51 protein-coding genes (1 of these 51 running past the window's edge) are annotated in these 57671 nt (G+C 58.8%); 29 read left to right on the forward strand and 22 right to left on the reverse strand.

Annotated elements, in window-relative coordinates:
* A partial coding sequence (locus tag ACSSVV_RS08535) for an Ig-like domain-containing protein (RefSeq protein ID WP_454106092.1) occupies positions 1–2562 on the forward strand: 2562 nt, incomplete at its 5' end.
* Between the two features lie 43 nt (positions 2563–2605).
* On the opposite strand, the gene ACSSVV_RS08540 is transcribed toward ACSSVV_RS08535, so the two are convergent.
* Both ACSSVV_RS08540 and dauA read right to left on the reverse strand, forming a co-directional pair.
* Complete coding sequence (locus ACSSVV_RS08540) at positions 2606–4558, reverse strand: CASTOR/POLLUX-related putative ion channel (protein ID WP_014422747.1); 1953 nt, start codon at positions 4556–4558, stop codon at positions 2606–2608.
* Between the two features lie 162 nt (positions 4559–4720).
* Entirely contained in the window at positions 4721–6457 is a 1737-nt protein-coding gene (dauA, locus tag ACSSVV_RS08545) for a C4-dicarboxylic acid transporter DauA (protein ID WP_014422748.1), read from the reverse strand.
* Positions 6458–6584: 127 nt separating this feature from the next.
* Between dauA and ACSSVV_RS08550 the strand changes: the two genes are divergently transcribed.
* The 3 genes from ACSSVV_RS08550 (at position 6585) to ACSSVV_RS08560 (ending at position 8597) form a co-directional block, all read left to right on the forward strand.
* On the forward strand, positions 6585–6767 hold the full coding sequence (locus ACSSVV_RS08550) for a hypothetical protein (RefSeq protein ID WP_014422749.1): 183 nt from the start codon (positions 6585–6587) through the stop codon (positions 6765–6767).
* A 91-nt stretch (positions 6768–6858) separates the two neighbouring features.
* A complete protein-coding gene (locus tag ACSSVV_RS08555) occupies positions 6859–7791 on the forward strand; it encodes a ChaN family lipoprotein (protein ID WP_454106093.1) in 933 nt (310 codons plus the stop codon).
* Positions 7792–7886: 95 nt separating this feature from the next.
* Positions 7887–8597, forward strand: a complete 711-nt coding sequence (locus ACSSVV_RS08560; protein ID WP_023011275.1) for an SIMPL domain-containing protein — start codon at positions 7887–7889, stop codon at positions 8595–8597.
* Between the two features lie 14 nt (positions 8598–8611).
* Here ACSSVV_RS08560 and ACSSVV_RS08565 read toward each other — a convergent pair whose 3' ends face one another.
* Positions 8612–9679: a beta-N-acetylglucosaminidase domain-containing protein gene (locus tag ACSSVV_RS08565; RefSeq protein ID WP_023011276.1), complete on the reverse strand. Its 1068-nt coding sequence runs from the start codon at positions 9677–9679 to the stop codon at positions 8612–8614.
* Between the two features lie 178 nt (positions 9680–9857).
* On the opposite strand from ACSSVV_RS08565, the gene ACSSVV_RS08570 reads away from it, so the two are divergent.
* The 7 genes from ACSSVV_RS08570 to ACSSVV_RS08600 all read left to right on the forward strand — a co-directional run bounded on the left by ACSSVV_RS08570 (position 9858) and on the right by ACSSVV_RS08600 (position 17235).
* Positions 9858–10928, forward strand: a complete 1071-nt coding sequence (locus tag ACSSVV_RS08570; RefSeq protein ID WP_454106094.1) for an acyltransferase family protein — start codon at positions 9858–9860, stop codon at positions 10926–10928.
* Positions 10929–10980: 52 nt separating this feature from the next.
* Positions 10981–11439 (forward strand): ATPase, encoded by a 459-nt coding sequence (locus ACSSVV_RS08575; RefSeq protein WP_222534020.1) that lies wholly within the window; start codon positions 10981–10983, stop codon positions 11437–11439.
* Positions 11440–11578: 139 nt separating this feature from the next.
* Positions 11579–12655 (forward strand): TRAP transporter substrate-binding protein, encoded by a 1077-nt coding sequence (locus ACSSVV_RS08580; RefSeq protein WP_011786889.1) that lies wholly within the window; start codon positions 11579–11581, stop codon positions 12653–12655.
* 104 nt (positions 12656–12759) lie between these two features.
* Entirely contained in the window at positions 12760–13305 is a 546-nt protein-coding gene (locus tag ACSSVV_RS08585) for a TRAP transporter small permease subunit (RefSeq protein ID WP_011786890.1), read from the forward strand.
* On the forward strand, positions 13302–14600 hold the full coding sequence (locus ACSSVV_RS08590) for a TRAP transporter large permease (RefSeq protein WP_011786891.1): 1299 nt from the start codon (positions 13302–13304) through the stop codon (positions 14598–14600). The genes ACSSVV_RS08585 and ACSSVV_RS08590 overlap by 4 nt, the downstream gene beginning before the upstream one ends.
* A gap of 194 nt (positions 14601–14794) precedes the next feature.
* Complete coding sequence (locus ACSSVV_RS08595; protein ID WP_454106095.1) at positions 14795–16111, forward strand: class I SAM-dependent methyltransferase; 1317 nt, start codon at positions 14795–14797, stop codon at positions 16109–16111.
* Entirely contained in the window at positions 16111–17235 is a 1125-nt protein-coding gene (locus tag ACSSVV_RS08600; RefSeq protein ID WP_454106096.1) for an NAD(P)/FAD-dependent oxidoreductase, read from the forward strand. Before ACSSVV_RS08595 ends, ACSSVV_RS08600 begins: the two co-directional genes overlap by 1 nt.
* A 53-nt stretch (positions 17236–17288) precedes the next feature.
* On the opposite strand, the gene ACSSVV_RS08605 is transcribed toward ACSSVV_RS08600, so the two are convergent.
* From ACSSVV_RS08605 to ACSSVV_RS08615, 3 genes are all read right to left on the reverse strand, one after another.
* Positions 17289–18296 carry a porin gene (locus ACSSVV_RS08605; RefSeq protein ID WP_454106097.1) on the reverse strand — a complete coding sequence of 336 codons (1008 nt, stop codon included), beginning with the start codon at positions 18294–18296 and terminating at the stop codon, positions 17289–17291.
* A gap of 185 nt (positions 18297–18481) precedes the next feature.
* Positions 18482–20350 carry a choice-of-anchor I family protein gene (locus ACSSVV_RS08610; protein WP_454106098.1) on the reverse strand — a complete coding sequence of 623 codons (1869 nt, stop codon included), beginning with the start codon at positions 20348–20350 and terminating at the stop codon, positions 18482–18484.
* A 155-nt stretch (positions 20351–20505) separates the two neighbouring features.
* A complete protein-coding gene (locus tag ACSSVV_RS08615; RefSeq protein ID WP_222179550.1) occupies positions 20506–20979 on the reverse strand; it encodes a Dps family protein in 474 nt (157 codons plus the stop codon).
* Between the two features lie 227 nt (positions 20980–21206).
* On the opposite strand from ACSSVV_RS08615, the gene ACSSVV_RS08620 reads away from it, so the two are divergent.
* Positions 21207–21473, forward strand: a complete 267-nt coding sequence (locus ACSSVV_RS08620) for a DUF2061 domain-containing protein (protein ID WP_454106099.1) — start codon at positions 21207–21209, stop codon at positions 21471–21473.
* A gap of 33 nt (positions 21474–21506) precedes the next feature.
* On the opposite strand, the gene ACSSVV_RS08625 is transcribed toward ACSSVV_RS08620, so the two are convergent.
* Complete coding sequence (locus ACSSVV_RS08625) at positions 21507–22946, reverse strand: dihydrolipoyl dehydrogenase (RefSeq protein ID WP_454106100.1); 1440 nt, start codon at positions 22944–22946, stop codon at positions 21507–21509.
* A 175-nt stretch (positions 22947–23121) separates the two neighbouring features.
* Between ACSSVV_RS08625 and ACSSVV_RS08630 the strand changes: the two genes are divergently transcribed.
* Positions 23122–23799 carry a LysE family translocator gene (locus ACSSVV_RS08630; protein WP_454106101.1) on the forward strand — a complete coding sequence of 226 codons (678 nt, stop codon included), beginning with the start codon at positions 23122–23124 and terminating at the stop codon, positions 23797–23799.
* On the opposite strand, the gene ACSSVV_RS08635 is transcribed toward ACSSVV_RS08630, so the two are convergent.
* The gene (locus ACSSVV_RS08635; RefSeq protein ID WP_454106102.1) at positions 23744–24796 is read right to left on the reverse strand and encodes a 3-deoxy-7-phosphoheptulonate synthase; all 1053 of its coding nucleotides are present in this window, start codon (positions 24794–24796) and stop codon (positions 23744–23746) included. The genes ACSSVV_RS08630 and ACSSVV_RS08635 overlap by 56 nt on opposite strands.
* A gap of 365 nt (positions 24797–25161) precedes the next feature.
* On the opposite strand from ACSSVV_RS08635, the gene ACSSVV_RS08640 reads away from it, so the two are divergent.
* Positions 25162–25956 (forward strand): secretin N-terminal domain-containing protein, encoded by a 795-nt coding sequence (locus ACSSVV_RS08640; RefSeq protein WP_454106103.1) that lies wholly within the window; start codon positions 25162–25164, stop codon positions 25954–25956.
* Here ACSSVV_RS08640 and ACSSVV_RS08645 read toward each other — a convergent pair whose 3' ends face one another.
* Positions 25957–26463 carry a DnaJ domain-containing protein gene (locus ACSSVV_RS08645; RefSeq protein WP_454106104.1) on the reverse strand — a complete coding sequence of 169 codons (507 nt, stop codon included), beginning with the start codon at positions 26461–26463 and terminating at the stop codon, positions 25957–25959.
* A gap of 285 nt (positions 26464–26748) precedes the next feature.
* Here ACSSVV_RS08645 and ACSSVV_RS08650 point away from each other — a divergent pair, with 285 nt between their 5' ends.
* Both ACSSVV_RS08650 and ACSSVV_RS08655 read left to right on the forward strand, forming a co-directional pair.
* Positions 26749–27846 carry an efflux RND transporter periplasmic adaptor subunit gene (locus ACSSVV_RS08650; RefSeq protein ID WP_454106105.1) on the forward strand — a complete coding sequence of 366 codons (1098 nt, stop codon included), beginning with the start codon at positions 26749–26751 and terminating at the stop codon, positions 27844–27846.
* The gene (locus tag ACSSVV_RS08655; protein ID WP_454106106.1) at positions 27846–30935 is read left to right on the forward strand and encodes an efflux RND transporter permease subunit; all 3090 of its coding nucleotides are present in this window, start codon (positions 27846–27848) and stop codon (positions 30933–30935) included. The genes ACSSVV_RS08650 and ACSSVV_RS08655 overlap by 1 nt, the downstream gene beginning before the upstream one ends.
* Before the next feature lie 54 nt (positions 30936–30989).
* On the opposite strand, the gene ACSSVV_RS08660 is transcribed toward ACSSVV_RS08655, so the two are convergent.
* A complete protein-coding gene (locus ACSSVV_RS08660; protein ID WP_454106107.1) occupies positions 30990–31955 on the reverse strand; it encodes a helix-turn-helix domain-containing protein in 966 nt (321 codons plus the stop codon).
* Positions 31956–32073: 118 nt separating this feature from the next.
* Positions 32074–33732, reverse strand: coding sequence for a putative bifunctional diguanylate cyclase/phosphodiesterase (locus ACSSVV_RS08665; RefSeq protein WP_454106108.1), 1659 nt, complete (start codon positions 33730–33732; stop codon positions 32074–32076).
* 228 nt (positions 33733–33960) lie between these two features.
* Between ACSSVV_RS08665 and ACSSVV_RS08670 the strand changes: the two genes are divergently transcribed.
* The 5 genes from ACSSVV_RS08670 (at position 33961) to ACSSVV_RS08690 (ending at position 39565) form a co-directional block, all read left to right on the forward strand.
* Positions 33961–35592, forward strand: coding sequence for a methyl-accepting chemotaxis protein (locus tag ACSSVV_RS08670; RefSeq protein WP_288036357.1), 1632 nt, complete (start codon positions 33961–33963; stop codon positions 35590–35592).
* Positions 35593–35663: 71 nt separating this feature from the next.
* Positions 35664–35975 (forward strand): DUF3301 domain-containing protein, encoded by a 312-nt coding sequence (locus ACSSVV_RS08675; RefSeq protein WP_023009553.1) that lies wholly within the window; start codon positions 35664–35666, stop codon positions 35973–35975.
* A gap of 111 nt (positions 35976–36086) precedes the next feature.
* On the forward strand, positions 36087–37013 hold the full coding sequence (locus ACSSVV_RS08680; protein ID WP_014422773.1) for an esterase/lipase family protein: 927 nt from the start codon (positions 36087–36089) through the stop codon (positions 37011–37013).
* Positions 37014–37020: 7 nt separating this feature from the next.
* Positions 37021–38103: a lipase secretion chaperone gene (locus ACSSVV_RS08685; RefSeq protein ID WP_454106109.1), complete on the forward strand. Its 1083-nt coding sequence runs from the start codon at positions 37021–37023 to the stop codon at positions 38101–38103.
* Positions 38104–38182: 79 nt separating this feature from the next.
* On the forward strand, positions 38183–39565 hold the full coding sequence (locus tag ACSSVV_RS08690; RefSeq protein ID WP_454106110.1) for a sensor histidine kinase: 1383 nt from the start codon (positions 38183–38185) through the stop codon (positions 39563–39565).
* On the opposite strand, the gene ACSSVV_RS08695 is transcribed toward ACSSVV_RS08690, so the two are convergent.
* The gene (locus ACSSVV_RS08695) at positions 39498–40157 is read right to left on the reverse strand and encodes a response regulator transcription factor (RefSeq protein WP_454106111.1); all 660 of its coding nucleotides are present in this window, start codon (positions 40155–40157) and stop codon (positions 39498–39500) included. The genes ACSSVV_RS08690 and ACSSVV_RS08695 overlap by 68 nt on opposite strands.
* 212 nt (positions 40158–40369) lie before the next feature.
* Here ACSSVV_RS08695 and ACSSVV_RS08700 point away from each other — a divergent pair, with 212 nt between their 5' ends.
* The 3 genes from ACSSVV_RS08700 to ACSSVV_RS08710 all read left to right on the forward strand — a co-directional run bounded on the left by ACSSVV_RS08700 (position 40370) and on the right by ACSSVV_RS08710 (position 43986).
* Complete coding sequence (locus ACSSVV_RS08700) at positions 40370–41689, forward strand: substrate-binding domain-containing protein (RefSeq protein ID WP_454106112.1); 1320 nt, start codon at positions 40370–40372, stop codon at positions 41687–41689.
* A gap of 124 nt (positions 41690–41813) precedes the next feature.
* Positions 41814–43109: a pyridoxal phosphate-dependent aminotransferase gene (locus ACSSVV_RS08705; protein WP_023009548.1), complete on the forward strand. Its 1296-nt coding sequence runs from the start codon at positions 41814–41816 to the stop codon at positions 43107–43109.
* 52 nt (positions 43110–43161) lie between these two features.
* Positions 43162–43986 carry an inositol monophosphatase family protein gene (locus tag ACSSVV_RS08710; RefSeq protein WP_023009547.1) on the forward strand — a complete coding sequence of 275 codons (825 nt, stop codon included), beginning with the start codon at positions 43162–43164 and terminating at the stop codon, positions 43984–43986.
* 184 nt (positions 43987–44170) lie between these two features.
* Here ACSSVV_RS08710 and slmA read toward each other — a convergent pair whose 3' ends face one another.
* From slmA to ACSSVV_RS08755, 9 genes are all read right to left on the reverse strand, one after another.
* Positions 44171–44758 (reverse strand): nucleoid occlusion factor SlmA, encoded by a 588-nt coding sequence (gene slmA / locus ACSSVV_RS08715; protein WP_023009546.1) that lies wholly within the window; start codon positions 44756–44758, stop codon positions 44171–44173.
* Positions 44759–44827: 69 nt separating this feature from the next.
* Positions 44828–45637 (reverse strand): thiazole synthase, encoded by an 810-nt coding sequence (locus tag ACSSVV_RS08720; protein WP_023009545.1) that lies wholly within the window; start codon positions 45635–45637, stop codon positions 44828–44830.
* Positions 45638–45696: 59 nt separating this feature from the next.
* On the reverse strand, positions 45697–45897 hold the full coding sequence (gene thiS, locus ACSSVV_RS08725) for a sulfur carrier protein ThiS (protein ID WP_031210319.1): 201 nt from the start codon (positions 45895–45897) through the stop codon (positions 45697–45699).
* Positions 45898–45914: 17 nt separating this feature from the next.
* Entirely contained in the window at positions 45915–46313 is a 399-nt protein-coding gene (locus ACSSVV_RS08730; protein ID WP_023009544.1) for a DUF423 domain-containing protein, read from the reverse strand.
* A complete protein-coding gene (locus tag ACSSVV_RS08735; protein WP_454106113.1) occupies positions 46300–47103 on the reverse strand; it encodes a symmetrical bis(5'-nucleosyl)-tetraphosphatase in 804 nt (267 codons plus the stop codon). Before ACSSVV_RS08735 ends, ACSSVV_RS08730 begins: the two co-directional genes overlap by 14 nt.
* Positions 47096–47926, reverse strand: a complete 831-nt coding sequence (gene rsmA / locus ACSSVV_RS08740) for a 16S rRNA (adenine(1518)-N(6)/adenine(1519)-N(6))-dimethyltransferase RsmA (protein ID WP_011786918.1) — start codon at positions 47924–47926, stop codon at positions 47096–47098. Before rsmA ends, ACSSVV_RS08735 begins: the two co-directional genes overlap by 8 nt.
* Complete coding sequence (gene pdxA, locus ACSSVV_RS08745; RefSeq protein WP_222179566.1) at positions 47923–48933, reverse strand: 4-hydroxythreonine-4-phosphate dehydrogenase PdxA; 1011 nt, start codon at positions 48931–48933, stop codon at positions 47923–47925. The genes rsmA and pdxA overlap by 4 nt, the downstream gene beginning before the upstream one ends.
* Positions 48930–50273, reverse strand: a complete 1344-nt coding sequence (locus ACSSVV_RS08750; RefSeq protein WP_031210318.1) for a peptidylprolyl isomerase — start codon at positions 50271–50273, stop codon at positions 48930–48932. Before ACSSVV_RS08750 ends, pdxA begins: the two co-directional genes overlap by 4 nt.
* Positions 50274–50335: 62 nt before the next feature.
* Positions 50336–52669 carry an LPS-assembly protein LptD gene (locus tag ACSSVV_RS08755; protein ID WP_454106152.1) on the reverse strand — a complete coding sequence of 778 codons (2334 nt, stop codon included), beginning with the start codon at positions 52667–52669 and terminating at the stop codon, positions 50336–50338.
* Between the two features lie 238 nt (positions 52670–52907).
* Here ACSSVV_RS08755 and ACSSVV_RS08760 point away from each other — a divergent pair, with 238 nt between their 5' ends.
* The 3 genes from ACSSVV_RS08760 to ACSSVV_RS08770 are packed head-to-tail and all read left to right on the forward strand — an operon-like array spanning position 52908 to position 55389.
* Positions 52908–53948 carry an aminoglycoside phosphotransferase family protein gene (locus ACSSVV_RS08760; protein WP_014422789.1) on the forward strand — a complete coding sequence of 347 codons (1041 nt, stop codon included), beginning with the start codon at positions 52908–52910 and terminating at the stop codon, positions 53946–53948.
* A gap of 2 nt (positions 53949–53950) precedes the next feature.
* Positions 53951–54637: an N-acetylmuramate alpha-1-phosphate uridylyltransferase MurU gene (murU, locus tag ACSSVV_RS08765; RefSeq protein WP_141067418.1), complete on the forward strand. Its 687-nt coding sequence runs from the start codon at positions 53951–53953 to the stop codon at positions 54635–54637.
* Positions 54634–55389: a DnaJ domain-containing protein gene (locus ACSSVV_RS08770; RefSeq protein ID WP_011786924.1), complete on the forward strand. Its 756-nt coding sequence runs from the start codon at positions 54634–54636 to the stop codon at positions 55387–55389. Before murU ends, ACSSVV_RS08770 begins: the two co-directional genes overlap by 4 nt.
* Here ACSSVV_RS08770 and ACSSVV_RS08775 read toward each other — a convergent pair.
* A complete protein-coding gene (locus tag ACSSVV_RS08775) occupies positions 55386–56351 on the reverse strand; it encodes a DUF3530 family protein (protein WP_011786925.1) in 966 nt (321 codons plus the stop codon). The two genes, ACSSVV_RS08770 and ACSSVV_RS08775, sit on opposite strands and share 4 nt — an antisense overlap.
* Before the next feature lie 98 nt (positions 56352–56449).
* Between ACSSVV_RS08775 and rpe the strand changes: the two genes are divergently transcribed.
* Entirely contained in the window at positions 56450–57136 is a 687-nt protein-coding gene (rpe, locus tag ACSSVV_RS08780) for a ribulose-phosphate 3-epimerase (RefSeq protein WP_011786926.1), read from the forward strand.
* Positions 57133–57671: the 5' portion of a phosphoglycolate phosphatase gene (locus ACSSVV_RS08785; protein WP_454106114.1), read on the forward strand. The gene runs 151 nt beyond the window's last position; 539 of the gene's 690 nt are visible here — the first part of the coding sequence; it begins with the start codon at positions 57133–57135; its stop codon lies beyond the right edge, outside the window. Before rpe ends, ACSSVV_RS08785 begins: the two co-directional genes overlap by 4 nt.

Here is a 57671-nt window from a genome sequence, read left to right on the forward strand (position 1 = left end):
ACCTTCGATGCCACCGCCGGTGATCTCACCGTGTCTATTGCCACCATCGATAACGGTAACCAGACGATCAATCTGTCGGGTACCACAACGGACGTTGCTCCAAACGAGCAGGTCAGCATCACGATTACGGATTCCTCCGGCAACGTGGTAAATACCACCGCGACGGTAGGAGCAGACGGTTCGTATACACTGAATGGTCTGGATATCAGCAGCTTTGAAAACGGCCAGATTTCTGTCAGCGCCAATGCGATCGATCGCAACGGTCAATCGGTATCGGATTCTGACAGCGATCTGCTGGACAAGAACTTTGCACCCGACGCACAAGCAGATAGCTTCGGTGGTGTAGCCGTTCAAGGACTGTTCGGGGAGTACTATGCGTACGCTCAAGGTAGTGACGGAGGCAACCTCTCCAATGTTGCCCAGGTCAAAGCCTTCATTGCCGCCAATGAGGCCGATGCCACCTTTATCGGTAGAAATATCGACTATGGCTCTGTGAGCGGAGATCTTGGTGGCAACGGTAAAGTTCAGTCGTTCCTCAAAGACGATGCCGGCTCGCTAAGCACAGATCCCGAAAACAGTTCAGATGCCATCGTGAAGCTCACCGGCAATCTGGAACTGCAGGCTGGAACCTACCAGTTCCGAGTTCGTGCAGATGATGGCTATCGAATTGAGGTTAATGGCCAGACGGTTGCCGAGTACAATGGTAATCAGGGCGCGAACACCCGCACGGGCAGCGAGTTCACACTGACGGGAGATGGCCCTCATTCAGTGGAAATCGTTTACTGGGATCAGGGTGGCGCAGCACAGTTGCGTATCGAGCTCCGGGAGCAAGGTGGCGCCTACGAAATATTCGGCTCTCAGCATGCCAGCCATGGTAGCGAGAATCCGGCTTTGGTAGTAAACGAAAACCAGACCCTCGAAATTGATCCAGCCGTCCTGTTGGGCAACGATAGCGACAGCAATGGAGACATCCTGACGATCCAAAGTGTTCAGAGTGCCACCAACGGAACAGTCTCTATTAATGGCGACGGCAACATAGTATTCACCCCGGATGAACACTACTCCGGTAACGCCTCGTTCACTTACACCGCCAGTGATGGCCGTGGCGGCACCGACACCGCAACCGTCACTCTGGATGTAAAGCCTGTAGCGAGCGCACCAACGCTCAGCTTACAGGATGCGGTCAGCGCCCAGGTTGGCGCAACAACAATTTCCACAGGCTCATCAGACACTGTTGTTGACCCCGTTGCTTTCAATTCAGGTGATGGCATTTCAAGGGAAGCTCTGGAGAGCGAATTGAATGTCGCCCAGAACTACCTGAACAACCGGTTTGATCCCTCAGGAACGGGTGTCAATGATTCCGGAACCGTTAACATCCAGGATGGCAAACTGACAGAAGCCACTTACAAGCTTTCAGCCGGCACCGAAATTCGTTGGGACTATACGTTTATCAATGGCGAAGATGATTTCTGGGAAGTATCACGAGGCTTCAATGACATTGTTGCACTAGTGGTGATCTCGCCATCAGGGGCGCGAGAAACCATTCTGGTCGACTCCTCCGAAAACAAATATCCGGACCAGAGTGCAACTGGCATTCAGAGCTTCACGGCAACCGAAAGCGGACATCATCAGTTTCAGTGGATTGTCCTCAATGGTGGCGATAAGAACAAAGATTCGTCTCTGACACTGAGTGCTCCGAGTTTCGCCCTCCCGAATGTAGCCGGCAGTTTTGGTGTACCCGTTGACCTGGCCATCAACGCTGAATTGGCAGACCCGGACGGATCCGAAACCCTGTTGATCACTATTGCGGGTGTTCCGGCTGGAGGTGCGTTGTCTGCGGGCACGCTGAACGCGGATGGATCATGGAGCCTCGTCAGCGGCGACCTGGAAAACCTGCAACTACTGCCTCCGGTTGATTACAACGGTGACGTCCAGCTTACGATTACCGCAACAGCAACAGAATCCGCCAACGATGATTCCGCATCGGTTACGGATACCCTGTCGGTCACCATTACCCAAACAAACAATACCACTTCGGGTACAGAAGGGAATGACACCCTGCAGGGGGCGGCGTCCGACGACCTTATGCGGGGTTACACTGGCAACGATTCGCTATCTGGTGGCGATGGGAACGATTATCTATTTGGCGGCGCCGGCAATGATACCCTGATCGGTGGTACGGGCAGCGATGTACTCACTGGAGGCATGGGTGCCGATGTCTTCCAGTGGGAGCTGGGGGACGCCTCCGATGCTGACCCGACTCAAGACGTCATTACCGATTTCGCACTGGATAATCAGGGATATACAGGAGCTGGAGACGGCGATCAGTTGAATTTTACCGACTTGCTTCATGACGCAGACGCAGCGTCTATCAGCAATTATTTGATGGCCCAGGAAGAGGACGGCGACACGGTCATCTACGTAAATACCGGAGGCACTCTCGATAACAACACAGACAACGCAAACCAATCCATTGTTCTGAGTGGCGTCAGCATGGACGGGCAGTCGTCCGAGCAGTTTATTGATAGCCTGCTGGCAAGCAACCAGATCAAAATCGAGTAAGCGGAAACCACCGCGCCGGTGCCAATGCACCGGCGCGGACTTGTCAGGCCGTTCTACAAAGGATCACCAAGCGATCCTCTGCCCGGAGATCCAGATACTGGCTCCGGGGCAGGTTTAGCTGCAAATGCCGCCCGCGTTCATCCGCTTCGTCCCGAAAAACGCCCAGGGCAATTTCACCGCGCTCCGCCACAATCTTTTCTAACACCTGGAAATCCGCGCTGGCCGGCAACGGGTAGTCGTGGGGGTTCCGGAACTGGATTTCTGCCCCACCCTCCGTGAACAATTCATCCAGCACCACCCGCAGTTCTCGCCGCAGGGCCACCTGAGCCAGTACATGACTGAGGATCATCGGGCTGATCAGCATCTCGCTCTTGTGGCCGTACAACAGATGGCGGTTGTCCGGGTCACTCAGTTCCATAATAATCTGCGGTCGCCTGGGGGCGGCCGACAGAACATCTTCCAACTGGAGATAGCCCACCATGGCACGGGCATCGGCTTCCTCTCCGGAGCCAACTCGATCACTGCTGAGCAACATCACTGTGTCGTATCCAGCTGGATCAAGGCGCCGAAGGTCCTCTTCCACCATGTAGTCAGCTTCCAGCAGGCGACCGTTTACTTTCGACAGGTCAACGCCGTAACGCTGCATTTCCCGATTCCGGTCATCCAACGGAATCGCCGACACCAGATCGAGTTCAAAAACCCGACTGCCATAGCTGGCAAACTCGGCCGCCATGGTCGGCACCCTGCGGTTCCAGCCCAGTACCAGCACCCGGTGGACACCCGGAACCGGCTCTGGCAGGGCCTGATTTTGTCTTCGCTCCAGCTTCGGCAACGTCGCTGCCTTTGGCACGGCCACGGTATGCTGGTAATCCCGGGCCAGAAGCACAACCCGGTCTTCGTTGCGGATGACCGTGCCGGAATCTGCCAACAGATTGACCTGCCAGCCCCCGCTCGGGTTTGGATGCAACAAACCCAGGACAATCGCATTGGGCCGCTGGCTTGCCAGCTCTGCCAAGGTCAGGCCTTCAGCGGTTTCTCCCCCACGCACGAAAATCTCGTTGCCTTCACCAGCGGTCAGCAACTCGTTGTAGACCTCGGAAAGGTTCGGGTGGATGACGTTCTGAACCATCAACCTGCTGATGGTGGCATCACCGGCCACCACTTCCACGGCCCCGGGGTAGGCCCGCTCGATAACGGGCAGTTTACGCATGTCCTGAATTTCAGCCACCACAAAGGGCAGCCGGGCGTTGTAGTGCCTGGCCTGGGCGGCGATGGACAACAGCGCCTTCACGGTTTCAACATCGGAGGTTATCAGCGAGCCGCCCTCGTGCACCTGGCTGGGCACAATCACCGCCGCCGCATCCAGGCAGGCAACCCGATGCAACGCTTCCGGCTGAATGGCAGAGCCGCTCCGCAGAATCACTTCCCGGGCTCGCCGGCCAATACCAGGCTCCCTGATCAGTTCGTGCAAATGCTCGACACTGGCCTCTTCCGCCAAAAGAACCAGCCGCAGTTTCTGGGCGTCATGTTTCTCCAGAAACCGGGCCATACGTCCGGACGAACCAAATAACTCCGCTACCAGCGGCGGCGTCTGGGCGGTCCAGCCCAGCACGACGATATGGTTTTTCAATGTCACCGGAGTAAGGCCACGCTCCAGATCTTCCATCTTGGCAATCAGCCAACGGGTGAGAATGGCCACCAGGGTACCCATGAACACCACGTAGCCCATTATCGTCAGAAGAGTAGAGACAATACGTTGCCAGGTGCCCACATCGTCTCCCAGGTAACCCGGATCGGTCAGGCGCAAAAATGCCCACCAGATGGCATGCCCGGCACTTTCAAACTCGCCGGCCTGGGGCAGCACCACCAGCAGACCACCAATCAGCGATATCAGCGCAATAAAGCCTCCGACCACCAGCAACTGGAAACCAGCCCCCTTGACCAGTTGGCGCTCCACAATGAACTTGATCCGGTCGATAATTCGAAATGGCAGCATTCGGTCCCTTATAGCGTTGTTCATGCGGCAAACGGTTTGCCGGTTTCTGATTCTGTCGCCTAGGATAGTTCAAACAGTCCCGGAAGGTGAGCCCTGACACGATGCGGCCTTCAGGCGTTCTTGTGTTGATCACTGGCGTGTTATGCCAACTGCCTGTTTTTTTTAGGTCTGCCAGTCCATCTCTGACAACTCAGCCAGCGCCGCCTCCAGAGTCGGGTAGAAATAGCTCACGCCGGGCTCCGGTTTTACGCCGGCCCGGGCCAGGGTTCTCAATGGCTGGAACTGCAAGTCAGCAAATACAAGGCGGGTACCGGTTTTCCGGCAACTGGCGATCAGTTTGTTCAGCGCCGCCAGGCCGCCAGCGTCGAGGATGGTCACTCCGTCCATGTACAACACCAGGCCCTTAGCCTGCTGGGACAAGTCTGCCAGCTCGCCGAAGATGCGGTCAGCGGCCGCGAAAAAAAGCGGACCATTGATCTTGAACACCTGCCAACCCTCCGGCACTCCAACCTGCTGCACTCGTTTGTTGCCGGTAATGTCTGTCACCTTGGTCATTTGTGCCATTTCCCGCATGAACAGCACCGCGGCCAGCAACACCCCGGTGGTGATGGCAATCACCATATCCAGGGCCACGGTCAGGCCGAAGCAGGTCAGGAAAACCAGGATGTCGCTGCGGGGCGCGGTTCTCAGCAGGTGCACGGCTTTCGGCGCCTCACTCATGTTCCAGGCCACCATCACCAGCAACGCGGCCATGGCCGGCATGGGCAGATAGGCAAGGATGCCGGCCAGGGAGACCAGCGCCAGCAGCACCACCAGCGCATGAATCATCGCAGCCACCGGCGATTCAGCGCCGGCCCGGTAATTGGCGGCAGACCGGGCAATAGCGGCGGTGGCCGTGATACCACCAAAGAACGGCACCACAATATTGCCAATGCCCTGCCCCATCAGCTCACTGTTGGCACTGTGGCGTTTACCGGTCATGCCATCCAGCACCACCGCACAGAGGAGGGATTCGATGGCCCCCAGCATGGCGATGGCGAAGGCGGCCGGAATCAGCTCCCGGAACAGGTCCCAGGACAGGCCAAGGGATTGTCCATCCGCCCCGGCCTGCTGCCAGGGCCAGGCGAATTCCGGTAAAAACGGAGGTATGCCAGCGCCGGTGCTGCCGTCAGGAAGCAGGTAACTGAAGCGTGAGCCGACGGTCTCAATAGCCGCACCACCGGCATTGAGCCACAACGCCAGCAGACTGCCGACAATCACCGCCGGCAGATGAGGAGGCACCGGGGTTTTCAGCCTTGGCCAGAGCAGCATCACCGCCAGGGTAACCACTGCCACCAGCGTACTCAGCCCATCCAGCGCCGGCAGTTGCTGACCCAGGACCACCAGCTTGTCCCAGTAATGCTCTGGCATAGTGTCTATGGAGAGCCCGAAGAAGTCCTTCACCTGCAAGGTGGCAATCACCACGGCAATACCACCGGTGAAGCCAAGGGTGACGGATTCGGGGATATACTCAATGAAGCGACCCAGACGCATCACCGCCATGATGACCAGCAACACACCGGACATCAGCGTGGCCAGCAGCAAGCCACCCAGGCCATAGCTCTGGGCAATGGGATAGAGAATCACAACAAACGCGGCGGTAGGGCCGGAAATGCTGTAGCGGCTGCCGCCAAACAGGGCAATCAGAAAACCGGCTATGATAGCGGTATACAGGCCATATTGCGGCGCAACCCCGGAGGCAATCGCCAGCGCCATCGCCAGCGGAATGGCAATGATGCCAACCGTGGCGCCAGCCATCAGGTCTTTGAAAAAGCGCCCGCTGTTGTAGGGTTCATCGACGCAGGCCTCGCGAACGGCGTGAGCGGTACGAAGAGAAAAGAGATGGGCGCGATGGGGCATGAACAGACTCTCTCAGGCCAGGCATTTGGTTACATTATATGCTCATCGTCTGTACACTCAATGTTAATATGATTAACATGCCAGTCTGTAACTATCTTCGCTGAACCTGTTGAGAACCAGAAACACCATGGAAAACCGAACTGCCCGGCTGACCCTGTTGATTGACCCTGAAAAGAAGAAAGTTTTCGAGGCCCTTTGCAAACAGGAGGACGTGACTCCCTCCCAGAAGGTGCGTCAGTTCATTCGTGAATATGTGGAAGAGCGGCTCGGGCCAGACTGGCGCGAGAACAGCAGCCAGAAAACCGACTGACTCCGGCAACGTACAATCGGATATGAAAGCTTACGCCACCCGCCTTGTCCTGACGCTTGTAACCGTTGCCGCCTTCACAGGATGCACAGTCATGCGCACAGAGAACCGGCCCGCGCCCGTCAGCCAATACGATGCCGTGATCGTCGACGCCGACACCGGCGATATCCTCACGGTCGCAGAGCTGGCCCGGCAACTGGCAGACACCGATGTGGTGGTGACGGGGGAATACCACGGCCACCATGCCTCGCACCTGTTACAGGCCCGCCTTCAACAGGCGCTGTACCGGCACAACCCCCGGCAGATCCTGTCCATGGAGCAGTTCAACCTGAACCACCAGGACGCCCTGGATGCCTACCTGGCCGGACAAACCGGTGAAACGGAAATGATCGAAGACGCGGACGCCTGGGAGAACTACAAAGCCTCCTACCGGCCCCTGGTGGAATTTGCCCGAGAACACCAGCTGCCGGTTGTCGCGGCTAACGCCCCGGCGGATATCGTGCGCTGTGTCGGCCGTGAGGGGATGGACTATCTTCAACGCCTGCCAGACGCGCAACGCGCCGCCCTGCCCGCACAGGCCTTCCTGGATACCCCGGACTACCGTGACAAATTCGTCGACGCCATTGCCGGCAGCCACGGTGCGGAACAGACAGAACTGACCGGGCGCCTGCTAAATACCTATCAGGCCCAGCTGTTGCGGGACAACACCATGGCCGAGCGGATACTGACTGCACTGAATGAACACCCCGGACATCAGGTTTTGCACACCACCGGCACCTTCCACAGCGAACAGCGGCTCGGTACCGTTGCGGTCCTTGAGCAACGGGCACCAGAGCTGAGCATTGCAGTGCTCTCACCGGTTGAATGGTCGCCCCCGGAACAGGCGATGCCGGTGGCAGCAAACCGTCACAAGGGTGACTACCTTTACTTTATTCTGCCCCTGCCTCCGGAATACCGGGATGCGGAACGCCAGCGCAGCGCCATGCAGAAACGCTTCAGCCGCCATTCAGACACCCGCTGCGAGTGACCAAAGTGGCGCGTAAGGCGCGCCTTCCCAGCAGCCCCGGTTCCCGTTAACCTGCGCAGACATCAGGACGTTTTCCGAACCGCAAGGAGTAAGCCATGAAAGTTGTCTCTGCCCTGATTATCGGCCTGTGCGCCATTGTTGCTGCTTCCCTGTTGAGCCAGGGCTTGATGGGGCTTCGCACGGCCGATCGCTACGTAACGGTCAAGGGCATGGCCGAACGGGAAGTGCAGGCAGACCTGGCGCTCTGGCCCATACGCTTTGTTGCCACCGGTAGCACGCTGGACGAAGCACAGAACAAAGCCCGAAGCAGCCGGGAAGCCATCATGGCGTTCCTGAAACTGCAGGCCATTGACCAGTCAGCGGTTGAGCTCCAACGTCTGGACGTGACCGACACTCGCGCCAATCCATACGCCGGCAATATCAGCGAGCAACAGTACATCATCAATCAGACCCTGATGGTGCGCAGCACCGATATCGATCGCATCCGACAGGCGGCACAGAACGTCAGCGAGCTAGTGGATTCCGGCGTAGTGTTGTCCTCAGACTACGGCCCGAGCGGCCCCACTTACCTGTTCAACGGCCTGAACGATATCAAACCGGCCATGATCGCCGAGGCCACCGCGGCGGCCCGTGAATCCGCCCAACAGTTCGCTCGGGATGCCGAGGCCAAACTTGGCAGCCTGCGCCGGGCCAATCAGGGTGTGTTCCAGATTCTGGCAAGGGATCAGGCACCAGGCGTGTCGGAGCAACAACAGCCTGTGAAAACCGTGCGGGTGGTCTCCACCTTCGATTACTACCTGGAGTAACCGAAAACAGGTGCCTACTGGGTGGCCACCATCTCGTCGGTCACCTGATAGTCGCCGGCCAGCCAGCGCAGGATCTCGTGAGCCGCGGGGTGATCAAACGCGTCGTAGGTGTGAATCAATGCCTGCTTTTTCTCATCGCTGATTCGTGCCAGCCCGGTGTCCTGCAGGGTCAGCAAATCCCTGTGCAACTGCCCCGCAAGCTCCAACCCCAGCACTTCCCGCGCTGCATGCAAAAACGCCTGGCCATACTGGTAGTCCGGCCCCTGGCGGTAGCATTCCGCCAGTGTGATCGCCGGGATCGTGGTCAGCACCGGCTGCAGTGCCGGATTGATGGCGTGGCCGGAAAGGTAGGCGGCATTCCCGGCAGGGCGGCCGGTAAAGCCACGAAGATGCAGATGCCGGGACATGCGATCGCCATCATTCACCGGGTAATTATCCCAGAGCAGTGGCTTGCGCCCCAGCAACTTGCTGACACGTTTGAGATGGCCCGGAGAAACTTCACGGGAACAGACCTCTTCCCCGGTCCAGAAAACTCTCACTTCACGGTCCAGTTCCGCCCCCAGGGTTTCCAGATAGTCCGCCGGCCGCTGCCCGAACACCCGGTCCAGCACCGGGTCATCGGAGTAGTAGGTGGGGCATACGCTAAGTTTGCCGGCACTGGTGTTGGCTTTTACCCAGTCCACGATCCGAGCCTGGGTGCGGGCCAGGTCCGGGGTGTCCGGGTGCATGTCATCAAACAGGATAGCCAGCTCCTGGATACCGAGGCGATCCAGCATTTTCAGTTTCTTCGCCAGGGCCTCCCGGGCCGCCTCATCGAAGTTATTGAAGATTTCGAACGGGCTCAGCCCAATACCAAACCGCACACCTTCACGCCGGCAGAATCTGGCAAAGTCCGCCATTGCCTCAGCCTGCTCCGGAGGGTGCGGCTCCTGCCAGCGACGACGCAGGTAAGGATCGGCCTTGGGGGCATACAGATAGAAGCCGTAACCATGGGCAAGCAGGGTATTGACCAGTTGGCGCCGTTCGGACCAGCTCCACAGGGGGCCGTAAAATCCTTCAATAATTCCCAGTTCCACCGTCATAAACCTGTTGCTCCCTGTCTGCCACCCAAGCGAGTACTATACCGGACCAGCCGCCTTGATGACGGGATCGTCAGATCTCAGCAAGCATACCGTATGATTAGATCCTAGCCGCTACTGTCACAACCTGCCTAGAATAAACGATCCGGTAATATGTTGAGTTTTCAGGAGCACAACTTTCATGCCCAATGGTCAAGACCGACTGCCCGCACTGGACGCGCTTCGAGGCATAGCGGCCCTGGGTGTGGTGCTGTTCCACTACCTCCCCTACTACGACAAACTCTACGGCCACAGTTTCAGCACGCCGGACACCCTCGGTTTCGGGCGCTACGGGGTTCACCTGTTCTTCATCCTCAGCGGCTTTGTCATCTTCATGACCCTGGAGCGCACCCGCAGCGCCAGCTGGTTCGGACTGGCCCGGGCCTTCCGCCTGCTGCCTGCACTCTGGGCCGGCATTATATTGACCTGGATTGCCGTTCAACTGATGGGGCCAGCTGACCGCATGGTGAGCCCGGGCTCGGCGCTACTGAACATCACTCTGCTGCACGAATACCTGGGCCATCCCCATGTCGATGGCGCCTACTGGAGCCTGGTGATTGAAGCCACGTTCTACGTCTGGATTGCCTTGCTGTTCTACGGGCTGGGGAGCTGGCAGCGCATGCGGCCAGTGCTCTGGGCCTGGACTCTGGCCAGCTACGCGGCGGTGATCTGGTGGAAGGCCATTCCCGATGGGCTGGAGTTCCTGATCAAGGACCTGTTGTTTACCCGCTACGCGCCCCTGTTCATCAGCGGCATGCTGATCTACCGCTGGCACCGCCACAATCGTTTGCCGGTCGCGGATCTTGCGCTATTGACACTAACCATCAGCCACTGCCTGCTCGCTTACAAGGCACCGTTCAACCTCTTTGTGCTCGGCTGTTATGGCGTTTTCGGGCTGGCCGTAGCCGGCTACCTCAACGTTCTGGCACGGCCGGGACTGCTCTGGCTGGGCAGCATTTCATACACCCTGTACCTGGTGCACCAGAACATTGGTTATGGCGTGATTGATCTGGCTTACAAATCCGGTCTACCCGGCCAACTTGGTGTGATGATGGCCCTGGCCGTCGCCATTGGTCTGGCGGCAGCCCTGCATTACGGTATCGAAAAACCCGCTCTGCGCTGGTTCCGGCAGTGGCGCAAACGTGCCGCACCAGCCACCGGACTGACGTTGATCAACGCCCCGGTACCGAAAAAAGCGGAAAATCTTGACTAGACTGAACACAACAAAAGACCTGAAACCCATTGCCTGACAAGAGTAAGACGCCATGGAAATCAAAACCTTCGCAGACCTGATTGACTGGACACGCCAGCTCCACGCCCACCTTGCCCGGTGCCTGCACGAATCCGCCCAGAAAAATCAGAACGAACGCGCCAGCGCCTTGCTCGATTACATCAGTTCCCACGAGGCACTGCTGGAAAAGGCTGTTGCCGAGTACGAGAAACAGGCCGATCCGAAAGCCATGACCACCCGCCTGTACGATTATGGCGTGCATAAACCCATCGAGAAGAACCGCACCTGCGATACCCGCCATAACGACCTGGACTTTGACGGTATCGCCCGGGAGATCTTTGATTTCCACGACCAGGTGATGGACCTGTACGACTCCCTGATCGGCAAAGCCGAGATTCCCGAGGCCAAATCCCTGCTGGAGGATCTGAAATCCCTGGAGGAGCACGAGGCCATGCTCCTGGCCAGCCAGATCGGTCGAATGAACGACATCTAACGTTAGACCAATGTCGTAGTCCGGCAATTTTTTGCTGCAGCCCACCCGCCATAGTTGCTAATCTGAACTACAATCTTGAGTTCCGGACCCCACGAGGGGCCGGGCTCTACTACAACAATGACAAGAGGTTAGAAGAGCAATGAAGATCCGTTCTGTTCTTTCCGCGGCTGTGCTGGCTGTGGCAACTACCTTTGCCGCCACCCAGGCGCTTGCCCAAGACAAGTTCACCCTGCGACTGGCAGAAACCTGGGGGCCGAACTTCCCCATTTTTGGTGACACCACCAAACGCTTCGCCGAAACCGTTAACAAGATGTCTGATGGCCGACTGACCGTCCGCATCGACTCAGCCAACAAGCACAAGGCCCCGCTGGGCGTATTCGACATGGTCAAGGCCGGTCAGTACGACATGGGCCACTCCGCCTCCTATTACTGGAAGGGCAAGGTGCCGGAAACCCTGTTCTTCACCAGCATGCCATTTGGCATGAATGCCATGGAACAGTACGCGTGGTTCTACCACGGTGGCGGCATGGAGCTGATGCAGGAAGTGTATGAGCCCCACAACATGCTGTCGTTCCCTGGCGGCAACACCGGCGTACAGATGGGCGGCTGGTTCCGCAAGGAAATCAAGTCCCTGGATGACCTCAAGGGTCTGAAAATGCGTATTCCCGGTTTTGCCGGTGAAGTCTTCGCAGAAGTGGGTGTTAACCCCACCAACATCGCCCCGGGCGAGCTCTACACCGCTCTGGAGCGTAATACGATTGATGCCGTTGAGTGGGTAGGCCCGGCGCTGGATTTGCGTCTTGGTTTCCAGCAGATTGCTGACTACTACTACACCGGCTGGCACGAACCGGCAACCGAGCTGCAGTTCCTGATCAACAAACGCGTTTGGGATCGCCTGCCGGCAGACCTTCAGGAAATCATGCGGGTAGCCATGCGCACCGCTTCCTATGACATGCTGGTTCACTCCCAGCACGCCAACGCCGAAGCCTGGGCAAACATCAAGGAAGAGTATCCGAACGTACAGATCAAGCGTTTCCCGGATGACATTTTCCAGGCCATGTACGAGGCCAACGAGAAGCTGTTGAAAGAAGCCGCGGCAGAAAGTGAGATGGCTGCGAAGATCATTGAATCCCAGCACAATTATCTGGAGCAGAGCCGCGCTTACACCGACATTTCGGAGCGGGCTTACCTCAACACCATGGCCGAAGTCGAGTAAACTATTCGTTTATGACGAATCAGAGCCGGGATCGCTCTTCCAAGTGATCCCGGCTTTTTCATTTCCAACATTCAGAAATTCCGCGATGCGGAGGAAGAAGTTCGATGCGCTGGATTATCCGACTGGACGAGAGCCTGGCCTGGCTCTCCAAACTTTGCGGCTGGATCGCCTGTGTGGCCATGATCCTGATGGCTGCCAACGTCTTCTATGACGTGGTCGCACGTTATGCTTTCAACGATGTATCCATCGCCATGCAGGAAATGGAATGGCACCTTTATTCAGTCGTCTTCCTGCTTGGCATTCCCTATGCCCTGCGCACTGATGGTCATGTACGTGTGGACGTTTTCTATACCAACTGGAGCCAGAAGCGCAAAGCCTGGATTAACCTGATTGGCGCCGTTCTTTTTGTTATTCCGTTCGCCTACCTGATTGCCACCTATGGCTACAGCTACGCCATGGATGCCTACCAGATGGGCGAAGGCAGCGGCGACCCCGGTGGCTTACCGCACCGCTGGGTGATCAAATCCGTGATTCCGGTCAGCGCTTTCTTTATGGGAACGGCCGGTTTGAACATGGTCACCTACGCTATCCGTGTGATGGCCGGTGACAAGCGGTACGAAGGCGAGCACAGCGCAGGAGGTCTGGCATGATCGGTATGATTATGTTCGGCGTGGCGCTGGTCATGCTGATGTTCGGTTTCCCGGTAGCCTTCACCTTCGGCGGCGTCGCACTGTTTTTCGGTATCTACGCCGAAGGCATGGATCTGTTTGCCTTCATGCCCTTCCGGATCATGAGCGTGATGCAGAACACCGTGTTGATGGCAGTGCCTCTGTTCATCTTCATGGGTGTGGTACTGCAGCGCACCAGACTGGCTGAACAGTTGCTGACCTCCATGGGACGGCTGTTTGGCGGGTTGCCCGGCGGCCTTGCCATTTCCACCATTCTGGTCGGTGCTCTGCTGGCTGCCTCCACCGGCGTTGTCGGCGCCAGCGTGGTTGCCATGGGCCTGATTTCGCTTCCGGTCATGCTCGCGCACAAGTACGACAAGCGCCTGGCCACCGGCACCATCTGCGCCTCGGGCACCCTGGGCCAGATTGTGCCGCCGTCGATCATCCTGATCATTCTGGGTGACGTTCTTGGCCTGCCCGTGGGTGATCTGTTCAAGGCCGCGGTCATGCCCGGCGTGGTACTGATTGGCCTGTATATCGTCTACATTCTGATCCTGACCCGCTTCAAACCGGAAACCGCACCGGCCATGCCCGCCCAGGATGAATCGGTCAGTCGGGGCAAGGAAATCCGGGATGCCCTGCTGGCGATTATTCCGCCACTGGCGTTGATCGTTATCGTATTGGGCTCCATCTTCACCGGCATCGCCACTCCCACGGAATCCTCCGCACTGGGCGGCGTTGGCGCCGTGGTTCTGGCCATCATCTACCGCCAGTTCTCGTTCAAGATGGTCTGGGATGCCGCCAAAGATACGGTCAGCGTGACCGCCATGGTGTTCGCTATCCTGATCGGCGCAACCGCCTTCTCCATGGTCTTCAGCTATACCGGTGGCGATTACCTGCTGGAAGAGTGGCTGATGATGCTGCCCGGCGAACAGTGGGGCTTCATTATCCTGGCCATGGTGGTCATTCTGGTGCTGGGTTTCTTCATCGATTTCGTGGAGATTTCCTTCATCATCGTGCCCATCCTGGCACCGGTGGCCGAGGCCATGGGCATCAACATGCTCTGGTTCGCGATCCTGATTGCCATGAACCTGCAAACCAGCTTCCTGACACCACCATTCGGGTTTTCGCTGTTCTACCTCAAGGGGGTGGCGCCACCGGAAGTCCGAACCACGGATATCTACAAGGGCATTATCCCGTTCATTCTGATCCAGATTCTGGTGCTGGCGTTGATCGTCATTTTCCCCGAATGGTTTGGCATGAGCGCCACCTACTGACCCCAGGATAACCCTGCAACTCTGGCGGAGTCGGCCAAAACCGGCTCCGCCCCCTTCCCCGCTCTTCCCTTCGATCTTCAGTCCACCGACCTGACAAAACCTGATCATTTTCTATACTGAGTCAAAAAGCCGCGACTCTCAGTTCAGTTTTCGGGATTGCACGGACCATAACGAATCAGAGGAGAGAGCATTCCATGGCACAGAGTACCGCTCGTAAACCGGAGTTTCCGGACAAGGAAGAACACCGGGCCCACGTCCTCAGCCTGCCCCTGGAGCGCGGTCAATCCGATCGCGAGCCCCACAGTTATGAGCGCTGGCTGATCCATAAACTGATGCGAATGGCGGGCTCTCCTCCCATTCGTTTCCGGCTGTGGAATGGCGATGTCATAGAACCGGAAGCTCAGGAAGCCCGCTTCACCCTGCACCTGACCGACCACAAGGCCCTCTACTCCCTGGTCGCCAACCCCAACCTGGCCTTTGGTGACCTCTATGCCGCCGGGCGACTGGAAATCGACGGCGACCTGCCCGACCTGATGGAGAGCCTGTACCGGGCCGTCCACGCCGCGCGCCAGAAATGGCCACGCTGGCTGGACGCCCTCTGGCGCAATCATAACCCGCGTGCTACCGGCATCTCCGAGGCCAAGGAAAACATCCATCACCACTACGACCTGGGCAACGAGTTTTACCAACTGTGGCTGGATCAGGCCGAAATGCAGTACACCTGCGCCTATTACGAGCAGGCTGACAACACCCTGGAACAGGCGCAACTGGCCAAACTGGAACACGTTTGCCGCAAGCTTCGGCTGAAACCGGGCATGACGGTGGTCGAAGCCGGCTGCGGCTGGGGCGGGCTAGCCCGATACATGGCCCGTAATTACGGGGTAAAGGTGCATTCCTACAATATCTCACGGGAACAGCTGGCCTACGCCCGGGCTGAAGCAGAGCGACAAGGCCTGGACAACCTGGTTACCTATGTCGAAGACGACTACCGCAATATTGAGGGCCAGTATGACGCGTTCGTTTCTATTGGCATGCTCGAACACGTGGGCAAGGACAATTACCCCGCTCTGTCGGAACTGATCAAACGCTCCCTGAAGCCGAATGGTATTGCCTTGCTCCACAGCATCGGCCGCAACCGGCCCATGCTGATGAACGCCTGGATCGAGAAGCGGATTTTCCCCGGCGCCTATCCGCCCAGCATTGGCGAGTTCATGGAAATCTGCGAGCACAGCGATTTCTCGGTACTGGATGTGGAAAACCTGCGGCTGCATTACGCTCAGACCCTGACCCACTGGATGGACAATTTCACCGTCAACCAGGACAAGGTCACGGAGATGTACGACGAACATTTCACCCGGGCCTGGCGACTGTATCTGGCCGGTTCCATCGCTGCGTTCCGGGCCGGTTCTTTGCAGTTGTTCCAGGTGGTGTTCACCCACGGCGACAATAACCAGCTGCCCCAGAGCCGGCAGGAACTCTACACGTTTCCAGCCACGCCAGAGGGGGTCTGATGGAATACTACGACATCATTATCGTGGGGGCCGGCCCTGCCGGCTCAACCCTGGCCCGGGCTCTGGAGGACTCCGGCAAACGGGTACTGATCATCGACAAGCAAGCCTTCCCCCGGGACAAGACCTGCGCCGGCTGGGTTACGCCGGCAGTGATGGCCAGCCTGGACATTGATCCGGGGAAGTATTCCGTCGGCCGGACACTGCAACCCATTCGCCGGTTCCGGATCGGCATGATGGGGCAAAGTGCGGTGGAGAACGACCACGGGGATATTGTCAGCTACGGTATTCGTCGCTGCGAATTCGACGACTACCTGCTGGACCGTGCCGAGTGTGAAAAGCAACTGGCAACGGCGGTAAAGTCCATCAACCGGAACAACGGCAACTGGGTGATCAACGATCAATGGCAGGCGCCGCTGCTGGTGGGTGCCGGGGGTCATTTCTGCCCGGTGGCACGGCTGTTGGGCGACGGCCCGGGCAAGCATGAAACCGTGGTGGCCGCCAAGGAAGTGGAATTCGAGATGACGCCAGAGCAGGCCCGCGCCTGCGAAGCCCGCGGCGACACGCCAGAGCTCTGGTTCTGCCGGGATCTCAAGGGCTACGCCTGGGTTTTCCGGAAAGGCAGCTATCTGAACATCGGCCTGGGCCGTGAGGACAACCACCGGTTATCTGATCATCTGGAAGCTTTTGTCGAGGAAATGAAACAGTCGGGCCGCATTCCTTCAGACCTGCCAGGCCGCTTCAAAGGTCACGCCTATCTGCTGTACGCCCATGCCAACCGACCACTGGTGGATGACGGCGTGTTGCTGATTGGCGATGCGGCCGGCCTGGCCTATACCCAGAGTGGCGAGGGCATTCGGCCCGCCATAGAATCGGCACTGATGGCGGCCAATGTGATCAAGGCCGCCCCGGATTATTCCGCACTGTCGCTGCAAAGCTATGGTGAACGCATTGCCGAACGCTTCGGAACCCGGGCCACCGACCAGCAACCCGGCTTTGAACTGCCTGAATGGCTGAAACAGCCCATCGCAAGCACCCTGATGCGCTCGCACTGGTTTACCCGCAAGGTGGTCACGGAGAAATGGTTCCTGCATCAGGAGGTACCGCCGCTGGAGGTGGCGGTATAAACAAAACCGGGGCTCAACTGAGCCCCGGCAGATAGACGCTGAATCAAAGGCGTTTACATAGAGAACTTGTGCTCAAAGCCGATACCGAAGGTACTGTCGTCTCGAGCGCCCTTGTCGGCCTCAACCGCAGCGTAGTAGCCAAACACTTTGCTGTTCTTGGCAACTTTGTAGTCAGCACCAACTGCCATCAGCGTGAGGTCATCGTCCGAAGTATCCATATCGGTCATGCCATACTGGGCTTTCAGCTTCCAGCGATCCAGTTTCACCGCACCACTTACAATGTAGGTAGTGTCTTCAAAATCTCCGCCGTCTACCGCTGAATCCGAGTTTTCAGACTGCTGGAACAGCGCGCCCACCTCAAAATTGTCGATGCTGAGCATACCGGCAACATGAAGGGCATCAACCAGAGTATCGTTGCCACCGAAATCAGCAAGATCAGTCTTGATTTCAGAGTCGTAGCCGACAGACGCGTAGATCGTACCGTTATCAAATACCGCAGAGGTTGAGAAGCCATCGGCAACACCATCACGGCGATCATTGCCAACAGTACTGCCCTCACCCGGAATCATCGCCAGGTTCAGGGTAATCGCATCGGCCAGCTTCGGTGTGGAGTACTGGATGATGTTGCTAACGCGCTCGGAACCACCGACGATTTCATTGATATCGCCGCGCAGGTCACCGAACTGGTCAATCTTACCTTGGGATTTCTTGAACGGGGAATCAAACTTACCGGCGATCAGGGTGCCAAGATTCGCGTGTTTGAAACCACCGTAGATGTTGCGTTGGGAGAAGGTCTGACCACTGTTGTCACCGTCGTCAACAGCGATCTGGAACTCGGCCTGGTAAATGGCAACAACATTGTCGACATCCAGATCCAGCTCACCCTTCACGCCGACCCGTGAAGAGTTGCTTTCCAGCTCCCACTGATCATCGTTGCCGTTATCCTGATTTTCGTAGGAGACGTTCACTTTACCGTAAACAGTCGGTCCTTTGTCAGCCAGTGCTACAGACGGCGCAACAACCATGGAACCAATAGCCAGGGCCAGCAATTGCTTTTTCATTACGTTCTTCTCCATCAGTGATCATTGTTGATCGGGTGTTGAATTTCGTGAGGACACTATGGCGATGGTTTATGAACGATTTGTTAATGCTATATGTCGTTTTCATGAAGCCTCTGCAGGTACCACGCCTAAATAAACAAAAAAGCCCCGCCATAAAGACGGGGCTTCTTGTTCAGGGAGCTGAATTAATCAGTCAGCTCAAGTTTCACTCGGTAGATCGCCGTAGTGCCGCTAACCTCGTTGCCGGTGATGAGCAACGGCTCGCCGGACGGCGAATCATCACTGGATACCACTGTGATGCTCTCTACACCCAGATCGCCTGCGGTTTCGAGCACTGAAGCCGTGTCAACAGTGGTCCAGTCGTCACGGGTGTTCAGGTAATCCACCTGAACCGGACTGGCCGGGTCCGTTACGTCGTAGACCAGAATACCGCCCATGCGCTCCAGGCCCAGGAAGGCAAAGGTTTTATTGCCGAACGTCGCCACGGTCACGGCTTCAGGTTCCGGACCTTTAGCGTCAGACCGGGAATCAAATGCCATGCCCTCGTCATGGGCGGAGTTGAAGTGTTCTGAGCAGGGAATAGAGCGATCCGTACCCAGACGGCACTCGTCACTGGCAAGGAACTGCTCGATCGCATCACCTGAGTCCCATACCAGCTCACCGTCCTCATTCCAGATCGCCAGAGAACGCGCGCCGTAGGAGTACAGCGTGTCATACATCAGGAGGGTGCCGTCAGGGTCCTCTGCACCCGAAGCGTTGAACATGACGGGATCACCATTTTCCGCAACCCGGTAACCCTGTACCCAACTGATGTTGAGCCTTCCCAGCTGGTCGTCATCACGACAGGCATTGGCTGCCCCGGCTGTGGCACCGCAGTATTCGAAGACCTCAGGATTCAGCAGTGCCCCTTCGGCCAGCGCGGTTAATTGAGGTGGCATGTCGTCACCAACCCGGCGAGCAAAACCATCCGGATGTACCAGGTGTTTAACCCGCAACTCTTCGACAAAGCCCTTGGAACTATCGCCATTCCAGTAGTCAGCGTTATCTTCACCCCAGGCCCTGGCATCCCCCTCATTGGCCGTCACGATATAGGTTGCACCATCTACGTCATAACTGGTGATGGCATCGGGATGATAGATACCCACAACACCCGGCCATGCCTGAATATTGATAACCCCGTCATCGTCCGAGGCATCAATACCCTGCCCCTCAACACCGTAATCCTTGAAGCCCAGAGGCAGAATATCGGTGACCGTTGCCGTATCGATATCGAGCTTCGCCAGGGCGTTGTTCTCCTGTAATGACACCCAGGCGGTGCGGCTGTCGGCACTGACGGTGATGTACTCCGGCTCGAGATCCTGGGCCACGGTGGCCCCCGGGCCATAAATTCGAACACCCGATGCCTTCAGGGCACTTTCCTGGCTGTTGAAGGCCAGAAAATCGGCTGTTCGTACCGTGAGGCTCGCCGGGTTGGAAACATCAACCACACTGATCGAGCCTTCCGGATCGATCTGGTAATCATCGCTCGGCTCGCCTTCGTTTGCCGCCAGGACATATCGCCCATCCGGTGTAAAGGTCACCATATCCGGCTGCGCCCCTACCAGGATACTGTCACGCAGCTGCAGATCCGCAGCCCCAAACACCGCGACATAACCGGCGTCGGTTTTCGGATTTGATTCGACGGCAACCGCAACGAGTCCGTTTGCCACCGCCACACTGTTAACCACTGCGTCAGCGGCGATATCAGCAACCGTCAGAGTGTCGATTTTGGCCGGATTGGCCGGGTCGCTCATATCCAGCACATCCACAGCCCCGGACAAGGCATTTACCACAAACGCCCGGCGACTGGCAGCGTCAAACGCCGTGATTTCCGCAGCAGACTCATCAAATTGCCCGGTGCTGTATCGACCGGCAAATTCGAGTTTCAGGCCAGTGACCTGAGCTTCCGGCGCCGGGTCATCATCGTTGTCAGATGAATTACAGCCAGACACGAGCACAGTGCTTACAGCGAGGGCAAGCAACGACAGTCGAAATGGGTGTGATGTCTTGGGCACAGCGGGCTCCTTTGCTTATTTGATGATTCAAGAGCAAAGAAGGCTAGGCGACAGACGTGACGAACGCGGGAAAGGAGGGTGACAGTACAGTGACGTTTCTGTGACAGCTCCCCGGCCCGGAAACGGGCCAGGGAAATCGAAGCATTAGCCAGAACTTACTGGCCCAGGTAGCTTCGGTACATCCATACCGTTTTTTCCTGCTGAGAGATGTAGTCACTCATCAGTGCCACGGTACCTTCATCTTCTGCTTCACCGGCCAGGTTCAGCAGGCCGCGCTGCTTGGCGATGAGCTTACCGAAACTCTCAACGATGTTACCCACAGCTTCTTTGCCGTCAGATACATCTTTGCGCTCCGGCACTTCAGATTTTTCAATATAGGTGCTGTAGGCGTGAGCCGGACGATGACCCAGGGTGAGTACTCGCTCGGCAATTTCATCAATCTTGAGCAGCAGGTCGTCGTACAGTTCCTCGAACTTCGCGTGTAATTCAAAGAAGTTCTCACCCTTGATGTTCCAGTGATATCCACGCACGTTCATGTAGAAGATCTGGTAATTCGAGAGCAGTTCGTTCAGTGCATCTGCCAGCTTCTGGGTTTTGTCTGTGTCGAGACCTATAAAGTTCTTACCCATGTTGAACCTCCTGATTCGTTTTGGGGTTTTGTCTAACTGTCACTGTAAGACAGCTCAGTGTCAGAACGAAAGTTTGGTTATTCAATACCGCTCATAGCAGAAACTTATACCAACAAGGCAAAACTCATAGCCGAACCCTATCAAGAAAAATGTCACTTTCTATTTGGAAACAATTCTCGTTTGTCCTTAAATAGAGTCATAGGCATTTATCAAGCGGAGCTGATCCCATGAGTACCCTGAAACTGTTTGTTCACAATCACAGCTCGAAGGGCGACCAGTCGTTTCTGAAAACAATCACCTTCGCGATTACCCACTTTACGGTGGCGTTTACGGTTGCCTACCTGCTGACCGGTGACATTCTGATCGGTAGCCTGATCGCGATGGTTGAACCCGCCATTAACACCGTTGCTTACTTCTTCCATGAGAAGATATGGGCACGGCATCAGCGGAATACAACCGCCAATGCCATGAATCTAGGGGAGAACACGCTTTAATGGCTTGCCCTCTGTCAAGGACAGAGGGTAAAGCTACACACCCGGCCCGCAATCCATACAACCCTCCCCGGGCGCGGGGCCGATATGGAGTTTTTTGCTCAGGTCTTTCAACGCGGTTCGCACCCCTTCCTCTATCACTGGATGGTAAAACGGCATCTCCAGCATCTCACTGACGGTCATTCGCTTTTGCACGCACCACGCCAGCAGGTGGGCAATGTGCTCTGCAGCAGGCCCGAACATCTGGGCCCCCATAAACAGGCCGCTGCCGTGCTCGCCGTAGACCCGGAGCAAACCCCGATTCTTGCCAATAACCTTGCTGCGACCCTGATTCTCAAACGACACCTCACCAACCGCAAAACAGCCCTGGCACCGTTCATCTACCTGGTGGATATTCAACCCCACCGAGGCAATCTGGGGCTCGGTAAACACAACCGCCATGGGGGTTTTCCTGAAGCCTGTGCGGACTTCCGACCAGGCCCCGGCATTATCGCCGGCAATCCGGCCTTCGTCTGCCGCTTCGTGCAGCAGGGGGCGGTCATTGTTCACGTCACCGGCAATAAAGATATGGCTGTCGCCGCAGCGCAGGGTGAAAGGGTCAAACACCGGCATACCGCGCTCATCCAGGTCGATGCCGGCATTCTGGATATCCAGATGATCAATGTTTGGTCGCCGTCCGGTGGCTGCCAACAGATAATCAAAGGTTTGCTGATGCTCCTCACCGCCCTCGCTCCAGCTGATGCGAACACCTTCCTCGATGCGTTCAACACGCCGGGTCTCCGCTTTCGGGCTGATGGCAAACTCTTCACGAAAGGTGTCCAGAGCATACGCCCGCACCTTCTCATCCTGTATACCACCGATGCCTCCACTAACCCCAAACAGACGCACCTTCACGCCCAGCCGGCTCAGTGCCTGACCTAATTCAACACCAATCACTCCCGGGCCGAACACCGCCACCGAAGACGGCAGCTCCTGCCAGTCGAACACGTCATCGTTGACCACCAGCCGGTCTTTCGCTTCTTTCAGAATACCGGGAATGTTGGGTCGGGAGCCGGTAGCAATAACGATACGGCCGGCGGTTACTTCGGTATGATCACCGACCACAATGCGGTGGCTGTCAACAAAGCGGGCGTGCCCCATCAACCGATGTTCTTCCGGTAGCGATTCCATGGATCGCACCACCGGTGCCACAAAACGATCCCGTTCTTTACGCACTCGCGCCATCACGGCCCGGCCGTCAATACGCACATCGCCCGGAAGCACACCAAACTGTTCAGCCTGCCTTACCTGATGGGCCCTTTCCGCAGCGGCAATCAGCAGTTTGCTGGGCATGCACCCTACCCGGGCACAGGTGGTGCCGTATTGTTCACCTTCAATCAACACAATCCGGTCTGTGGCCCTGCGGGCGCGCTGATAGGCGACCATACCCGCCGTACCTGCACCGATAACCGCCACATCCACTTCTCGCTTGTTCATCCTGCCTCCTTGAGACTGACTGATATTTCAGGTGTTTCGGGCTGTTAAACTTAAGGAGTCTTTCGGTAAAGTATAGAAAGCTTATTATCCGGTGACAGGGGAATCACAGAAAAAATCCCCGTGCTTACTGGCTGCGGGCGCAATACCCTGATCACAAGTGCAAACAACCCGGAGAATGACTGTGCAGAATTACTGGCTGGAGTTTCTGACCGTTGCCCTGGTGCACCTGTTGGCGGTGGCCAGCCCCGGGCCGGATTTTGCGGTCATGCTGCGCCAGGCACTGACCCAGGCCCGGCGCAATGCTCTGCTGACCGCCATGGGTATTGGCATCGGCATTCTGCTGCATGTGGGCTATTCACTGCTGGGCATCGGGCTGATTATCCAGCAGTCGGTGATGCTGTTTACCGTGCTGAAGGTAATTGGCGCCGTCTATCTGCTGTACATCGCCTGGCACTGCCTGCGGGCCAAACCCGGTGGCATTCATGTGCAGGCCAACGGCGGGCACGCTCAAAGCGGCTGGGCGGCGTTCCGGCTCGGGTTTCTGACCAACGCCCTGAATCCCAAGGCTACCCTGTTCTTCGTGTCCCTGTTCTCGGTCATTATCAATCCCGGCACGCCGGTTCTGCTGCAGGCCGGATACGGCATCTATATGGCCCTGGCCACCGGCCTGTGGTTTGCCATGGTGGCGGTGCTCTTTACCCACCCCCGTGTCCGCCGGGGTTTCAACCGGTTCGGACACTGGCTCGACCGGGCCATGGGGGGCATTCTGGTGCTGCTGGCCGGGCAGCTGCTTTTTTCTACAGTGAGCGGATCAGAGCCTCCGTCTGTTCCCAGCCCAGGCACGGATCGGTAATCGAGCAACCGTAGACCAGCTCTTTGCCATCATCCTGGCGACCGAATTCCAGGAAGCTCTCCAGCATCAGGCCCTTGATGTGCCGATTGCCGTTCCGCTTCTGGGCCATCACTTCCCGGGCGATGTCCACTTGTCGCTCGGCTTGCTTGCAGGCATTGTCGTGGCTGCAGTCCACCATCACGGCCGTTGATACGCCGGATTTTTCCAGTTCTGCCACCGCCTTGGCGATGCTCAGTTCATCGTAGTTGGTCACACCCCGGCCACCGCGCAGAACCAGGTGGGTATCCGGATTGCCGGCGGTGGAGATCATCACCGGTGCGCCGCTGTGGGAAATGCCCATGTGATGATGCGGGTGCGAGGCCGACTTCATGGCATGGCTGGCCACGGTAACGCCGCCATCGGTACCGTTCTTGAAACCGGTGGGCATGGGCAGGCCGCTGACCATTTCCCGGTGAATCTGGGATTCGGTGGTACGGGCGCCAATGGCGGTCCAGCTCACCAGGTCACCCAGGTAATCCATCATGAACGGACTCAGGGCTTCGGTGGCCAGCGGCAAACCAAGCTCGGATAAAGCCAGCAACAACTTGCGGGAACGCTCAAGGCCCTGTTTCAGATCGCCCTGACCGGTGCGCTCGGGATCGTACAGAAGCCCCTTCCAGCCCACCGTGGTGCGGGGCTTTTCCAGGTAGGCGCGCATGACAATCAGGAAACGGTCGCTGACTTCATCGGAAAGGGCTTTCAATCGGGTGGCGTAGTCCAGGGCGGCCTGTTCGTCGTGAATGGAACACGGGCCCATAACGATCAAAGTGCGGTCGTCCTGACCGTGCAGCACGGCGCGGATCTGATCACGGTAACCGGCAATGGCCCGCACCCGTTGCTCATCGGCCGGAAACTGCTGGCGCAACTCGGCGGCGGTGGGCAGTCTGGCTTCCTGGCGGTGCTGGCAGGCGCTTGAGGTTTGCGCATCCAGTGTTTCAGATTTCAGCGGCATGTTCATGTCTGTGTTCCCGTTTCCCTGTATCAGAATCAAAAAAGCCCCGGCTGGGCTACCAGTCGGGGCTTTTCGGAGTCCGGTGGCAGCCTGGGTTGCTTGCCGGGCTGCCTTCCTCGTTGTATTCGGTCGATGAAGATCTTATGGGCGGCCCGGGCTCTGGCTAAAATAAAAGCCATAACCAAACCACCAAAAATACACAGCAGAGCCTGCGGCGTTCAGTTTTTCACCGAAAGCTTTCAGAACATTCAATTGACAGGCTGCGTGTAAGGTCTTCATGCTTTTCACTATATACCCACGGTTTTAACGATGGCAACCCGCAAAACGGATTATTTAATGCGGGCGTGGCCGTCATGGCTCTGGAGGCCTGCATGCGAAACACCGAGCACCGCTCTGTTCTCTCGCTGATGACTGTTCTGTTTCTTGCTCTGTTAACGGTTTCCACCGCCGCCTGGGCACAATCAGAAGCCAGGGTCTATGAGCTGAACAACCGAACGGCCGACGATATTGCGATACAGATTCGCGAACTCTACCAACAGGCGCCGGTTACAGTGACGGCACGCGGACAGCAATTGGTAGTCCGTGGTGAACCAACACTGCTGGACGAAATCGGAACGCTGGTGCAATCGATGGATGTACCGCCGGTACAGATGAGGATCAGCGTTCGCTATCGTCAGGACATCGGCGGCAAACAATCCGGAGGCAGCGTCACCCTTTCGAACGGTTCGGCCGGCGCCAGCGTCGAGCGCCGTACCATCAGCACCAATTCCACCCGGGAGCGTCAGCTTATTGTGCAGGATGGCCAGTCGGCCCACATTACCTCCGGCAATGTGCGCACCCTGCCATTTGCCGTTCAGGGCGGGCGTAATCCCGCCGCCATCCTGCAGCAGGTGGAAACCCGAAGCGGCTTTGTGGTGAGCCCCCAGGCCATCTCGAACCAGGCGGTAGAGCTGAGTATCGTGTCCTTTGAGGAAGACCCGGCCGCACTGCCCGGCTATGAAACCGAAGCCCTGATGACCATCCGGCGGGTGGAGCCGGGGCAATGGGTCAGCCTCGGAGGAACTCGCACCTCCATGAATCAGGAGCAGCAAGGCATCACCTACCGGGTGAACGGCAAGCGCTCTGAAAACCAGTCTATCGACGTGAAAGTGGAAATTCTGCCCTGATCAGGCCTGATTACGCCTGCCCAGCAAGACGTCACGGGCCTCATTGAGCTTGGCGGCCAGGTAATCGTTGCCGCCGCGGTCCGGGTGCACCTTCAACATCAGTTTGCGGTGGGCAGCCGTTACCTCCTCACGGGAACAACCAGGTTTTACTCCCAGAATATCGCAGGCTTCCTGCGTGCTCATTGGCCCCCGGGTGGCAGCCCGATCGCCCCCGGCATTTGCATGGCGCGTCGAGTCATTACCGGATGAATCGCCCATGGCCTTGCGAAACATCGGCGCATAACGCAGTAGTGCCGGCACCTTTCTCAACAGGGGAATAAGAGCGGCAATACCGGCCGTGATCACATGCACCCGGCCCGTCAGCACCATGAACAGCAACAGCGCACCGCCAGCCACCAGAATGATTTTCCAGATTGCCGCCTTCTGCCCTTCCGGCGACAGCGCGCCCCATTTTTTCAGGATCACAAATACAGCGGCAGCCAGGGCCAGGCCGAGAATCAGTTGCATTGCATGTATCTCTGTCAGGTTTTAGTCCACCAGTTGGACACTCAACTTGGTGCTGTTACTCTAATCCGGCATCCAAACACCAGCGTAATCATTCTGCAGTATTTATACTGCTTCATGAATGCAAACGGGTGACAAATAGCAATAGCTTTTGTAGCATCCTATTCGTTAAATTGAACTGACGTTCTATAACTTTGTCCCCGAGCCCTGATTTGCAAGGATAGCTGTCAGCCTTCCCTTCCGGGCGACTTTATCAGATTCAGGAAATTCACTCCCAGGAACAGACTTATGCGCACTGCTTCCCGTTTCGTCATCGTTCTCCTTTTTCTCGGCGTCGTGCTGGGTGGAATCTTTGGTTACAAGTTCTACCAGTTCGGCCAGATGAAAGAAATGATGTCCCAGCCACAGCCGCCGGCCATCATTTCTGTGACCAAAGCAACTACCGAAAACTGGCAGCCGGCGATCAAGGCTGTCGGCAGCATCACTGCTATCAACGGCATCGAAGTGGCCAACGAAGTGCCCGGTGTGATTGAGAGCATTGGCTTTGAGTCCGGCGATACCGTCAACAAGGGCGATGTTCTGGTGCGCCTGGATGCCGCCATCGACGAAGCAGCGCTGCGCACACGGCGGGCAGAAGCCCAACTGGCAGAACAGGAATTCAAGCGGGTTTCGGATCTGCTGCCGAAGCGGGCCGTGTCCCAGTCCCAGTATGATGAAGCCAAGGCCAATTTCGATGCTGCCCGCGCCCGGGTGAACGAGGCCGAAGCTCAGCTCAACAAGAAGGTGATCCGCGCGCCCTTTGACGGCAAGCTGGGTATCCGCATGGTGGATCAGGGCCAGTACATTGCCACCGGCACACCGATTGTCGAGATCAACATGCTGAATCCTATCTATGTCGATTACACCCTGTCCGAGAAATTCCTGCCGGATGTGGATCAGGGGTATCCGGTATCAGTGACTGTTGCCGCCGTGCCGAATCAGACCTTCGAGGGTGAAGTGAGCGCCATCAATACCTCGGTAAACCCGGAAACCCGTACCGTGCGTATACGCGCCACCCTGGATAATGAAGAAAACCTGCTGCGCCCCGGCATGTTTGCCACCATTCAGACCGGTCAGCCCCGGGACAATGAAGTGGTTACCCTGCCGCGCACCGCCATTTCCTACAACACCTACGGCAATTTCGTGTATGTGGTTGAAGAAAACGACAACGGTGAACTGATTGTCAACCGCCGCACCGTCACCACGGGCGAAGTCCGTGATGGCCGCTCAGCCGTGCTTTCCGGTCTGGAAGAAGGCGAAACGGTCGTCGCCAAGGGCCTGCTGAGGCTGCGCGCGGGCCAGCGTGTTGAAATCCAGGACGAGTCCGGCCAGGAGGCGTCTGAGTAATGAAATTCACCGACATTTTTGTCCACCGGCCGGTTCTCGCCACGGTGGTCAGCCTGCTGATCCTGTTGATCGGCGCGCGGGCCGCCATGGAGATGGAAATCCGGCAGTATCCGGAGCTGGAAAGCACCACGGTGACCGTCTCCACGGCTTACCCCGGCGCCAGTTCGGACCTGATCAAGGGCTTTATCACGACCCCGCTACAGCAGGCCATTGCGGAAGCCAGCGGCATTGATTACCTGACGTCCACCAGTTCCCAGAGCGTATCGACCATTCAGGCCAAGATGATCCTGAACTACGACGCCAACGATGCCCTGGCAGAGATCCAGGCCAAGGTGGCCAGTCAGCGCAACGTGTTACCGGCGGAAGCCGAGGACCCGGTGATTACCTCTACAACCGGCGACAGCACGGCACTGATGTACATTGCCTTCTACAGCACCGAGCTGGATGTCCCCCAGATTACCGATTATCTGACCCGGGTGGTGCAGCCCAAGCTGCAGGCGCTGGCCGGCGTGGGCAAGGCTGAACTGCTGGGCCGTACGTTTGCCCTGCGTATCTGGCTGGACCCGGAGCGTCTCGCCGCCGTGGATATGACCCCGGTCGAGGTGGCTGCCAAATTGCGGGCCAACAACTATCAGGCCGCGGTGGGTAAGACCCGCGGCAAGTACACCGAGGTCAGCCTGACCAGCGACACCGACATCGCCGACCCGGACGCCTTCCGGAACCTGGTGGTTAAACAGTCAAACGGCACTCTGATCCGCCTGCAGGACATTGCCCGGGTGGAGCTGGGCTCCCAGACCTACGACAGCCTGGCGCTGTACAAAGGCCAACCAGCCACCTATGTGGCCATTGAGCTGGCACCAGGAGCCAACCCGCTGACGGTGGCTGAACTGGTCAAGGCAGAACTGCCGGATATCGAGAGTCAGTTGCCCAGCGGCCTGAATGTACGCCTGGCCTACGACGCGTCCGACTTTATCGACGATTCCATCAACGAGGTTATCCAGACCTTGCTGGAAGCCATGATCATCGTACTGGTGGTGGTTTTCCTGTGCCTGGGTTCGGTTCGAGCCTCAGTGGTGCCATCTGTAGCGGTTCCGCTGTCCCTGATCGGTGGCGCCTTTGTCATGCTGATGTTCGGCTTCTCCCTGAACCTGCTGACGCTCCTGTCTATGGTGCTGGCCATCGGCCTGGTGGTGGATGACGCCATCATCATGGTGGAAAACGTGCATCGGCATATTGAACAGGGCGAATCCCGGTTCGATGCTGCCATCAACGGTGCCCGGGAAATGGCGACCCCAATCATCGCCATGACCACCACCCTGGTTGCGGTTTATGCGCCCATCGGCTTTATGGGAGGTCTCGTAGGCTCACTGTTTACCGAGTTTGCCTTCACCCTGGCCGGCACCGTGGTCATTTCCGGTATTGTTGCACTGACCCTGTCACCCATGCTGTCTGCCAAGGTACTCAAACCCCACGGCGACCCGGGCCGCTTTGAAAAGGTTGTCGAAAAGAGCTTCAACGGTCTGGCAAACGGTTACAAGGCAGCGCTGGCGTCATTGATGCAAACCAAGTCCGTCGTGGTGTTCTTCGCCTTTGTGGTGCTTGGATCCATCTACTTCATGTTGATGATGAGTCAGAACGAACTGGCCCCCACCGAAGACCAGGGCATCCTGTTCTATCAAGGCCTGGGGCCCGAGACCTCCACCCTGGACTACCTGTACGACCACGGTCAGGAAGTGCAGAACCGGATGTCTGAGGTGCCGGGTTACAGCGAAGACTTCATGATTCTGGGCATCACCAGCCCCAACGCCGTCTTCGGTGGCTTCAAGCTGGCGCCCTGGAGCGAGCGGGAGATTACCCAGTTCGAGGTTCAGCCCAAGCTGGATGCCGAACTGAAAAAGGTCACCGGGCTGCAGACCGCGGTATTCCCCCGGCCGTCCCTGCCCGGCTCCGGCGGCGGCCTGCCGTTCCAGTTTGTCATCACCACCGGCGGCAGCTATGAACAGCTGGACCAGGTGGCGGATGAAATGCTGGGCAAGGCCATGCAGAGCGGTAACTTCATGTTCCTGAAGAAGTCCATCAACTTCGACAAGCCGGTTACCCGCATTAATGTTGATCGTGATCGCGTGGCCGATCTGGGCCTGTCAATGCAGGATGTTGGGCAGTCCCTGGCCAGCATGCTCAGTGGCGGCTACATCAACCGCTTCAACATGGAAGGCCGTTCGTACCAGGTGATTCCGCAGGTGGATGATCAGTTCCGCCCGAGCAAGGAAGCCCTGCAGGACTACTACATCCGTGCCGGCAATGGCGACCTGGTGCCGCTGTCCAGCGTCGTCAGCTTTACCGAGGAAGTAGAGCCGTCGAACCGCACCCAGTTCAACCAGCAAAACTCGCTGACCCTGGAGGGCGTGGTGATGCCGGGCGTGGCGGCAGGCACCGCCATGGAGTTTATGGAACAAACCGCCAGCGACGTCTTCCCTCAGGGTTTCAGCTACGACTACACCGGGGAAACCCGCCAGTTGGCCACCCAGGGCAGCGCTCTGATGGTGACCTTCTTCCTGTCATTGCTGGTGATCTATCTGGTCCTGGCCGCGCAGTTTGAAAGCTGGCGCGACCCGATCATCATTCTGGTATCGGTTCCCATGTCGGTAGCCGGGGCCATGGCGTTCATCGTACTGGGCTTTGCCACCATGAACATCTACACACAGGTGGGGCTGATTACGCTGATCGGGGTGGTCTCCAAGAACGGCATCCTGATTGTGGAATTCGCCAATCAGTTGCAGAAAGAGCGGGGCTTGAACAAGGTCGATGCGGTCATCGAGGCGGCGGCTATCCGCTTGCGCCCGATTATCATGACCTCTCTGGCATTGATCTTCGCCATGGTGCCTCTGCTGATTGCCATCGGCCCGGGTGCGGAAAGCCGGTTTGCTATCGGCCTGACCATCAGTGCTGGTCTGGGCATTGGTACCCTGTTCACGGTGTTTGTGCTGCCGGCGTTCTACATTCTGCTGGCCCGTGACCACCATGGCTCGGCAGCCGATGAATACGGCAACGACGAAGAGTCATCACAGGTGCCGGCGGGCAACCACTAACCCCGCACAGCAACACAAAAAAGCCCGGCATGGCGTCATGTCGGGCTTTTTTTGTCAGGAAGCAACGATCCTGTCCGGCGCTTCCAACGCTGCCTCTCCCGTCTGCAGACGGCGGCGCCACTGGACGGTCTCGCTGGGCAACTCACCGAAATGTTCCCGGTACAGCGCAGCAAACCGCCCCAGATGTGAAAATCCCTCATCGGCGGCGTACCAGGAAATATGGGGCACATCACACTGGCAATCCACCAGCCTGCGCCGTACCCGGATCAACCGACAGCGCTGGTAGAAACGGTAGGGGGTCATTCCGGTTTCCCGCTTCATCAAATAATACAGATTGCGCTCGCTGACCCCGGAATGGTTTGCCAGCTCCTGCAAATCAAACTCCCAGGCGGGCTCCATGCGGATTTTGTCGATAACCCGGAGAAGCCGGCGATCGAGCTCCGGGGGCGTTTCGTTAGGTTCACAACCACCCTCTCGGGCGATGCTGTCCAGTTCGTCAAACAGGCTATCGGCCGCAGCGCAGGCATCGTTGTGATCCTGGAAGAAGTTGGAGCGCAACAGAAAGTGATTCACCCGTTCCGCCATCCAGGCTAACACCCCCTGCCCTGGCCTGGCGCTGCCGCACCATTGTTCCGGGTTTAACAGAATCAGCCGGGACTGCCTGCAGGCGCGCACGGAAATTGCCTGGCTGGAGGTGATGGCGGCCATCGGGAAAGCCGGCTGTCTGCAATCGCCATTCATCAATACATCGCACTGCCCCGATACCGGCACCACCAGCAATGTCCCAGGCAGTCCGCAAAGATGCACCTCGGCATCCTGGGCCAGATCCAGGGCACACACGACCCCACGGTCAACACTCAGGGAAGACAGCGAGCCAGCAACAGTTTGCGGCCGCTCAAGAGTGAGACCAACGTCATCACAGGCCAGCAACTCACGGATAGCCGCCTGCCATTCGCCGGCTGCAGCGCGATTGAGTCGAAGGTAGGCATCCAGATCCGGTTTGGCAGTGAGATTGCGCATACAGCGTGAACAGGCAGTGAGTGAGCTTGCTGTTTTAAGCCAGCGTGCCGCAAACCCCTAGCCAAATCTTGCAAAACGGCAAGAAACGGGACGGAGTTTGCCTGTTAATTGATTCTTATCAATCCAGTGGCAGCTCACTCAGGGGGGACGGCCGGGCCATCAGGTAGCCCTGGCCACGGTGACAGTTCAATTCCTGGAGCTTGCGTTTCTGAATCTCCGTCTCGATGCCCTCCGCTACCACCTCCAGACTCAGCGCCTCGGCGATGGCCAGAATGGCGGAGACAATCCGCGAATCCCTGCCATCCTGCCCCAGCCGCTGAACAAACTGCTGATCGATCTTGAGCACATTCACAGGTAGCGCATGCAGATACGCCAGCGAGGAATACCCGGTACCGAAGTCGTCAATGGCAACCACCACGCCCTTGTCACCGAATTCCCGGAGTTTGTCCAGGCAACGGCGTGACAGGTTCATCAGGTGGGTTTCAGTAATCTCGATTTCCGGCTGCCAGCCAACCTGTCGAACCCGTTCGAAGAAAGGCTCCAACAATCCATCCAGCCGGCCATCAGCGATCTGGCGGGCGGAAATGTTAATGGCCAGGCGTCGGCCTCGGCCATGATCGACAGCGCAGGCCTCCAAATCCCGACGGATGCACCGGATCAGTTGCTCGGTCAGTTCGTGGATGTGCCCGCGCTGCTCGGCCACCGGGACAAAGTCCCCCGGAGACACCGCCCCCAGCTCAGGATGTTGCCAGCGCAAAAGAGCCTCCATGCCGGCCATGGCGCCGGTGGCAAGATCGTACTGGGGCTGGTACACCACCGAGAATTCCTCCGGCGCCACTTTCAGGGAAGCCACGAGGGCTTCGGACAGCCGTTGTTGCTGCTGGCCATGCTGGATTTCGCTCGCACTGTAGATCCGATAGCAGGCCCGCCCGGCCAGTTTGGCGGTATACATGGCCCGGTCGGCATTCTGCAGCAATTCACCCGCGGTCTCGCCGTGATTCGGATAGATAGCGGCGCCCACCGAGGCGGAGAGAAAATATTCCCGGTGCTCCACCATCACGGGTGCCCGGAACACATTGGTCATGCGCTCACACACCGCATTCAGTTGATCTTCGGTATCCAGTTCGATGATGGCGGCAAACTCATCCCCCGATAGCCGCGCAATCACGTCGCCCTTACGAACCACGGCCTGGATACAGGCCGCAGCCTGTTGCAGTACCCGGTCGCCACAATCGTGGCCATGCAAGTCGTTCACAGACTTGAAAAAGTCCAGGTCGATATAAAGCACCGCAAACAGGTCGGCGGTATCTTTACGCTGGTTCACCCGGGCCTTCAGGAATTCCTGAAACAGCGAGCGGTTGGGCAGTTCGGTGAGGGGGTCGTAGTAGGCCAGAGTTGCCAGCCGTTCATCGCTGGCAGCCAGCTCACCCACATCCATGAACACCCCGGCATAAAGGCGCTTGCCCTGATAGTCCACCGGGTAGATGGTCAGCCACTGGGGATAGTTCTCGCCGCTCTTGCGCCGGTTCCAGATCAGGCCTTCCCATCGACCGCTCTCATTCAGGCTTTCCCACATGGCCTGATAGAACTCAGGCGAGTGCAGCCCGGAACTGAGCACCGACGGTGCCCGACCCAGGACTTCTTCTGGGCGGTATCCGGTCACGGCCTGGAACATCCGGTTCACATAGGTAATCACGGCGTCCGGAGTTGAAAGCATGATGGCTCGCGGATGATTATCCACCAGGGCTTTGAAGTCCTGTTCTGTCAACGCCTGCATACGCCAAGTACCTTCCGTGTCCGGCCTGCTACAGGCAGGCTCTTTTGTCCCAGCATAAGCAGAAAATGTCGTAAACCTATCCATATTTTGCAAAAACCTCTCGCCTATGACCAAAGGCGGAGAAAAATGTGAACACAATTTCAACATTTGCAATATTCGGATACCCCGCCAACGAATACAGGTCGATAGTAGGTGCAAAACGAAACAAACGCCCCGCAGGAGCGCCCCATGCGCAGGAACGAACCGGTTACCGGTCACGAGCGCGAATACCCCGCGCACTATCACCTGATTACCACCACAGATCTGAAGGGAAAGATTACCGCTGCCAATGAAGAATTCGCAGAAGTCGCCGGCTACAGTATTGATGAACTGGTGGGACAGCCCCACAACCTGATCCGGCACCCGGATATGCCCCCCCAAGCCTTTGCCAATCTCTGGGAGACTATCCGCAAGGGCGACTCCTGGCGAGGTATGGTGAAGAACCGCTGCAAGAACGGCGACCATTACTGGGTGGACGCCTATGTCACGCCAATCATGAAAAACGGCGAACTGGTGGAGTTCCAGTCGGTACGCTGCCAGCCCCGCCGCAGCCAGGTCCGGCGTGCGGAAAAGGCCTACGCCGCATGGAACCGTGGCTCCCTGCCCCGGCGTTTCCTGGCGGTGTCACCCCCACTGATTTCCAAACTCGCCTGCCTGTACGGGCTACTCGCAGGCAGTCTTCTGGTGTTTGGCCTGACCTCCCTGTCGATACCGGAAATGGCCGTGCTGCAAGCCCTGGTCCTGTCTGTTTTCGGTGTTCTGTTCTGGCTTACCCTACCCATGATGCGAACCGCACGGGAAGCCTGTTGTGACGCCCACCCCGTGATGCCCTGGATCTATACCGGACGGCGCGACGAGGGCGGCTGGATCGAATACGATCGGCAAAAGCGCGATGCCACCTTGCGCGCGGTCTCGGCACGCATGCACGCCAACATCGGCAAACTGCATGGCCGCAAGCAGCGCACCATGGAGTGGGTTTCCAGTTCGGTGGCGAGTATCCGCAGCCAGCAAGGCGATATTGAGCAAATCACCCGGGCCTTCGAAGAACTGGCTCAGAGCGTCCGTCGTGTCAACGAGATGACCGTTCGAACCCAGCAGGCCAGTGCCGACGCCCGCCAATCTGCCAGTCAGTGCCAGCACCAGATGGATAGCGTCAATCATTCACTATCACGGTTACGGCAGCAGCTAACCAGCGCTAACGACGAGATGGATCGACTGACCGAACGCAGCAATGCCATCAGCATGGTGCTGGAGGTGATCAGCGACATTGCCGAGCAGACCAACCTTCTGGCCCTGAATGCTGCGATTGAAGCCGCACGCGCCGGCGAGTCGGGCCGTGGCTTTGCGGTAGTGGCGGACGAGATTCGGGGCCTGGCCCAGCGCACTCACGATTCCACACGCCGTATCGACACTATGATTGAGGAATTGCAATCGGAAACCCGGATGGTGGTCGACGTCATCGGCCAGGGCAGCGCTGCCTGTGAGCAGACTGCCACCATGGCCGACGAAGCCCGTCAGGCCCTCACCACGACCCTGAAAGACATGAACATTATTGATGACTGCGCCCGTGAAGTGGCTGGGGCAACCGAACAGCAATCCGCACTGGCAGCTCAGGTGGAACGTCAGGCCGAACATCTGCTGCACCTGGGCAATCAATCGGTTCAGAGTAGCGAAAGCGCCCGCCAGGAGTCCGAGCAACTGGGATCCAATGTTGACCAGGCGCAGTTGCTGACCAGTCATTTCCTACAAATGCTGTGCGATAAACTGCTGAACAAGGGCGCTCAGGCATCGACCCGGCAATTTCCTGAACCGGCACAATAGGGTAGTCTGGCGATTCGTGGGGGGGTGGAGGCTTCGCCCCCTTTGCAATCACCCACAGGATTCCCCGTGCCTTGACCCTAGCAACCCTCTTCTGGCTGTTTGTCGCCGGTTTCGCCATCTGGTACTGGTGGCGGGCCAAAGCCATCAAAGACTTTGTCTTGCAGGCTGCTCACCGGTACTGCAAATCCATGGACGTAATGCTGCTGGACGACGCCGTTTATCTGCGCGGACTCTGGTTCAAGCGCGATCAGAACGGAAAACTGCGAGTGTGGCGGCGTTTCCTGTTCGACTTCACCACCACCGGCGAAGAGCGTTACACCGGCCGTATCATCATGCTTGGCCAGAGCATCATTCACACCGAACTTGAACCGCACCGATTCTGACCGACTGTCACCGGAGCCGCCTCACCCAAATGGGCGATTACCGGCACCTGTGTTCGTCCGTGATACTCCCTGTTGCATGTCGACAACCAACAAAAACAACAGGAGTCATCTATGCGTTTTGCCATGCCCATCCGGCTTGTGGCCGGAATTCTCATGCTGGTGTTCTCGGTACTGAGCCACGCCAGCTACACCCAGACCCGTCATCCGATTGTGCTGGTACACGGTGTAACCGGCTTCAACACTCTTGGCGGTCTGATCAACTACTTCCACACCATTCCCTGGAACCTTGAACGCAGTGGCGCAAAGGTCTATACCGCCAGCGTGTCCTTCGTGAACAGCAGCGAACAGCGTGGCCAGCAACTGGCCAATTACGTCAACAGCCTGGGCCACAGCAAGGTCAATCTGATGGCGCACAGTCAGGGTGCCCCCACCTCCCGGGTGGCAGCGGCTCTGATTCCCCACAAGATTGCCTCGGTCACGTCGATTGACGGCGTAAACAAGGGCTCCAAAGTTGCTGACGTTATCCGGGGCATCATCCCTCCCGGTAGCTATGTTGAAGGGGGCGCCGACGCCATTGCCAACGCCCTGGGCGGACTGATCAATGCCCTGTCCGGAGCCAGCAACCCCCAGGATGGTATTGCCGCCCTGGAAACCCTGACCACTCCGGGCACCACCAGCCTGAACGACGCCCTGGGTTGGAAAGGGGTTAATCGTAATGCCTGCGCGGGTACCAGCGAAGATGTCTGGATCAGTGGCCAGAAGATCAAGTTTTTCTCCTGGACCGGACGCGCCGTATGGACCAACGTGTTCGACATTACCGATCCGTTCCTGGGCGTGACCTCCCTGGCCTTTGGCAGCGAGCCCAATGATGGTCTGGTCGGCGTCTGCGCCACCATGATGGGCAATGTCATCGGCACCCACTACGACATGAACCACGTTGATGCCATCAACCATCTGCTGGGCGCCCGTTCTCTCTGGACCAACCCGGTCTCACTCTACCGCAGCCAGGCCAACCGTCTGAAAAACCGCGGTCTGTGAGGTCGTTATGAAGCACCAGTCCACCCGGAAACTGCGGTGGCCGCTTCCCGTTGCCCTGCTGGCCATTATGGCCAGCAGCGGCCTCTGGTACTGGCAGGCACCGGTTTCAGAACCCAGGCCAGACCCGGCAAAAACCTTTGCCAGTGCGCCTGCTGTCACGCCACCGGCGGTCACCCAGGCATCGGCCCCGGTTCCTTCCAATAAGGAACCGCCACACCAGACACCCGCCAGCCTTCCCGACCAGAACTTTGCCCGCTCCCTGGCCGGCACGGATATCGACGGCGCCCTCAAGGCAGACGGCAACGGCGAGTTGATTCTGGACCTTGGCGTTCGCGACTTCTTCGATTACTTCCTGAGCGCCGTGGGTGAAGTCTCACCGGAGGCCGCCATCGGACAGATTCAGTCCCTGGCCCGCAACTATCTGCCGGAACCGGCCGCCAGCGATGCCATGGTACTGCTCGACCAATACCTGGCTTACAAGCAGGCTGCGTTACAGCTGATGCAGACGGAACTGGATCCGAGCCGACAACACGACCCTGGCTACCAGCTAACCGCCCTCGGCGATGCCCTGAGCAGCCTGAAACAACTGCGCCGTTCGACCTTCAGCCCGGACGCACATCAGGCGTTTTTCGGCGAGGAAGAGGCCTACAGCGAGTACACCCTGGCGGCCATGAGTATCCAGCAGCGGGAAGATCTTTCCGATCAAGGCAAACAGGCGCTGATTGAATGGCACCGCAAACAGCTGCCGGAGTCGCTTCAGGCAACCGAGCAACGACTGCAGAGCGAAACCCGCGAGCATCAGGCCCGACTGTCTGCCCTGGAGAATACCGAATCTCCGGAAGCCGCCGGCCGGAAGCTGGTGGAGCTGGGCATGGACCCGGAAAGTGCCGAAGGGGTCGTCAGTTACCTCAAACAACGTGAAAGTTTTGATCAGCAGTTTTCCGAGTTCGAACAGGCTGTTGACGCCGAGGATCTGGAAGGCCTGGCCGGAGCAGATCGTCAGAAACACAAGGATGCCCTGCTGGAGCAATACTTCCCCGATGAACAGAGCCGAACCTGGGCCCGACTCAGAATGCTGAACCAAAGCTGACCACTCTGTGCTCTGGCTCCCGAAATCCGGAGCCAGAGCGTTCTAGAATCGGAGCTTGTGTTCCGTGGATATCCCGACCATGACGGCCGAACAAATCCAACAGCAACAGGCCAGAGGCTTCCTGACCCTGCGTTTTGTGCCGGCACTGGAAGCCGACTACCGCAAAGCGCGTTCTGCGTTAATCCGCCAACGGGCGAGACTGGCATCTATCGCTGGTCTGCTGCTCTTTCTGGTGTACGCCCTGGTAGACCTGATGACCCTGCCAGCCGAGCTGGCCCGTCTCACGGCTGGAATAAGACTGGCCATTACCTGCCCGATCATCGCCCTGGTTCTCTGGCTGGCCCACCGGAAAACCCCCGACGACCACCACTTCGAGCGGCTGTACGTGTTTGCCTATATCGCCGGAGGCCTGAGCGTCATTGCCATTATCCTGGCCGCCCGCTGGCACAGCTACCCTCTGCCTTATGAAGGCATGATACTCATGCTGATGTTCGGATACTTTGCCATGGGACTGCCTTTTTTTTCCGCCTCGGTGGCCTCCTTTGTTCTGGTGTGGGCCTACCTGCTGGCAGAGCTCTGGGCCGGCAACCCTGCCACCGCCACCCTCACCAATCTGTTCTTTCTGATGACCGCAAATGTCATTGGTATGGTCGGCGCCTGGATCAGCGAGTACCGTCACCGTGCCCACTTTCTCGACCGCCAGCTCCTGGATCTGTTGCACCAGTCCGCCAGGGACGAGAGCCGTCGGAAAACCGAGTTGATCACCGCGGCCAGCCATGATCTTCGCCAACCCCTGAATGTCATCGACCTGACGCTGGAAACGCTGCAACCTGAACGCGAACACTCCGAGGTGATGAATCAGCTTCGTGATACCGTGGGCCAGCTCCGTAATCTGCTGGGAACGGTGTTCGACAGCGCCCGACTGAACGAGGGCATGATTCAGCCGGAGCTCCAGCCTGTGCAACTGAACCATACGTTGCAGGAGCTTGAAGATCTGCTGTCAGACACCTTGTCCCGTCGCGACATCCGCCTGGACATTGCCCCGGCCGAGCCCGGGCTGGCCTTGACCGCGGATCCCAGCTTGCTGTTGCGAGTATTGCAGAACCTGGTCATCAATGCCGCCGACCACAGTGGTGGCCAGCGCATTCAGGTCAACACGGTCACCACCGGGAACTGGGCCCGCATCCGGGTGTGCGATGACGGGCGCGGGCTGCCGGAAAGCCTGCACACACAGGTTTTCGACCCCTACATTCGTGCCGGTGCCAGCCACCAGGCGGGGCTTGGGCTGGGCCTGACCATCGTGCGCGAATTCTCCCGACTCATGGGCGGGCAATGTGGAACCGAATCATCCTCGGGCCGGGGCGCGGTATTCTGGGTGGCACTGCCGGTTGCTGTTACAACCAGCCCAGGGCCCGGGCCCGGTTCACGCATTCAGTCCGATTGTGCACCCCCAGTTGGGTAAAGATCGCTTTCAGGTGGGTTTTGACCGTGTGTTCAGTCAGGCCCAGGCTCTGGCAGATGCGTTTGTTGGGAAACCCCTGGGCGAGGAGCGTCAGCACTTCGAGCTGACGTGGTGTTAACTGGGTCTCCGACACCAGAGGCGCCATACCCCCGGGGAAATAGCCCTGCCCCCGCCGTACCGATTGCATCATACGAACCAGTGCCGCCCGGCCGGCCGATTTGGCCAGAAACCCCGCCGCCCCGGCCGTTCGCACGGCCCTGACGGTGCTTTCGTCCTCACTGCTGGAGATAATCACCACCGGCGGGGTGTTCCGCAAGCCAGCCAGACGCGGCAACAGCGAAAGTCCGGCTTCTCCGTTAAGTGCCAGGTCAAGCAATACCAGATCGACCCCGGTGCCATGGACCAGTTGCTCGGCCGCGTCCTCCAGCGTGCCCACCGTGACCACCGAGAGCGCCAGTTCCTCCTGCCGGATCAGGCCCGCCAGCGCCTGCGCAAACAGGGCGTGGTCATCGACCAGCAAAACCTTCTCAAAGGCTGCGGTTCGATGATGTTCTTCCGAAGATGAGCCATGCCGGAGCGATGTCACATGCATGATAGTGCCCCGCTGTGTTTGTGTTTGTTTTTGTTACTGCGGACACCCCACTATAAGCCAGCAAGCCCGGCGCCTCAGCGGCCTGCTTAACACTTTATTACAAAAGTATTGAACCTTTCGCGCCAACTGATCTCGCCTGAAACATAAATGTCATATTTCTGAAGCATCCTTCCGGCATCACAACCATCTGATCTGAAAAGGTTTTCAACACGATGCCTGATTTCACAAGGAAGACCGCCGGCCACTGGCTGGCACTGCTTGCAAGCGCCAGTCTCTGCGCCAGCGCCTACGCCCATGAGCTGGAAATTCACGGCTCCAACACCGTCGGCGCCACACTGGCACCCATGCTGGTAAGCGGCTATCTGGCACAGCAGGGTAATGGGTCGGTCAGTCGCCGGGCCACGGGCACCGAGAACGAGCAGATTCTGCTGACCGAGACCGAACAGGGTCCCATCAGTGTTCTGGTGGCCGCCCACGGCTCCAGCACCGGCTTCCGCACCCTGGCCAGCGGTCAGGCGCAGATCTGGGCATCCTCCCGACCGGTCAAAGCCGCTGAGGCGGAACAGGTTCGCCAGAAGGCCGACCTGACGGCCCTTGAAAGTGAGCATGTCATCGCTATTGATGGCCTTGCCGTACTGGTGCACCCCGAGAACCCTGTCAATGCCATGAGTATCGATACGCTCGGGCGCATTTTCGCTGGCCAGATTCGCAACTGGTCGGAACTTGGCGGGCCGGACCGGCCAATACGGCTCTACGCCCGGGATGATCGTTCTGGCACCTGGGATACCTTTAAATCCCTGGTTCTGGGTAAAAGCTACCGCCTGGACGAATCCGCCAAACGCTACGAATCCAACGACCAGCTGTCCGATGACGTGTCCCGCGATCCCGGTGGTATTGGCTTCTCCGGCCTGGCCTCGGTGCGCAACAGCAAACTGCTGGCGATTTCCGAAGGCAATGCCCCGGCCCTGAAACCGAATCAGCTCACGGTTGCCAGCGAAGACTACCCACTATCCCGCCGACTGTTCATGTATACCATGGGGGAGAAAACGCCGGTCTTTGCCAAAGGCTTGATCAACTACGCCCTGGATGAGGAAGGCCAGAACCTGGTGGCCGAATCCGGATTTATTTCCCAGAATCCGATCGCGGTAAAACCGGAATTCGACACCTCCGTACCAGAGAGCTTCCGGCGACTGACCAGCAATTACCAGCGCCTGACCGTCAATTTCCGCTTTGCCGAAGGCCGCACCAAGCTCGACAACAAGGCCCAGCGGGATCTGCTACGGGTGAAGCATTACCTGCAACAGCACAATCGCGAATCCGATGATCTGCTGCTCATCGGATTCGCTGATGCCCAGAGCCACGAGCTTCGGGCCCAGATGATTTCCGAGCTGAGAGCGTTGTCGGTGCGCAAGGCACTGGGCCAGGCAGGTGTGGCGGACGTCGCCTACACAGGTTATGGCCACTATATGCCCGTTGGCGGCAAGGGAAACCAGCGCAATGGCCGGGTAGAAGTCTGGATCAAGAACCCCTGACCAGCCGGGGATTCGACCAAAGTCTGCCTGCAGACTTCGGCAATCCCCTATCCGCACCCCCGTCACAGATATGTTTGGGTTTCCTATACTGCCGTTGTCACCCTCCAACCAACAGACCGGGACAATGGACATCAAAAACGACCACCGTTACGCGATTAACCTGAACGTACGGGGCATCCAGCCCTCCGCCACCCTGCGCATCAACGAGCTCAGTAACCAGCTTCGTTCCGAAGGCAAGGACATCATCAAACTGGGGCTGGGGCAGTCGCCGTTCCCGGTACCGGATCGCGTGGTCGATGCGCTCAAGGAGCACGCCCACGAAAAAGACTATCTGCCGGTCAAAGGTCTGAAAGGCCTGCGCGAAGCCATCGCCGGCTACATCAACCGCAGCGAGCGCATGCGCTGTACCTGGGAAGACGTGCTGATCGGCCCGGGCTCCAAAGAGCTGCTGTTCATGCTGCAGCTGGCCTACTACGGCGACCTGCTGATCCCGCGCCCGAGCTGGGTGTCCTACGCGCCCCAGGCCCGCATCATCGGTCGCTCGGTGCACTGGCTGCCGACCCACGCCGAGAACAACTGGCAGCTGACCGCCGAGGAACTGGACATTATCTGCCGGGACGACCCGTCACGCCCGCGCATCCTGATTCTCAACTACCCGTCCAACCCCACTGGCTGCACGTACACCGACGACCAGTTGCTGGCCATCGCCAACGTCGCCCGCAAGTACAAGCTGATCCTGCTCTCGGACGAGATCTACGGGGAGGTGCACTTTGAGGGCAAACACAAGTCCATTGCCCGCTACTACCCGGAGGGCACCATCATCAGTACCGGCCTGTCCAAATGGGCCGGCGCCGGCGGCTGGCGCCTGGGCACCTTTATCTTCCCGGCCGAGCTGAGGCCACTGCAGGACGCCATGGCGATCATCGCCAGCGAAACCTACACGGCGACCAGTGCCCCCATCCAGCACGCCGCCATTGCTGCTTTCAATGGTGGTGAGGATATTGAGGAATATCTGGTTCAGTCCCGCCGGGTGCTGAAAGTGGTGGGTGAATACATGCACCGCCGCCTGACCGACATGGGCGCGGTGGTTCAGAAGCCCGAAGGTGCGTTCTACCTGTTCCCGGACTTCTCCGGTTTCCGCGACCAGTTGGCCCGCAAGGACATCAAGACTTCCCAGGCCTTCTGCACCGCCCTGCTGGAGAATACCGGCGTCGCCATCCTGCCCTCCAGTGATTTCGGCTTCGTACCGGACCACCTGGGCGCCCGTTTGGCATTTGTCGATTTCGACGGTGCCGCGGCCCTGAACCTGGCCGGTGGCGACTACGCCGATCAGGAACTGGACGACAGCTTTGTCCAGCAGGCCTGCCCGAGACTGGTGCTGGCCATGGATAAAATGGAAAAGTGGCTGAACAGCCTGTAAGCCTGCCGTGCTAGACTGGCACCCTCACAGTTTCTGAAACCGCGGGGGTGCCATGTCTGACTCAGTTTCTCTCCAGGAAATCACCGATTTCACCGAAGCCCTGGCCCGCGAAGCCGGCGAACTGATCCGCCACGAGCGGGAAGAAAACACCCTGCGCACCGACTACAAACACCAGACCGAACTGGTCACCCACGCCGATGTGATGGCCGACGAGTTCATCACCGGCACCATCCGCGAACGTTTCCCCCACCACCGCATCCTCTCTGAGGAAACCATGCCGGATCTGTCCCAGGCGGAAGAACTGGAAACACCGCTGTGGATTGTCGACCCCATCGACGGCACGGTAAACTACGCCTACGGGCATCCCCAGGTTGCGGTATCCATTGCCTACGCCGAGAAGGGCAAAGTGCGGGTGGGCGTTGTGCACGCGCCGTTTCCAGGCGAAACCTTCCGGGCCACCGAAGGCGAAGGCGCCACACTGAATAACCAGCCTATCCGCCACAGCGGTGCGACCAACCCCAGGCAATCGCTATTCGCCACTGGTTTTCCGTACACCAAGGACAACCTGGAACCGCTGGTACGCCGCCTGGACGCCATGATTCACCAGTGCCGAGACCTGCGCCGGATCGGCTCAGCCGCTCTGGACATCTGCTGGGTGGCCTGTGGCCGGCTGGACATCTACTACGAAAACGTCAGCCCCTGGGACTTCGCCGCCGCCCGTCTGATCGCAAAAGAAGCTGGCGCTACGGTAGGCCATTTCGGGGAAGTTCCGGAGGGCTATCCGGCGGATCTCTATGGGCGGGATATTCTCATCTCGGCGCCGGCCGTGTGGGCGCCAGTGCGCTCAATTCTGCGGACTGCTTCGGGTTACGACTGAGTTTTATCGACATTTCACCGAGGCACGATCGGCACTGGCTGGAAGCCCTTTCCCGAAATTTCGGAGGCCATGGATGGCCGGAGAGAAGCGCACAGGGATGTGCTTGTAGCGGTTTCGGGAAAGGGCTTCCAGCCAGTGCCATTCTCCAAAACCATCAGGCTAGGGGTACACCACCTCCCAACCTTTATCCCCAGACCGCTTCGGACACCAATCCCCAGGCCTCGTCGAAATCACTCGTCGGCAAGCGCGAAAACGAAGACCGTACAAAGCGCTGAATCCGGCCTTCCACGAACACCATGACAAAGTCCGCACCACGGGCAGCCGTGGTTCTGGGCCGCAGTCCCTGGCGGATTTCGCCTTCTTTCAGGGTCTGGCGAATCTGGGTTTCCAGCCGTTCAAAGAACTGGGATGCCCGCTTTCTCAGGGATTCATCCTCCCCCATCAGTGCATCGCCGGTCAGCACACAACACAAGCCCGGATTACGCTCGGCAAACACCAGCACCAGATGCGACAGCTGCTGCAGGCGCACGCGCACATCCTCCTGTTCCTGCAGAATCACCTGGCAACGGGAAAACACCGCCTCCTCGGCAAATTCGATCAGCGCCTCAAACATTTTGCGCTTGCTGGGAAAATGCCGGTACAGCGCCGCTTCGGTAACGCCCACGGTTTTGGCCAGGCCGGCCGTGGTGATTCGGGCACCGGGATCGCTTTGCAACAGCTCGACTAGCGCCTGGAGAATAGACTCCCGGCGACTGGGTTTCTGGTTGGTCATGACAGGACTACAGCGCTCTGAAATTCTGGTTTTGGTTTTATATGCCCTCCCCTGCAAGGGAGGGACTTTTCAGAAAAAAGTGCCGTCGATCGGTGACGAGGCACTGGCATACAGCTTCTTGGGCATACGACCGGACAGGTAGGCTTCACGGCCGGATTCGATGGCCAGGCGCATGGCATTGGCCATTCTGATCGGGTCTTTGGCCTGGGCGATAGCGGTGTTCATCAGCACGCCGTCACAACCCAGCTCCATGGCAATAGTAGCGTCTGAGGCAGTACCCACGCCCGCATCCACCAGCACCGGCACCTTGGCGTTCTCGACAATCAGCCGGATGTTATAGCGGTTCTGGATACCCAGGCCGGAGCCAATCGGCGCCCCCAGAGGCATGATGGCCACGCAGCCCATATCTTCCAGGCGCATGGCCAGCAGAGGGTCGTCCGAGCAGTACACCATTACCTTGAAACCGTCTTTGATCAGCTCTTCGGCCGCGACCAGGGTTTCCGGCATGTTGGGGTACAGGGTCTTGTGTTCGCCCAGCACTTCCAGTTTGACCAGATCGTGACCGTCCAGCAGTTCCCGGGCCAGCTTGCAGGTGCGGACCGCATCTTTGGCGGTGTAGCAGCCGGCGGTATTAGGCAGGATGGTGTAGCTTTCCGGGGAAATCACGTCCAGCAGATTGGGTTCATCCGGGTTCTGACCCAGGTTGGTACGGCGTACCGCCACAGTCACGATCTCGGCGCCACTGGCCTCGATGGCGTGGCCGGTTTCCATCAGGTCGTGGTATTTGCCAGTGCCCACCAACAAGCGGGACTGGTACACCTTGCCGGCGATTTCCAGGGGTTTGTCTTCGGGGAGCTGAATCTCTGGTGTCTCTGTCATAACCTGCCTGAGTTATCTGGATAAAGTAAGAGCGGGAAACGCCTGGCTCTGGTGAGGTATCAACCGCCACCGATGGCGTGGACCACTTCCACCCGGTCACCCTCATTCAGGGTGAACTGCGGGTGCTGGCTGCGGGGCACAATGTCTTCGTTTACCTCCACCGCCAGGCGCTTTCCGGTCAGGGTGAGTTGTTCTATCAGGGCGGCAATGGTCGCTCCGCTCGGAAGTTCCATTGCCTCGCCATTCACCTGTACCAACATGGTTACCATTGCCTCCGTTACTTCTTCAGGGCTGCGACAATGAGCAACGCCCAGCCCACCATAAAACAGACGCCGCCCACCGGTGTCACCGGGCCCAGCCAATGGATTCCTGTCAGAGCCAGCAGGTAGAGACTGCCACTGAACAACAGCATACCGGCAAGCCAGAAGCCACAGGCCAGGGTCAGCAGCTTTCGCGGCAGGCCCAGCGCCGGCATCAGGCTCCCGGCCACCAGCGCCAGGGCATGGTACATCTGGTAGCTGACAGCCGTCTGGAACACCACAAGGCCGCGTTCAGACACCACATGGCGCAGACCATGAGCACCGAAAGCGCCGGCCATAACCGCCAGCAGGCCGGCGACGGCGCCGGCGACAAGTGCCCAGCGTACAATCCGGGTTCCGGGGTCAGCCGCAGTCACAGTGAATTTTCTCTCCGGTATCGAGATTCATCATGGTCAGGGCGCCGCCCCATACACAGCCGGTGTCCAGCCCGATAAACCGGTCGCTGCCGGTGTTGCCTTCCAGGGCAGCCCAGTGGCCGAACACCACTTTCACATCGTCCTGACGGGGATAGGTAAACCAGGGGGCAAAGCCCTCAGGCGCCCGATCGGCCGACTCTTTGGTAGCCAGCTCCAGACGGCCATCGCTGGCAATAAAACGCATGCGGGTAAAATAATTGGTAATCACTCGCCAGCGATCCATACCGGTGAGGGTATCACACCAGGTTTCAGGCTGATTGCCATACATTTGGCTGAAATATTCGCTCGCCTGGTCGTCCCGGATCACGGCTTCCACTTCCCGGGCACAGGCCACGGCCTGCTCCACACTCCAGATGTGCGGCAGACCGGCATGGGCCATCACCAGGTTTCGGCCGGCGTCGTGCACGCACAGATGCTGCTGGCGCAGCCACTGGATCAGCCGGTCGTGATCCGGTGCGTCCAGAATGTCATGCAACGTATCCTTGCGCTTCGGTCTGTGGCCGCCAAGCGCGACCGCCAGCAGATGCAGGTCGTGGTTGCCCAGTACCACAACGGCGGCATCGCCCAGGCTTTCGATGTAGCGCAGGGTTTCCAGTGATGACGGGCCGCGGTTAATCAGATCACCGGCCACCCAGAGCCGGTCACGGGACGGCGAAAAATCAACCTTCGCCAGCACATCCCGCAGGCGATCGTAGCAACCCTGAATATCGCCGATGGCGTAGTCAGTCATCACTTACCTCGTTGTCATCTGCCTGCAGCTTACCAGTGTCTGCCAGCAAATCCGCAATCCTGACATAGTCGGCCAGGCCCAGGTTTTCCGGGCGCAGGCCATCGTTGATTCCGAGGGACTGCAGCTGTTCTACGGTAACCATGGCCGCCAGCGCCTTGCGCAGGGTTTTTCGGCGGGCATTGAACGCGGTGCGTACCACTGCCTGCAGCGTTTTCAGGTCTTTCGCGGGGTACGGCAGTTCCTTGTGGGGCACCAGGCGGACAATGGCGGAGTCCACTTTCGGGGCCGGGCGGAAGGCGCCAGGGCCTACTTCGAACAGCGGCTGCACCTTGCAGAAATACTGGGCCATGATACCCAGGCGGCCGTAATTGTTGTCGCCCGGTACCGCCGCCAGCCGCTGCACCACCTCCTTCTGCAACATGAAGTGCATGTCCTGCACCACACCGCTCTGGGACAGCAGATGAAAGATCAGCGGGGTGGAGATGTTGTAAGGCAGGTTGCCGACAATGCGCAAAGGCCGGTCACTCACCAACTGGCTGAAATCGAAACTGAGGGCATCGGCCTCGTGAATCCGGAATTCCGGGTAGTTGAAGAACTTGGTGCGCAGCACCGGAATCAGGTCCCGGTCCAGTTCCACCACCTGCAAACGGGGATTGATGGCAAGGATTTCTTCGGTAATAGCCCCCAGACCGGGGCCGATTTCTACAATCGAGTCTTCCGGCTTGGGATTGATCGCGCGCACGATGCGTTCTATCACACCTGGATCATGCAGGAAGTTCTGGCCAAACCGTTTACGGGCCTGGTGCCCGTGTTTGTTGCTCATGACAGTTCTCCGGCCCGTGCGGCCTTGCGGCAGCGGGCCATCTGCTCGCCCACACGGATAGCGGTATGCAGGCTGCCGGCATCGGCCTTGCCGGTACCAGCCAGATCCAGGGCAGTGCCATGGTCAACCGAGGTACGGACAATGGGCAAGCCCAGGGTGATATTAACGGCCCGGCCAAAGCCTTGGAATTTCAGTACCGGCAGGCCCTGATCGTGATACATGGCCAATACCGCATCGGCATTGTCGAGCCAGTGCGGGGTGAACAGGGTGTCCGCCGGCAACGGCCCGGTCAGTTGAATTCCCTCGGCCCGCAGCTGTTCGAGGGTCGGCTCAATCACCTCGATTTCTTCCCGGCCCAGATGGCCCCCTTCACCGGCGTGGGGATTCAGGCCAGCCACCAGAATGCGCGGCTGATCAATACCAAAAAAGGCTTTCAGGTCCGCGTTCAGAATACGCGTCACCTGAGTCAGCCGGTCCGGTGTAATGGCCGCAGAAACGTCTTTCAGGGGTAAGTGGGTGGTTACCAATGCCACCCGGAGTTCTTCCGTGGCCAGCATCATCACCACCCGTTCCACGCCACACAGCTCCTGCAGGAATTCGGTGTGGCCACTGAAGACGATGCCGGCTTCGTTGATAACGCCCTTGTGCACAGGTGCAGTCACCATGCCGTCGAAATCGCCATTCAGGCAACCCCGGGCGGCGATGGTCAGGGTGTCCAGCACGTACTGACTGTTACCCTGATCAAGCCGGCCGGCCACCGTGGAACCACAACCTTCAACATGCCGTACCGACAAATGACCCGCCCGGGTTGCTGCCGCCACACCTGGTTGCCAGTCATGCAGCTCAACCTGGAGTCCGAGCTGGCTGGCCCTGTCCCGTAGCAGTTCGCGGCTGGCAATCACCACCAGGCCGGCGTCCCGGCTCCCGGTTGCCAGTTGCAGGCACAGTTCCGGGCCGATACCGGCCGGTTCGCCGGCAGTGAGTGCCAGGATCACCGGTGTGCTCATGACGGGTCTGCTTCCTCGCTCTCCGGGTTCATATCGGCATATTCACCCTTGAACTCAACAAAGGCTTCGTCCCGAATCTCACGCAGCCAGTTCTGCAATTCCAGCTCGAATTTCCGCATGTAGATGGCCTGACGAGCCTGGGACTCGCGATTCTGTTCGGTCACGTCCTGGCGCCGGCGCTCCTCCACCTGCAGGATGTGCCAGCCAAACTGGGACCGAAAAGGCCCGAAATATTCGCCCACCTGCGCCTGATTCATGGCTTCTTCAAAAGCGGGCACCATCTGGCCCGGGCTTACCCAGCCCAGATTACCGCCGTCCGAGCCGGAGACCGGATCGTCCGAGCGTTCACGGGCCAGATCGGCAAAGTCGGCGCCATCCTGCAACTGCTGGTAGATCTCGCGAATGCGCTGCTCCGCCTGCACATCGGTCACCGCTTCGGAAGGCCGTACCAAGATATGCCGGACCCGGTGCTGCTGGATGAATTGCTGCTGCTCACCGCCGCGCTTGTCCATCACCATCACCAGATGAAAACCACTGTTGTTTTCCAGCACCTGCGAAGGCTCACCAACTTCCAGATCCGGTACCACCGGTGCGACCAGTGAGGGCAACTGGCTTTCAGATCGCCAGCCCATGTCGCCCCCTTCCAGGGCGTTGCTGGCATCGGATTCGGCAACCGCTACTTCCCGGAAGTCCCGACCGTTGGCAATCTGCTGGCGCAAGGCCTGTGCTGTCTCCCGGGCCTCATCCACCGACGCTTCGCTGGCCGGGTCGTCAACTTCGATAAAGATATAGGCCAGACGGTATTCGGCATCGGTACTGCCGTTGGCTTGCTGGGCCTGGAGATAGTTTTCCACTTCCCGGTCGGTAACGCGTACCCGGTTACCTACGCGACGCTGCTGCACCCGGCTGGTCAGCATTTCATTGCGGATCTGCTCCCGGGCCTGCTGATAGGTCACCCCTTCTTCCGCCAGCTGGCCTTCGAATTCGGCCAGGGTCATGCCGTTGCTGCGGGCAATATTGGCCAGGGTCTCGTTCAGCTCGTTGTCGCTGATGCGCATGCCCATCTGGTCGGCCATCTGCAGCTGCAGGGATTCCTGAATCAGTTGGTCCAGTACCCGCTGCTCAAGCAGTTCCCGGGGCGGCAGACCAGTGCCCTGCGCACTCAGGCGACCGACAATGGTATTGATACGGGCGTCCAGCTCACTCTGGAGGATCACCTCGTCATCCACGATCGCAACCACACGGTCCAGCAGTTTTCGTTCGGCCTGAGCAGTCACTGACAGCACCACCATGGCCAGTGTCAGCAGAATTGTCAGTCCGTGGCGGACAGTCGCCTTCATAATCACCTCTTGGTTTGTAAAATCGTGATCGCAGCCGGGTCGGCCTGCAGATTCAGGTTCGTTCAACGGCGCGGGTTTCCGAACCTCCGGCGCTCGCGCTCGTCGTAGCCGTAGATGGCGTCCGCGATGTTGTCGGATGCACCGCCACTGCCGCCCAGACCTTTCAGTTCAATCCGGAACAGCAAGCGGGTGTCCAGTTCTTCGTCATCAGTCAGGTAGTTCTGGTGCACCACCTGAAAACTCCAGCAGCAGTTGTTATATTCCAGACCGGCAAGGGTGCCCACGGTTCGGTCGAGCTCAGAATCCCAGACCCAGCGACCAATGGCACTGACCTGGCCCGTTACCGGAAAGACCGTTCCAATGTCGGTTTGTTCCAGCTCATCCGGCCGGCTGTAGGTATGTCCGAGTGTCGCCAGGTAACGATAATCCTCGGAGTGGAAAATCAGCTGGCTGCGGCCCTCTTCGGTTTTCCGGGTTTCGTGATCCCACAGCAGGGAAGAACGAAGCTCCAGATTGTCGATGGGGTTCAGCACCAACTCGCCCGCCAGCGGTGAGCGGCTCCGGTCGGATGCGCCCTCGCCAAACAGATCCACTTCACGATCTTCGAAATAGCGCACCTGGCCAACACTCACCCGAGCCCGCTCCGCCCCGGTCAGGAGGTCATTGAAACGACTGGTGAGCGCCACCGTCAACTGGTTGGCGTCACCGACCCGATCCCCGCCGGTAAACCGGTCCCGCCGGAACAGCTGGTCAAAGCGGAAACTGCGGATGCCGGTATCAAAATCCGGGATATAGTTCTGATCGGATTCGGCATCGGCCCAGGCGTAATACAGCCGGGGCTCCAGGGTCTGGTTGTAGGGTAAGTCAAACAGGCTGGATCGACGATCAAAGTACAAACCATTGTCCCACTCGAACACCGGCACGGTGCGGTCAAAGCCGGCGTCACCCAGGGTGTAGTCATCCAGCTCGTAGCGGGTGTAGTCGAGGCTGACCGAGGGACGACTGAAGCCCCAGAGCGCCCTCATGGGCAACGCCAGTTCGGGAATCGCCCGTAACCGCTGGCCGTTGGCCTTGTCCAGGCCGGTAAGGTTCTCATTGTCCCGGTAGAACCAGGTGTATTGGCTTTCCAGGCTGGCCTCCAGCCAGCCAGGTTCCAGCGAGCCGCCGTAGATCACTTCCGGCAACTGGGCATAGGGCTTATCAACGTCGGCAATACGGTCAGGGATGGTCTGGTAGCCGTTCAGGTACGTTTCAAAGTACTGATTGGCTCCGTAGTAACGAACACCACCCCGACGCTGAAGATGCGTCGCCTGGTCTATTTCGAGACTGCGATTCAGATCGCTCAGATAATCCTCATCTGAAATCACCGAGTAATCGCCGTAGCCGCTCCAGCCTCCGCCAAATGCCGCCCGGGTGGTGAAATCCAGGGCCCAGCGCTCGCCATTTTCACCCGGATTTTCATCCCGAAAAGCAGAATCATTGTCGATATACCCCAGCTGCAGCACCGATTCGCCATACTGACTGAGGTAGCGCCCCTCCACTTCCGTGAACAGGCCGCGACCGTGGATATACTGCGGTGTGAGGGTGGCATCATAATGGGGTGCCAGATTCAGATAGTACGGCAAGGCCAGGTAGGCCCCGCTACCAGCGCTGGACGAGCCAAACTGGGGATACAGGAAACCGGTCTTGCGGCGGTCATCAATCGGGAAGGTAATGTAAGGCCAGTAGAATACCGGCGCATCCAACACTTCCAGCCGCACGTGCCGTGCAGTACCAAAACCTTCCGCCTGATCCAGCTCGATGTCCGATGCCACAATCGACCAGTCGTTCTGGCCCGGACCACAGGTAGTGATCATGCCATCGGAGATAACCACCTGGCTTTCACTGACCCTGGACAGGGATGAGGCCTCGCCCCTGAGTTCCGACTCGTGCAGGAGAAACGTGGCCGTGTTGATATCCAGTTGCCCGGACTGGGTAGAATAGTTCGCGTCCTGCCCGGTCAGCAGAAAGCCTTCACCTCGGCTGACCAGCGGTCCTTGCAGTTGCAATTCGCCGGACTGCTGGTTGTACCGTGCCTCCGCGCCGGTCGCCTGGAACGGACCCTGGCGCAGGCGCACATCACCCTGCAGGTAGAGTTCGCTATCCAGTTCATAGCGGGCGTTCAGGGCACTGGCTTTCAGTGGCATGGAACCCTCAATGCCCTCGCCCGGCACCACGGCGCCATCGCCGCCAACCGTGCCAGGCAGATAACCTCCCTCGCAGAATACCGGAAGCCGACCGGCCACCTCTGGCGGCAATTCACTGCGCGGGCGCCAGTCAATCTCAGCGGCGCTGGGGCTGCTACCCGCCCCCTCGGCACGTACGCCACTCGCTGCCAATGCCACGATGACGGCCAGGCTTGAAAGCCGGAACCTGGCGCACAACAGGGAGGAGCAATGGCTGGGCACGTTGACGAAATTCCTGTTCCATTTGAATGATGGCTGGGCGTAAGGGCACCTAGTTTACACGCGCCCTCAAGGCTTGTTAACGGAAAGCCCGCTGCAATTCCGTTTTACCCTCTTTATACTCCGGTGCAGAGAGTGCCCGGTTAACGCGCCGGCCATCATCCACCGATCCAGGAATGCTGATCTGACCATGGATAACCGTTTGCAGTTGCTGACCCGCTGGGTCAGGCAAATTCCCGGCTTCTCGGCCGCCAGCCCGACACCGGTTTCCGGCGACGCCAGTTTTCGACGGTACTTCCGGGTCTGGAAAGACGTGCCGGGCGGGCAACCCGCCCCCTTCATTGTGATGGATGCTCCACCGGAGCACGAGGACTGCGTTCCGTTTGTGGCCATCGCCCGGCACTGGCATCAACACGGTATCGCCGTGCCCGCCATTGCCGCCGAGGATCTTGAGCAGGGTTTTCTGTTACTGGAAGACCTGGGCGATCTGCTGATGTTAACGGCCCTGGAACAGGGCGATGTGGACACCCTGTATCGGGCCGCGCTGGACGAACTGGCGCGTATTGCCGGGCTGGACGACCCGGCAGACTACCCACTGCCCGCCTATGACCAAGCCCTGCTCGACCGGGAGATGGCGCTATTCCCGGACTGGCTGCTGGAAAAACACCTGGGGCTGGAACTCGACAACCAGGAACGGGCGCTGCTGGACACCGCCTTCGGCCTGCTCCGGGAGAGTGCCCTGGCGCAGCCGGAAGTCACCGTGCACCGCGATTACCACTCCCGCAATCTTCTGGTCCGTGATAGCCAGACGGTTCCCGGCGTGATCGATTTTCAGGATGCCGTACGCGGCCCCATCACCTATGATGCCGTCTCCCTGCTCAAAGACTGCTACGTGCGCTGGCCGGAACAGCGACTGGCAAGCTGGCTGGAGCATTTTCGTAACGCCAGCCAGCAGGCCGGCTTGCACCGCGCTGATGCAGATACTTTCCGGCAGTGGTTTGAGCTCATGGGCATGCAGCGCCATCTGAAAGCCGCCGGCATTTTTGCCCGCCTCGCCATTCGCGACGGCAAGACCGGCTACCTGGCTGACATTCCCCGCACCGTCAGTTATCTGCGAGATGCCAGCGCCCGGCAACCAGCCTTCCGGCATTTTCACGAGTGGCTCTGCAGCACCGTGATTCCGGCCATCGAACAGCGCATTGGCCCGCTGCCGGAGCCGGGAGTTCGCTGACTATGAAGGCTATGATTCTCTCCGCCGGCAAAGGCGAGCGTATGCGCCCGCTGACCCTGACCACCCCCAAGCCGTTGCTGTCAGCCGGGGGGCAGCCCCTGATCGTTCATCATATCGAGCGCCTGCGCGACGCCGGTTTCAGCGACATTGTGATCAACCATGCCTGGCTGGGGGAACAGATTGAAGCCCGGCTGGGGGATGGCGAGGCCTTTGGTGTCAGCATTCGCTACTCTGCAGAGGGTGAACCGCTGGAAACCGCCGGTGGCATCATCCGGGCCCTGCCTCTGCTGACCGACGCGGGCGACGACTGGTTCCTGGTGGTCAACGGTGACATCTGGAGCGATTTCGATTTCAGCCAGCTCCAGGCCCCGGCCAATGCCGATGCCCTGCTGGTGATGGTTTCTAATCCACCCCACCACCCTGAGGGGGATTTTCATCTTCAGGACAACGGCTTTCTGAACCCTGACGGGACCGAAAAACTCACCTTCTCCGGTATCAGCGTGCTGCACCGGCGCCTGTTTGATGAACTGGACGATGCCGCCGGCAAACTTGGCCCTGTGCTGCGCAGAGCCATGGCCCGCAACCGGGTCACCGGCCTGCATCATAACGGCCAGTGGGTGGACGTCGGCACACCAGAACGATTGCAGAGCCTGGACCAGTGGCTGCACGAAAGGGCCCGGACATCATGAGGCAGAGCAATCCACCCGCCCTGCCGGCGAGAATGGAGTCGTCGTTCCAGGAACTGCTGCAGGAACTGTCCAGTTGCGGACATCAGGCCAGCACCCTGCTGGAGCGCGCGCGCCTGCCGCGCTGGTACCGCAAGCCACTGTTCTTTTTTCTGGGTTACATTGCCAAGGCCGATGGCCGGGTCCGGGAACCGGACATTCATTATGCCGAAGCCCTGATGAAAGCCCTGGCCCTGTCGGCCAGGCAACGCCGCAAAGCCATCGATCAGTTTCGCAAGGGCAAGGACACTGACCATCTGCCCCTGCGCCAGGGCCTGATACTGCGCCTGGCCTTGCTGCTATGGCCGGCACCGGCCCTGAAAACCGCTATCTGCCTGTGCCATGGCGCACAAATCCTGGGCCAGCCCGGCAAGGCCCGGCGCTACCGCTGCGAAGACGCCATCAGCCATATGGGGTTGCCCGTTGTCATCAGCGATGACATTTTCGAAAGCTACGCCAGCAAAGTGTGGATTCGCACTGCCGCGCCGCCGCAAAAGCCGGCGACCTACGAGCAGGCTTGCCAGATTCTGGGCGTAACCCGGCGAGATTCGCTGGAGACCATCAAACGCGCTTACCGCAAACAGGTTTCCGCCTGCCACCCGGACAAACTGGCGCAACAGAAACTGGCGCCCTCGGAAGTGGCGATGGCAAAAGACCGGTTGTTACGCTATCAACAGGCCTGGGAACTGATTCGCCAGAGACATCGGGCACTTTAATCCCCGCTGGCCGACAGGTTTTTCAGCCAGGCACTGACCCGGCTGGCAACCCGCCTCGCATCTTCAGCCCGGAGTGGTCGATTGAGGGCCACGGGCTGACGGTCGTAACCGGCCACATCCGCGCGAGCAAACGCCGCCGCCCGCGCCCGGCCCTCTGCGCCGGAAGGCCCAGCGGAATCATGCAGATCCAGCACCGGCCATCCCTGTCCTCCGTTTCGCTCCTTCAACAACGAGGGCAAGGTAACGGCCTGCCGGGCCGGAAACCGGGGGGCCAGCCAGACCACCGCAGACACGGCAGCGGCGTCCGCCGCCCAGTCCGTGACATAGTCGGCAGACCAGCCCATGCCCAGCACGCCCACACGTTCATAGCCACGCTGCTGCAATACGGCTACCCCGGCGGACAGAATTGTACGAACCGAATTTCGAAAATCTGCGGTCAGGTCATCAAAAGGCGGTTCCTCAGCCACATCAATCATGACCGAATCCGATGTATTCCCGCCCTGATCCGGGTTCTGTCCGGCGTCATCATCCAGGCCAGGCGCCATGACATCCATGCGATGTCGCCGTATCGCCTCCGGCGGCAGCCCAAGGCCAACCGTCATCACCGCAAGACCCCGCTCCGCCAGCGCCACCCGCAACGATCCCAGCACACCCTCATCGGCCGTCTGGCCTTCGTCGGCCAGTATCAGTAAAGCCCCGGTTGCCGGCGTAACGTATTCGGGCAGGAACAACCCCAACGCCCGGCCTTCGTCGTCCAGATCGAGCCAAACAGCCTGCTCCGGGTAACGCCGTACCAGCGCCCATTCGCCCAAACCCGTTGAAAAACCGGATCTTGACGCTGGATTAGCCTTGGTCGCGGGTTCCGCTTCCTCACCCCCCTTCGCCTCATCCTGGGCCACAGCGGCGTTCAGCCAGCCGCTGATCAAGAACAGACAAAGTAATCTGATTGCTTTCAACACCATGAGCCAATGCACCTATCCCGCTGCGAAAATCACCGGCAAACTGATAGACTAGCAGGGTTGCCCAGAGGCCGATAATTCACTACACCGAGAGAGCCCCGATGAATCCATATCTGATTGCCCCATCCATCCTCTCCGCCGATTTCGCCCGCCTGGGCGAAGAAGTCGATAACGTTCTGGCTGCTGGTGCCGACGTGGTGCACTTCGATGTGATGGACAATCATTATGTCCCTAATCTCACCATTGGGCCCATGGTGTGCGAGGCCCTGCGCAAGCACGGCGTTACCGCCCCCATCGACGTGCACCTGATGGTGTCTCCGGTGGATGACCTGATCCGCATGTTTATTGACGCCGGCGCCAGCTACATCACCTTCCACCCGGAAGCCAGTAACCACATTGACCGTTCCCTGCAACTGATCCGCGACGGCGGCTGCAAGGCCGGACTGGTGTTTAACCCCGCCACCCCGCTGAGCTACATGGACTACGTCATGGACAAGCTCGACATGGTGCTGCTGATGTCAGTGAACCCGGGCTTCGGTGGCCAGAAGTTTATCCCCGGCACCCTCGACAAGCTCAAGGAAGCCCGCAAGAAGATTGATGCCAGCAACTACAACATTCGCCTGGAAATCGATGGTGGCGTGAAAACCGACAACATCCGGGAAATCGCCGAGGCCGGCGCCGACACCTTTGTGGCCGGCTCTGCCATATTCAACACTCCGGATTACAAGGCCACCATCGATGCCATGCGAGAGGAACTTGAGCAAGCCCGCAAGGTGATCGGCGGATGAGCCTGAAAGGCCTGTTCAACGCCCGCTGGCCGGGAGTCGCCCTGTTTGATCTGGACGGCACGCTGGTAGACAGCGCACCGGATCTGGCCGCCGCCGTGGATCAGATGCTGGAGCACCTGGGGCGTAGCCCGGCAGGCCTGGACAAGGTGCGCACCTGGGTTGGCAACGGCGCCCAGGTTCTGGTGCGCCGGGCCCTGGCCGGAAAAACCGATTGGGAACCCGCCACCGCTAAAGATGAGGCGCTGTTCAACGACGCCCTGACCATTTTCTATCACGCCTACGGCCAGTTGAATGGCCGGCATTCAGAGGTATTTCCCGGCGTCCAAGACTGCCTGGACCACCTGCGGCAACTGGGCTGCCGTATGGCCGTGGTCACTAACAAACCTGACCAGTTTGTTCAGCCCCTGCTGGAAAAAACCGGTCTGGATCAGTGGTTCGACCTCTCGGTCGGTGGCGATACCCTGCCAGTGAAAAAACCGGACCCGGCGCCCTTGCTGCACGCCATGGAAAAACTGGGCGGCACACGGGGCACCAC

The sequence above is a fragment of the Marinobacter sp. MBR-105 genome (assembly GCF_053628895.1).

What these genes read in the sequence shown, in the direction of transcription:
- ACSSVV_RS08540 (WP_014422747.1), bottom strand. Translation starts at nt 4,558, where the DNA reads ATGCTGCCATTTCGAATTATCGACCGGATCAAGTTCATTGTGGAGCGC.
- dauA (WP_014422748.1), bottom strand. Translation starts at nt 6,457, where the DNA reads ATGCCCCATCGCGCCCATCTCTTTTCTCTTCGTACCGCTCACGCCGTT.
- ACSSVV_RS08550 (WP_014422749.1), top strand. Translation starts at nt 6,585, where the DNA reads ATGGAAAACCGAACTGCCCGGCTGACCCTGTTGATTGACCCTGAAAAG.
- ACSSVV_RS08555 (WP_454106093.1), top strand. Translation starts at nt 6,859, where the DNA reads ATGCGCACAGAGAACCGGCCCGCGCCCGTCAGCCAATACGATGCCGTG.
- ACSSVV_RS08560 (WP_023011275.1), top strand. Translation starts at nt 7,887, where the DNA reads ATGAAAGTTGTCTCTGCCCTGATTATCGGCCTGTGCGCCATTGTTGCT.
- ACSSVV_RS08565 (WP_023011276.1), bottom strand. Translation starts at nt 9,679, where the DNA reads ATGACGGTGGAACTGGGAATTATTGAAGGATTTTACGGCCCCCTGTGG.
- ACSSVV_RS08570 (WP_454106094.1), top strand. Translation starts at nt 9,858, where the DNA reads ATGCCCAATGGTCAAGACCGACTGCCCGCACTGGACGCGCTTCGAGGC.
- ACSSVV_RS08575 (WP_222534020.1), top strand. Translation starts at nt 10,981, where the DNA reads ATGGAAATCAAAACCTTCGCAGACCTGATTGACTGGACACGCCAGCTC.
- ACSSVV_RS08580 (WP_011786889.1), top strand. Translation starts at nt 11,579, where the DNA reads ATGAAGATCCGTTCTGTTCTTTCCGCGGCTGTGCTGGCTGTGGCAACT.
- ACSSVV_RS08585 (WP_011786890.1), top strand. Translation starts at nt 12,760, where the DNA reads ATGCGCTGGATTATCCGACTGGACGAGAGCCTGGCCTGGCTCTCCAAA.
- ACSSVV_RS08590 (WP_011786891.1), top strand. Translation starts at nt 13,302, where the DNA reads ATGATCGGTATGATTATGTTCGGCGTGGCGCTGGTCATGCTGATGTTC.
- ACSSVV_RS08595 (WP_454106095.1), top strand. Translation starts at nt 14,795, where the DNA reads ATGGCACAGAGTACCGCTCGTAAACCGGAGTTTCCGGACAAGGAAGAA.
- ACSSVV_RS08600 (WP_454106096.1), top strand. Translation starts at nt 16,111, where the DNA reads ATGGAATACTACGACATCATTATCGTGGGGGCCGGCCCTGCCGGCTCA.
- ACSSVV_RS08605 (WP_454106097.1), bottom strand. Translation starts at nt 18,296, where the DNA reads ATGAAAAAGCAATTGCTGGCCCTGGCTATTGGTTCCATGGTTGTTGCG.
- ACSSVV_RS08615 (WP_222179550.1), bottom strand. Translation starts at nt 20,979, where the DNA reads ATGGGTAAGAACTTTATAGGTCTCGACACAGACAAAACCCAGAAGCTG.
- ACSSVV_RS08620 (WP_454106099.1), top strand. Translation starts at nt 21,207, where the DNA reads ATGAGTACCCTGAAACTGTTTGTTCACAATCACAGCTCGAAGGGCGAC.
- ACSSVV_RS08625 (WP_454106100.1), bottom strand. Translation starts at nt 22,946, where the DNA reads ATGAACAAGCGAGAAGTGGATGTGGCGGTTATCGGTGCAGGTACGGCG.
- ACSSVV_RS08630 (WP_454106101.1), top strand. Translation starts at nt 23,122, where the DNA reads ATGACTGTGCAGAATTACTGGCTGGAGTTTCTGACCGTTGCCCTGGTG.
- ACSSVV_RS08635 (WP_454106102.1), bottom strand. Translation starts at nt 24,796, where the DNA reads ATGAACATGCCGCTGAAATCTGAAACACTGGATGCGCAAACCTCAAGC.
- ACSSVV_RS08640 (WP_454106103.1), top strand. Translation starts at nt 25,162, where the DNA reads ATGCGAAACACCGAGCACCGCTCTGTTCTCTCGCTGATGACTGTTCTG.
- ACSSVV_RS08645 (WP_454106104.1), bottom strand. Translation starts at nt 26,463, where the DNA reads ATGCAACTGATTCTCGGCCTGGCCCTGGCTGCCGCTGTATTTGTGATC.
- ACSSVV_RS08650 (WP_454106105.1), top strand. Translation starts at nt 26,749, where the DNA reads ATGCGCACTGCTTCCCGTTTCGTCATCGTTCTCCTTTTTCTCGGCGTC.
- ACSSVV_RS08655 (WP_454106106.1), top strand. Translation starts at nt 27,846, where the DNA reads ATGAAATTCACCGACATTTTTGTCCACCGGCCGGTTCTCGCCACGGTG.
- ACSSVV_RS08660 (WP_454106107.1), bottom strand. Translation starts at nt 31,955, where the DNA reads ATGCGCAATCTCACTGCCAAACCGGATCTGGATGCCTACCTTCGACTC.
- ACSSVV_RS08665 (WP_454106108.1), bottom strand. Translation starts at nt 33,732, where the DNA reads ATGCAGGCGTTGACAGAACAGGACTTCAAAGCCCTGGTGGATAATCAT.
- ACSSVV_RS08670 (WP_288036357.1), top strand. Translation starts at nt 33,961, where the DNA reads ATGCGCAGGAACGAACCGGTTACCGGTCACGAGCGCGAATACCCCGCG.
- ACSSVV_RS08680 (WP_014422773.1), top strand. Translation starts at nt 36,087, where the DNA reads ATGCGTTTTGCCATGCCCATCCGGCTTGTGGCCGGAATTCTCATGCTG.
- ACSSVV_RS08685 (WP_454106109.1), top strand. Translation starts at nt 37,021, where the DNA reads ATGAAGCACCAGTCCACCCGGAAACTGCGGTGGCCGCTTCCCGTTGCC.
- ACSSVV_RS08690 (WP_454106110.1), top strand. Translation starts at nt 38,183, where the DNA reads ATGACGGCCGAACAAATCCAACAGCAACAGGCCAGAGGCTTCCTGACC.
- ACSSVV_RS08695 (WP_454106111.1), bottom strand. Translation starts at nt 40,157, where the DNA reads ATGCATGTGACATCGCTCCGGCATGGCTCATCTTCGGAAGAACATCAT.
- ACSSVV_RS08700 (WP_454106112.1), top strand. Translation starts at nt 40,370, where the DNA reads ATGCCTGATTTCACAAGGAAGACCGCCGGCCACTGGCTGGCACTGCTT.
- ACSSVV_RS08705 (WP_023009548.1), top strand. Translation starts at nt 41,814, where the DNA reads ATGGACATCAAAAACGACCACCGTTACGCGATTAACCTGAACGTACGG.
- ACSSVV_RS08710 (WP_023009547.1), top strand. Translation starts at nt 43,162, where the DNA reads ATGTCTGACTCAGTTTCTCTCCAGGAAATCACCGATTTCACCGAAGCC.
- slmA (WP_023009546.1), bottom strand. Translation starts at nt 44,758, where the DNA reads ATGACCAACCAGAAACCCAGTCGCCGGGAGTCTATTCTCCAGGCGCTA.
- ACSSVV_RS08720 (WP_023009545.1), bottom strand. Translation starts at nt 45,637, where the DNA reads ATGACAGAGACACCAGAGATTCAGCTCCCCGAAGACAAACCCCTGGAA.
- thiS (WP_031210319.1), bottom strand. Translation starts at nt 45,897, where the DNA reads ATGTTGGTACAGGTGAATGGCGAGGCAATGGAACTTCCGAGCGGAGCG.
- ACSSVV_RS08735 (WP_454106113.1), bottom strand. Translation starts at nt 47,103, where the DNA reads ATGACTGACTACGCCATCGGCGATATTCAGGGTTGCTACGATCGCCTG.
- rsmA (WP_011786918.1), bottom strand. Translation starts at nt 47,926, where the DNA reads ATGAGCAACAAACACGGGCACCAGGCCCGTAAACGGTTTGGCCAGAAC.
- pdxA (WP_222179566.1), bottom strand. Translation starts at nt 48,933, where the DNA reads ATGAGCACACCGGTGATCCTGGCACTCACTGCCGGCGAACCGGCCGGT.
- ACSSVV_RS08750 (WP_031210318.1), bottom strand. Translation starts at nt 50,273, where the DNA reads ATGAAGGCGACTGTCCGCCACGGACTGACAATTCTGCTGACACTGGCC.
- ACSSVV_RS08760 (WP_014422789.1), top strand. Translation starts at nt 52,908, where the DNA reads ATGGATAACCGTTTGCAGTTGCTGACCCGCTGGGTCAGGCAAATTCCC.
- murU (WP_141067418.1), top strand. Translation starts at nt 53,951, where the DNA reads ATGAAGGCTATGATTCTCTCCGCCGGCAAAGGCGAGCGTATGCGCCCG.
- ACSSVV_RS08770 (WP_011786924.1), top strand. Translation starts at nt 54,634, where the DNA reads ATGAGGCAGAGCAATCCACCCGCCCTGCCGGCGAGAATGGAGTCGTCG.
- ACSSVV_RS08775 (WP_011786925.1), bottom strand. Translation starts at nt 56,351, where the DNA reads ATGGTGTTGAAAGCAATCAGATTACTTTGTCTGTTCTTGATCAGCGGC.
- rpe (WP_011786926.1), top strand. Translation starts at nt 56,450, where the DNA reads ATGAATCCATATCTGATTGCCCCATCCATCCTCTCCGCCGATTTCGCC.